This window comes from Bradyrhizobium sp. 170, assembly GCF_023101085.1.
Lineage (GTDB): Bacteria > Pseudomonadota > Alphaproteobacteria > Rhizobiales > Xanthobacteraceae > Bradyrhizobium.
The window spans coordinates 3,653,462-3,711,132 of sequence record NZ_CP064703.1 but is presented as its reverse complement, the minus strand read 5'-3'; the positions used below and the strand labels follow the sequence as shown (position 1 = coordinate 3,711,132).

Genomic DNA, 57,671 nt, shown 5'->3' with positions numbered 1-57,671 from the left:
GATGGCCCAACGCCTCGACATCCTGATCGATTTACCGCGGGCCGGCGCGTTTCCGATCCTTGCGCGGCTGGAAGGCGACGGCCGGCAGACCGGGATCGTCCTCGCCACGCAAGGTGGGCACATTCCGCGGATAGCCGACGGCGCGCCAGCCGCGCCGCCGGTCGACCAGTCGCTGGAGGGCCGCCTTATGGCAGAGGAGCCGCTGTCGCAACGCTCTGCGGATATCGTCCAGACCATCGTTCTCGGTGGCGGAATGAAGCCTTATGCTTGGTCCATGAACGGCGAGTATTGGCCGCAGGTCTCGCCGCTTATGCTGACAAAGGGACAACGCGTCGAGATTGATCTGGTCAACCGCACCATGATGGCGCATCCGATCCATCTCCACGGCCACGTGTTCCAGGTGATCGCAATTGATGGACGACCAATCCAGGGGGCCGTGCGCGACACCGTTCTGGTGATGCCGATGGGCCGCGTCCGGATTGCTTTCGACGCCGACAATCCGGGACGATGGCCGTTGCACTGTCACAATCTCTACCACATGGTCACCGGCATGATGACGGAGCTTAGATATCAGGGGATCATCTTTTGACGACCGCTCCGTCTCTCCATCCCGTTAATGGTCTTCGCGAACTGCTCGATGTGAAGGATACCGACATGATGCTGAATTGGAACGATTATCGCAAACAACTGGCGGCCGGCGTGAAAGAAATCGGTCAGCTCAGCCCCGACACGATCAAGGGATATTTGGCTCTTAGCGCGGCTGGCCAAAAGACGGATCTGCTTGGCGCGAAAGTGCGCGAGCTCATCGCTCTCGCGGTGGCCGTCACCTTGCGTTGCGACGGTTGCATTACGGTGCATACCGAGGCTGCAATCAAACGCGGCGCGACCAAGGAAGAGATTGCGGAAGCTCTAGGTGTCGCCACGACCGTCAACGCCGGGGCTGCGCTTGTCTACTCCGCACGTGTGATGGATGCGTTCAACGAATACCCGAGCGCTGCCTCGCCGCGCGAGCCGGATTCCCTCGCCAATCTGCGTAACTGAACTCGGATGCTCGGCCGCATGCTCTTGAGCGTGCTCAGAGCTCTTGGCGTCTTCAGAAGAGGCCCCTCCAATAGTCAATGAGCGTACGGTCGATGACGACGCAAGCCGAGCGAAAGTAACTGCGAACCGTTGTGCGAAGGGTAGCCATTCCAACGCTCACTGAATGCGAAGAGGCCGCAATGGAAGACGATTGCTGGTAAATGGCAACAGCTTTCCGGCCTCTGTCGCACTAAAGAAGAATTTAGTGGTGCCGATGCGGTTGTCTCCTACCTAGTCAACAAAGGAGACAATTATGAAAATCACAACAATAGCACTGGCAATTGCGTTGACGCTCCCCAGTACGTTCGCCTTTGCGCGAGGTGGGATGAGCATGGGAAGTCACGTCACTCGCCCCTTCAGCACGGTCGGCGCGGCAGACCGTATTGCAACCAAACCCAGGAATGCTTCTGGAAGTACGCTTCTTCCCATCGCGCATGATCCAAGCGGATCAACACTAACTGGGCCAGCTATGAACCGCGGCGGTTAACCCAAAAAGAGCCTCCGCAACTTCGCGGGGGCTTTTTCATACGTAGCGGCTGGAAGCTATTTGTGCTGGCAGGGCCGGAGCACGACCGGACCATTCCATTAGCGGATACCGGCCGAACGCTCGGCAGCATCCCAGCCTGCCGCGTGCAGGTCGGGACCGTTCGCCACCCGAAAAGTTGATTGGAGCAAATGCGATGCGTTCTTTCTTGGCTTTGAGCCTGTTGATGATCTTGTGTGCTTCTGCAAGCGCCGCGACTGTGCATCACACTATCGCGCGACATCATGTACTCGTTCGTCCCAACCAAGGGTTCCAGGGCTACGCCGTTCCGGGCTGGGCCTCCGCAGCGCCTCCGCCTGCGGTTCACTACGACGACACACCTAGCTACAACGATCCGTCCAAGTTTGGCGGCCCAACGGCCTTACCTATTCAGAATTAGACATAGGAGCAGCGGACTCGGCCACCCTGAATGCGCTCGCGAGAGACTTGGTAGTGTGCGTGACGCCGATTACAGCGGGCTTTGTGACGCCGTGCAACGCCACTAGGATTGGCGCCGCCAATGACTCGATTGCGGTATCTTTTTATCATTAGGTCCGAGCGCTGAACTCACGGCGCGCACACTTGGCCCGCGTGAGTGCTGCCTGATTGCCCTCTTAACGGTCAGTCGCGTTCGATGATCTCGGCGCCCGGGTAGACCCGGCGGGCGTACGCAACGACCAGCGCCCGGTCCTGTGTCTCCAAGAACGGCGTCCGGATCTGACACGACCCGACGATGAGGTGCCACAAGCCGTTAAGCTTTTGGATGATGACGTTCATGTGAGCGCTTCCTCCCCTGCTTGGTGTTGTGGACGAATTAGCCCGCCGGTTAAGTGTGCATACAAAGCGACCGTTACACGTCCTGACACAACCGTGCGGGCAAATGCAAACCGACTGGAGCACGAACGCAGAGGCTAGTGCTATAGTCGCCGGTAATGATAGGAGGGGAAAAGCAGGGCGGTAAAGCCGATCAGCGCAAACCAACGCCGCCTCATGCTACACCGCCAGGCATGTTTCGCGATCCCCTTATTCCACCCTGCGAGTCACATTAGCGAGCAGTCGATTGAGCCGACGCCTTAGCCGCATCAGCGTGTTCGGCTTTCTCAGCTCGCCGCTCATAGTCCTCAGCAAGCGCCTTAAGCTGACCCGCAACGTGTTGGTCCGTCATTGTTTGCGCCGCCCGCAGTATGGTCCGTGCCGTGTCCAAATATTCTTTGCTCAGCATTTTCGCCTCCACAATCCCAGTTCGACTGGCATGACGCCGTCGAACTACAACCAATCACAGAGTGACGGACCGGACTATTGCACAGGCGTTTATCAGTGCCTTACATTTGTTTAAAACGGAGGATACTTAAGTTTACAGCAGCCCCCGTTGACCGCGCCACTGCCGATTGGCGAGGTCGCCGACCAACTCGACAGATTGCTCGCGCAAGACTGACGCCGATTAAGCCCTTGCGAGTGTCCCTAATGCTGCGCGTTGCCCGCGAGATGCCAAATTAGGGCCCCAGGGCGTTGCCCCAATCAATTCCAGCGCAGAACATTGTGAAGTGAAAGAACGAGCGGCGATCCTACCTAAGCAATGGCCCTACAGCGTCTTGCCCGGTCACCCACCTTGCCCCCGTGCTGGCTTGGCGTGACGTTGTAGCGGCCACCTAGCGCCGTCCCTGCCCAAACCAAACCATCGATCTCATGGATGATCCCCAGGTTCACTATTTGCCGCTGACGCGGGATTTTTTTCGATCCTGGTTTTTCTGGCATTGGCGCTGGTCATCCTGATCCAACTCCGTATCCTTAGATATGCCTATATGCGGCTCGGGGTAGGTCCGGGGGTCGCACTCCTCCTCCTATTCGGCTCATTGATCGGAAGCTACTTCAATCTTCCGATCACAGTGCTGCCCGGTCCGCCGGTCAGATCGGGGCAAATCGTCGACTTCTTCGGCATGCGCTATGTGGTGCCATTCGTGGTTTCGCCCAGCACCATTTTGGCTGTGAATGTCGGCGGTGCGGTGATTCCGACATTGATGTCCGCCTATCTCGTGCTTCGCTATCAGCTCTGGCTCAAGGCAGCGATCGCTGTCGCCGTAATTGCCTTCATTGTTCATTCCACGGCGACGCCAGTGGCTGGTATTGGCATTGCCGTGCCGGTTTTTGTGCCGGTCGTGGCCGCGGCGATCCTAGCCCTCATCCTCTCCCGCGAATATGCAGCGCCGCTGGCTTATATCGGCGGATCCATGGGAACGCTAATCGGCGCGGATATTCTCAATCTCGACAAGATCGGCAGCCTTGGCGCGCCGATCGCTTCCATCGGTGGCGCAGGGACATTTGACGGCATATTCCTGACCGGCATTTTGGCGGTGCTGCTCGCAGGCCTTGCCTCGCCATCGCGGCTGCGGCCGGCGTCGTAGGCGCGAACGGGCGCGTGAAAATGGCAGCTCAACGCCGACACAGGCGCGCGTCCCAATTTTTTTTGCAGGTCGGGCCAGCCGGCGCAAAATCATGCAGCCGGACTGAAATCGGATTTCGGGCTGCGGCGAGCAGCTTAGGTACGACCGAGACGATCCAGCGCGTCGGTCCCACCGCCGCTCACTTGGTTAGCCGGACTAGCGCCGACAGCATCCTTTGCATCGCAAATCACTTCTGGGACCTCATGCCTCTCAGGCGAGATCAGAAGTTGTTTCCGCATTTCGGCGAGGCGGGCACGGCAGTATTCGCGATAGAGGAGGTCGAATATGGCGGGCATGATCCAACCTCGTTGTTTGAGATGATCTGCACCATCTGCTCCAAGCTATCATTTACCTTGGGGTCCAAGATGTGAACTAGATCACAGCCTGTCTCTCCTGAGTTTCATCTGCCCCAATGCGGTTCTTTTCGCGCCGATTGAACTCCGAACATGGTGACGGTTCAACGCCCGCATGAGGCCAATCCGGGCGAATATGTGGCCCGCCGAGATCGGCGACCAGCATCAGCCTCGATCGCGGCACCCATTCCGGCAGCCCGGACTCTATCGTCGGTAAGGTCGGTGATGTAGTCGGCAGCGTCGCGTAAGCTAGTCAGCTTGCGGCAGCACGCCGCTGCGCTTCATGTACAACCGCGAGCCTTTCCCAAACTCGCACCGTCCTTTCGACTCCCCGCTCTCGCCGACGAGGTGATGTATCACCCCTAAATCCATAGCGCCCGGCTTTGATACGGGGGTTTTTCGTTTCAGGATCTGCGAAACGGTTCACCCGCCTTTCTGCGAATGGCGACAAACCAATCCCAGATTCGGGCGAACCAAGGGAGGGTCAGCAGCTTGGGCTTGACCATTTTGAACAATCTCTCGCCGACCAATAGGCTGGCAGCATAGGCAGCGATAATCATGACCGTGCCAGTGATCCAATGACCGTCACCGGCAAAAACCACCGCGATCACCTTTAGAGGCTCTCCAAGACTGATAGAGACCAAGAGCAGCGCCAAGGACTGATACGGTCCTAGCCCTTCGATGGAGCGGCGTAGCCTCGCCAGCGCACCCTGCGGACGAATGGGTGGTCGGTCTGCCATCAGTTTCCAAGACAGAGAGTGAGTGTATAGACTAAGATCGGAAGTCGGCGTCCGCTCTGCCATTAAATGGCATTTTAGAAAGGACTTCGGTGCGGACGTCGAGCGATCATCATCGGGCGCGTGAGAGGCACGCAAAAGGTCGCGCGGTGGGGGCAATGGCCGCTGCCATTGAACAGGCGGTTCGCAAGCTCATGAACATCGAGCACATCAGGCGACGTATCACGTGAAGAATTCACGCCGGTAACAGCGTCCCGAAGGTTGGCGAGGCCAGACCGGTCAGGTCTACCGACTGAGGCGCTTGGCTTCTAAAATTCATTTTAATGGTGTCCGCAGATTGCGAACCTACATCAGCTTCATGCATTCGGCGTGCTAGTGAAAAAAGCCCACCATGGATTGTGACCACTCCAAGCTCAACGGTGCCGTGTTCGGCACGCATGATTGGCTTAACTATCTACGTGATCAAGCAGCCACGTATCGGAAACCTGTCGAGCGGGCCGTCGATCCTCTCGTTAAAACCGAACTGCGCCGTTGGCGTCGGTCTGCGAGGAGATCGCCGATAATATCGAAGATCATCTCACGGGCGGGGAAGATCATGCGCTGCGTGGCCCGTCGTCAAAGCTGTCATGAAAGAGGCCGCCAACTGAGGTGGCCCCGAGAGGTACAACACCGCCGGAAGCGGAATATGATCGCTCGGCGGTGTTTGGTATTTCCTAGGCCGGGCCCTGAAATCCCCAGCGGGCTAAGGCTTGCACCCCTGCGATGGTGTCGTTTCGCTCCATCGGACCAGCGGCGCTGCCCGCGCAATTGCACAACATCGACGGCAGTCAGATAACCAGTGCGGGAGGGATCGACGACCCGTCAGGAGTCGAGTCACCCCCCGTGTTCACGCGGCATGATTTCGTCACGACGTCGTGTCGCGCCGCAATCAGCTTTGTTGTGCGCGAATGCCGTTCCGCAGGCGATTGACCCTGTAACGCGCGTTTCAAGCCGAGTTGAGTTTATTGAATCGGAATTTAATGGGACGGGCGCGCGGTCTTCCTACATCCAATACAAGGTATCCGCATCGGATGCTGCAAGCAGATAGCTCGCGGTCCAGACAGCACGCTCGCCTCACGAAGCGCGATCAATTCGTCTTGTCCCACGCGGCCTGCAATCGATCCATACAGGAGAAACGAAAATGATTTCATTGAAAGCTCTTGCAGCGGCCGTGCTGCTGGCCGCGACCGCAGCGACGCCGGCATTCGCGCAAGCTCCTCTGGGTGTGGGCAGCAGCGACCACGCCCTGTACATGAAAAATCTGCGCGACTCCGGGTATAATCCGGAGAACGACTACAATCCGAACGGGACCATGAGGGCCGCCATCCAGGAGCCGGGCGCTTTCGCGTTCTATTATCCCAATCTGGACGTTCTGAATGGAGGCGCGCCCACGCCTGCTGCCAAGGCTTCTCCCGACTGGCCCGCGTTGAAGGGCGCGTGTGCGTCGGCCGGCGGCGGCGTCTCTTACTGCGGCGACCGCTACGACTCATATGCTTCTGCGCCCGACGCATTCCCGCATCATCGTGCCCGCCGCCATCACCGGTCGTGACTCGACCGCGCGGTACAGCGCCGTGCGCGGCCCCACGGCCGCGTGGCGCTGTTGCGCAAGGCGGACCTCATCAGGAAGCGATGGCGATCTCTCTCTCCGATCTCGACTGCTCCCTCCAGATGACCAGGACGGCAATGAAGAGCCCTCCGTGACGGCGGTGCTCACGGACAGGCGAGCATGTTGCGTCCGGAGATGATCCCCAACCGCCGTTTCTGCGGCGCTTGAGAAGCGAAGCCGGTCTACCTTTGCTTGAGGCTGGACGACTCCACACCCCTACGGCACTGTGACGATATTCGGTGCCTGTCCTCCCCCAACCCTCGGCGCGGAACGAGCCCTCTGATCGTCCCAATTGGCGGGCAATCAAGCGCAACGAACATTGCCTGCCGAGCTCTCTGGAAATCTCCTCCCGTTCAGTAAGGCTGAGCGCCTTCCTGGCTCGTCACCGAACTGGCGGACGAATGCCGCCGCTTGGCGAGATCACCGAAAAGACCGAAGAGAATTCCCGGTCAAATCGGCGTCCGATTGAACTCATCGGCTCGCCAGCCTGCGAGCGATCCCAGATTTCGGATCGCTGAGCCGCCGAGTAATAAATGCGACGTCGCTGCTTCATGGCCCACACTCCATCTTCGCTGGAGGATTAGTGTGTTGCGCTGACCAGTCGAGCCCGCCGCCGATAGCGGACATTCCTGGTCGGGGCCGCTAAAAGTTAGAGAGGCTGTTACTCTTGCTTGATCAAGTTCGGTGGCGGGCTTCCCCCCTTGGGGTGGGGTCAGCGTGCGACACCGGCGCACACTGACACGCTGCGACGAGCAAACACCGCTAAGCAAATTGCAGCGCAAGTTATTGCGCTCGCCCTTTGGTTTTTAGAACTGTACTAAAATGACGGAGTACGAAGCTTTGGAGAAATGTCGTCTCCAACCGCAAATTGCCGTCTCTTCGACAATCTCTAGTACGGTCGGTCACCCCAGAAGGTCTCAGTTTGTTGGAGATTTTGGGTGCTGGTCGACCGAGCCCGACAGCAAACTGCCCAGGTCAATGGCGGTCAGAGAAGGATTCGAACCCTGAGCAAACTGCAGCGCAAGTTATTGCGCTCGCCCCCTTGGTTTTCAGGACTGTACTAAAATGACGAAGTACGAAGCTTTGGAGAAAAATGTCGTCTCCAGCCACAAATTGCCGTCTCTTCGGCAATCTCTAGGACGGTCCGTCACCCAGAAGGTCTCAGTTTGTTTGGGATTTTGGGGCTGGTCGACCGAGCTCGCAGCAGACTGCCCTGGTCGATGGCGGAGCGAGAGGATTCGAACTCGCGGTATGGTTCAACCAACTGCTTCCTCGCGGCAAGTTTGGTAATCAATGTAGACTTGCAGCGCAGACTCGATTAGAACGAACTAAGAACATTGCATTCCTAGGCCAAGATGAAAATGTAGACTTTGCCTGGACCCGAACGGGTCGCTCATTGTCGACCTCCTCTCCGAATTGAAAACTCATAATCGGCCCGCAGCCGGTTCCGGATCTTCCACCGCAAGACGCTCAGAATTGGTTCCAGCTGGTCTTCCGGCGCTCCATCTACCTATTCGCGCGTCCGAACACTCCGATGATCTGCAATGGTTCGACGCGGCGACGCTCGACAAGGCCGTTGAGATGAAAGTAAGCTTCTACGCAGCGCACGTCAAAGGATGGGCTTAGGCAGACGGATTGGGGAAGGTCGATAAGGGATAAATTTGCGGACAGGCTGCCTACGATCGGCCCCCTAAGTCTCAGAAGATTATTTTGAGGCAACAGGGAAGAAATGATGCGGAAACATCCCGTGATCTGGGCAGTGGGTGGCGGGTGCGGAATGTTGGCCTTGGTCAGCGGCGGGTGTCTGGCCCAAACCAAAGACACCATCATCATCGCAGTACCGGGAACACCACAAGGCGTGGATGTTGACCGCCAATCGGGTCCCCAAACGTGGACGATGGCGGCACAGGTTATTGAACCGGGCGCAGAATGGAAACCAACCACCTATCCGTATGCGCCGACCACAGGGGCAGACCCGACCAAGATTCCAGGGTTCACCTATCCAGACTTCCGGGCGCAGCAAATGGTTCCGGGCATTGTTGAGAACTGCGATTTGAGTGCGGACAGCAAGACCGCCGTTTATCATCTGCGCAAAGGGGTGAAATCGGCGGTGGGGAATGAATTCACGGCCAAGGACGTGCTGTGGAGGGTTGAGCGCGCGCATGAACTCAAGGCGATTGGGACGTTTATGCAGAATGCTGCGAACGCGCCCGACCCAAAACAGTGGCAGGAAATCGACGACCACACTGTGCGGATCAGCTCCGACAAGCCGATGCCGCTAATTTGCAAGATTCTCACCAACCTCTACTGGTATTGGTACGACAGCACGGAAGCGAAGAAGCATTCGACGCCTGACGACCCGTGGGCTACCAAATGGGCTTCGACGAGCCTTGTTGCCTTTGGACCCTATGTGATCCGCAGCTGGGAAGCGGGCAATCGCGTGGTCATGGATGCCAACCCGAACTATTGGCAGGGTCCACCGAAGATCAAGCGCATCATCTATCAGGTCGTTCCGGAATCGGCGAGCCGGCTGGCACTTCTCAAGGAGGGCAAGGTTGATCTGATCGAAGGCGTTTCGCCCGACGAGGCGGTCAGCCTTGCAGCGGCATCCAACGTGCGCGTGGCCGCGGTTCGCGGCAACCAGTCGATCTATCTGGTGATGAACAACAATAAGGCGCCGTTTGACAAGGTGCAGGTTCGCCAAGCCATCAATCATCTGCTCGCGCGCGACCAGATCGTCAAAGATATCTATCGCGGGCTGGCCGTCACCTGGGAAGGCGTAATGCCCAGCGTCTATCCCGGCTATGTGGAATTCAACAATTACACGTATGATGTGGCTAAAGCCAAGCGCCTGCTTGCCGAGGCAGGCTATGCCAACGGCTTCCGGACCACACTGACCTACAGCGCCGGCGATCCGGTGCAAGAGAACATAGCCGTGCTTTTGAAGTCGACGCTATCTCAGGTCGGTATAAACATCGATCTGCGCAAGCAGCCCGTATCGGCTCATTCTGACTTGGTTCAGTCAAAGAAAGCCGATTTTGCACTCTGGATCGACTACCCGATCCAGCCGGACCCCAACTACTCGCTCAGGCTGCTTTATCTGACAGGCAATGCTGTCAATTACCAAAATTACAGCGACAAGGAGGTCGACCGCTTGCTCGAAGAAGGCGCCTCGATCGTCGATTCCGCCCAGCGCAACCCCTTCCACCGCCCCGCCGAAGAACGCATCCACGAAGCAGCAACACTGGGTTGGATCGCAGAACCGTCGTATGTCAACGCTATGAGCGCCAACCTCTCGGGCTGGAAGTGGTTCACCACCCAGCACTATAAAGTCAACGAAATGTCCTTCGCCAAGTAAGACGCTGCATCGTATCCGGGCAAGCGCCTGAGGCAGGACGGGTCAAAGTGCAGGTTTAGAATCATGCGGACCCTCAAGTACATCGGCCGACGCCTGTTGGTTCTGGTCCCGCAACTGTTCCTGATCTCGATCGTTACGTTCACTCTCGTGCGCATGCTGCCGGGCGATCCTGCCCGCCTAGAATTGGGCCCTCTTGCCCCAGAGGAGGGAGTAGAGCTGCTTCGCCACCAGCTCCGCCTTGACGAGCCACTGCCGCAGCAATACATCGCCTACCTCCAGCGTCTTCTTCAGGGTGACTTGGGCAGGTCCTGGGTCAATTCAAGTTCGGTTGCTCAAGATCTTCTCGTCCGCGCGCCAGCGACGCTTGAGCTCATCACTGCCGGAATGCTCATCGTGCTGGTGATTATGGTGCCGATCGCCGTTCTCTCGGCGAGTCCATCCCGCGGTTGGCTGGCGCGCGCGACGCGGCGCATCAGTTTCGGCTACGGCGTGCTCGCTGGAGCTTTGCCAGATTTCTGGCTCGGCCTGGTACTCATCTTCGTCTTCTTCAGCGTGCTGGGGTGGGCGCCTGGTCCGGAGGGCAGGCTCGCCATCCTCGATCTTCCGCCCGCGCGGGTTACGGGCTTTTACGTCGTAGATGCACTGCTCGCGGGGAATTTCGACACCTTTGAGTCCGCTTTGTCCCATCTCGCACTACCGGCCGTCACGCTTGCTTTCGTCTATGGCGGCCCGATCTTTAAGATGGTGAGAGCGAGCATGGAAGCGTCGCTTCGCAGCGACTACACGATCTATGCCGAGGGCCTGGGCCTGCCGCGACGCACGGTCCTGCTATGGGCGATGCGCAATGCGGCGCCGCCGGCAGTTGTTGTCACAGGAGTTGTTACCGGATATCTGCTCGGCGGCGCAGTTCTGATCGAAACAGTTTTCAATCTAAACGGGATCGGCCGGTATGCTGTGCAGTCGATCACGACTGCAGACTATGCGCCGATACAGGGCTTCGTGCTGGTCGCAGCGGTCTTCACGATGATGGTGAATCTGATTGTCGACCTCCTCCAGTTCATGGTCGATCCGCGTATCTCGGCGAGGGCCTCTTGAGCGCGCGTAAGGTTGATGAGGACGGGCGCCGGCAGCATTCGTCTGCAAGCGTAGCAAGGCATTCGGCGCAGCGGAGCGTTATCGGATTGTGGTCGCGCCTCAGCCGCTTCGACAGGGCGGTTTTGGTCATCTTTGTTCTTATTTTGATCATAACAGCCATCGGCCCGTTTATTGCGCCCTACCCGCCGACGGTTGCTGATCCGCTGCAGCGGCTGATGTCTCCGAATGGCGCGCATCCTTTCGGGACAGACGAAAACGGCATCGATGTCCTGTCCCGGCTCATCGCAGCTCCTCGCACTGACGTACTCATTGCCGTCATTGCCACCACCCTCTCGGTTGCGATCGGCGCGCCGCTTGGCGTTGTCGCTGGCTATTTCGAGGGAGCAGATCGGCGAGCGATGCGATGGATATCGGAGGGGACACTGCGTCTTCTCGACGTCATTCAGGCGTTCCCGGTCTTCATTTTGGCTATGGTGCTGGTGGCGATTCACGGCACCGGACCGGTTAACGTGGTTTTTGCAGTCGCTTTCGTTAATTTTCCGGTGTTCCTGCGTCTGGTGCGATCTGAAATACTTTCCCTGCGCGAGCATCTTTATGCCGAGGCTGCGGTGGCTCTCGGCAACTCCGAACTCGGCGTCGGTTTTAAGCATCTGCTTCCGAACGCTTGGCCGACAGTCCTAGTTCAGGTGTCGGTAACGATAGGCTTTGCCGTGCTATTGACCGCCGGACTGAGTTTCGTAGGTGCCGGCGTTAGCCCGCCTACGCCTGAACTCGGAGCGATGATCGCGAGCGGCGCCAAGTTCATGATCACCGGACAGTGGTGGGTGGCGATGTTTCCGGGTATCTTGTTGGGCCTAATCGTCTTCACATTTGCTGCCATGGGCGACATTGTAGGCAAGCTGATGGAGCCGGGGCAAAGAGCCGTGCCCTTGCGTCGTCTCTTATCGAACGCCCGCATCGCGCCTGCGGCGCAGGCCGAACCCGCCGCACCTTTCGCACAGGCCGCGATACTCTCGGTCCGTGGGCTCGCTATCGAGGCCTCTGGTCGCCCTCCCATCCTCGACGGCGTGAGCTTTGATCTCATGCCCGGCGAGATTCTCGGCGTAGTCGGCCTCCCCGGTTCCGGTAAGTCCATCCTCGTTCGCGCAATCCTTAGGCTGCTCGGCCACGGTCTGCAGCGGCGTGCGGGCCATGTCTTTTTCCGCGGCAAGGATCTGGCCGAACTCGATGAAAAGGCACTGCGCGCCATTCGCGGCTACGAGATCCTGCCTCTGCTCCCCAACGCCAAGAGCCAGCTCAATCCGCTGGTGCGAGTTGGCGATCTCATGGTGGCGCATATTCGAGCCCACAATCGGTGTTCCCGCCGTCAAGCACATGCGCGCGCCGCGAGGATGTTGGGCGCGATCGGGATCGGCGACGCGGAGCACTGGCTCGCGGCGTATCCGCACGAGTTGAGCGGCGGCATGGCGCAGCGCGTCTGCCTTGCTATCGCACTGGTGCATCGGCCGCCGCTAATCATCGCCGACGAGCCGACGGCTGGCCTCGATGTGACCGTGCAACGACAGGTGCTCGACCTGATGATGGAGCTTTGTCACCAAAGTGGCGCCGCCCAGGTCCTGGCGACTCGCGAACTCGGAATCGTCGCCCATTATTGCCACCGCGTTGCGGTTCTGGATGAAGGTCTGATAGTCGAAATGGGGTCCGTTCGAGATGTGCTGTTGGCCCCTCGCCACGCCGTTACTCGTAGACTGATTGCGGCTGCCGACTTGCGCGCCGTCAGCGCTGCCGCGACAACCAACACATCCTCGAAGATCGTCCCATGACAGATCCCCTGATGGCAGTCGAAGGGCTGGTCAAGCGCTTCTATCTCAAGGGCCAAAACTATGTCGGTGCTATCAATGGGATCAGCTTTGAGATCGGACGAGGAGAGACTCTCGGGCTCGTCGGGGAAAGCGGATCGGGCAAGACGACGGTCGGCCGGTGTCTGCTCCGCCTGGTTGAGCCAACGAGCGGGCGTATTCGCTTCGAGGGCTCCGACATCACGCGACTCACGAAACGGGAACTCAAGCCGTTGCGGTCGCGCTTGCAGATGGTGTTCCAAGATCCTTTCGCCTCCTTGAACCCGCGCCGGACGGTGCGGCAGACCGTCGAGGAGCCGCTCGCCCTGCAGCGCGATGCACCGGCCCACGCCTGGCTCGGCATGATAACCGAGATGCTGAAGCGAGTGGGTCTCGGGCCGCAATACCTGGATCGTTTTCCGATCGAATTGACGGCAAGCGAACAGCAACGAGTTGGTATTGCGCGGGCGCTGATCACCAGCCCGAAGCTTGTCGTACTTGACGAACCGACCTCGACCCTCGACCCCACCGTCCGTGAGGAAATCTTGGGTCTGCTGCGCTCGCTTCAAAGCAGCATGTCGGTGGCGTACCTGTTCATTTCGCACGACATCATGGCGGTGGAACGTATGAGCCACCGCGTTGCAGTCATGTATCTCGGCCACATCGTGGAGCAAGCTCCGACGGCGGCCATAATGGCAGACCCGCGCCACCCGTACACGCGCGCCCTGATGTCAGCCGTCTTGTCGCCTGACCCGACCCGTCGGTTGCAGCGCAGTCTGGTCGTCGGTGAGATTCCGAGCGCGATAAATCCCCGCCGGGAATGCCCGTTCTACAGCCGCTGTCCGATCAGGTTGGATCGCTGCCTCGACGATATACCGCCAATGGCTGCGGTTGGTCCTGAACACGGCGCAGCCTGTTTACGTTGGCGCGACACGTCCGAAGTGATCGCCGAGGTCGCTCCAGAATAGTCGGATTGAACCCTTCTAATGGAGTGCGGCGCCTCTATCCGGCCCGTCGATTTTTCATACCCCGATTTGGACCGGCCCGGACTCGTCCGGTGGAACAAGTTGGCCCTCCAACCAGCGGAGGCCGGATGCCGCCCCGTTCAACGTTGGCATGATTGAAATCCAATCCTCGGGCATTCGAATCGGCAAAATCTCGATGCCGGCAGCTTCGGGATCGAGCGAAGCCCGGATCCAGAGGTGGGCGCCACCGCATACCCATGTCGACATGCAGATCGGTACCGCTTCCGCCTTGGACATGTTTGTAGGCCCAGAGTGTTCGAGCCCTAGTACGGTCAGTCCCCCAGAAGGTCTCAGTTTGTTGGGGATTTTGGGGCTGGTCGACCGAGTTCGAGAGCAGACTGCCCAGGTCGATGGCGGAGAGAGAGAAACGGTATTCCAACATTCTCTCGCAGAACTTGTAATGCGTTCGCGCCAGTTCCTTTCTGATCGCTTCACGAAGTACCTGGGCTCGAATGAATTCGCGTCAGTTTTCTGAGCAGTCCAAACATGCACCGCCCGCGAACCTCAAGTGTCGCAAAATGCATGGTCAAGCGGCGCGGATTGCCAAGCCAGGGATGGCGCACTTTACCTACGAGCCGTTGCAGAGCGTCTTAGCCACAGCAATGCCAATGAGCGTCATGTCCCGACCCAGTCAGGCGCTCGAGGATTCTGGCCGCGAGCGCGTCGTAGTTGCCGTCGAAGTGATGACCGCCCGGCCTTTCGATCAGCTCGGCACCTTTCATCTCGGGAGCAGTGCAAGAGGTTTCCCGGTCGGCAACCTCATCGCTACCGTAGAAGCATTGTGTCTTCGCAAGGGGGAGGCCGTCCAGCGCAGGCGCGATCGGCCGATCTTTCGCAGAGGCGCCTCCGAGGAATCCTCCGATGGTGATCTCGAAATCGGCCGTGGTGCTGAGCCCGAGGAGGGACATCAATACCACTCGGTCCCTGACTAAATTGTTGAGGTTGGGCCAGACAAACGGCAGGACGTCGGCACCGAACGAGTAACCGACCAAAGCATAGCGGGTGGTCCCAAACTCCCGACCATAGTGCGCAAGGATTGCCTCAACGTCGGCGGCGATCTGCTTGGGATCCCGCTCAGACCAGAAATATCGCAGCGAGTCGATGCCGACCACGGCGACGCCACGACCGGCAAGCCATTCGCCGATCGATTTATCGATGTCGCGCCAGCCTCCGTCGCCCGAGAGGATTACCGCCAGTGCGCGCGCCTCCCTCTTCGGGCGGATCACGGAAACCGGAAGATCGTCGACGCCATGCGAGCCGCGTGAGCCGATCTCGAGCGCCGCCGCTACGAAGGCTGCCTCCCGCTCGTCGGATGAAGCGACGACGACTTGGGCATCGTCGAACGGATGCTGAAAAGCATCGATACGTTCCTGCTCTATTGGTGAGGCAATGACCCGCCACGCGCCTGGAAGCGGTGTTACATTGTCGAATTGATAGGTTCCGTCGCCGATGGCTTTCATGTTCGGACCGGGGCAATAGGGCCGATCGGCACGCAGTCGCGTGTCGAAGCCCAGGCTTACGGCCCCCGCCAATGTATTGTCGGGCGCCTGCGCGAGCGCAATGAATGCAAACGGCGCCCCCTCCCCGATCCCCGCGACGACCGGGAATAGATACGCTTTGAGACCGAGCTTGCGCTGGACTGCTTGAGCGGCGTCCTTAAGATTGTCGGAGACATAGTGGCACGAGTCCTCGTGCGGCGCGGCCGCAAGCCGGGCACGAACTTCTTTCAAGTCGATCGTGACGGCGACGGCACCGGCATTGACGAGCGCCTCGGCATACGCGTTGCGCTCAACCGCGTCATCAGGACCCGCGGCGACGAATACGAGCGCCTTAGGTGGGCTGCCCGGGCTTTCGACCTGGAGAGACCCGAATACTTCGCTCTCCACGGTCGCATGAACGGGCTTAGGAGAGAAGGCGAACGGCAGAACGGCTGGGCGCCAGCTTGGATTCCCGACCAATATCGCTGCGCAGAGTGCACCAAGAAGTACGAGCGGTGTGACGGCCGCCATAACGATTCTGGACATGGCGATGTTCCTACTTCCAGACTGTTTTTGCTGTGCCGCGGGAGATCAGCGAGGTCACGTCAAGAAGAACCTGCGGCATAGCCCAGCTGCCCGGGTACGCCAGGTAACGCGGTTCCCAGACCGGTCTGAACTTCTCCTTGTATGCCTTTAGGCCAGCGAAGCCATAAGCGCGCTCGCCATGGCGCAGCACGAAACCAGCGATCTTTCCCCAATTCGGCGCCAAACGGTGTTCAGACAGGCCCGAGAGTGGGGCCATACCGAGATTGAACCAACGATACCCGCGTTTCTCTCCCTCAAGCATGAGATTAATGAACAGGACGTCCATCACGCCATGTGCGGAGGGACGATGCCGCATCAAATCCACGGTGATCTCGCCACCCGGCTGGCCGTACCAGATCGTGGCGAATCCGACGATCTCGCCCGCTTGCCGGACTACAGCGTGGTCGAACCGCGAAACATATGCATCGGACCAGAACCCGATGGAGAAGCCTTTCTCGCCAACGCTCTTGTTTGTAAGCCACGCGTCCGAAACCGCCTTGAGATCTGGCAGATAGGGTCCGAGCTCGGCGGCCGGGATGATTGAAAACTCGAGATCTTCGCGTTTGGCCCGACTAAGTGTTTGCCTCCACGCGCGGCCCGCACCCCCCTCGACCGTGAAGCTCGAGAGGTCGACCTTGGCCTCCTCGCCAAGCTTCACCAGCGAAAGTCCAGCGTCGAGACAGAGCGGCAGAAGTCGGGGGCTCGCCTGATAGAACACGGGCCTGCCGGCATGGGCGTCGACCACCTCGATGAACCGCCACAGGAGATCGCGGGTTCTATCGGGGTTGCCGACCGGATCCCCCAAGGCAATCCAGCTCTTGCCTCGGACGCCGTACATGAGGAAGGCGTCCCCGGCATCGTGCGTGAGAAACTCCTTGTCTCCCAGGTACGCCAAATTGGACTCGGCGCGATCGGAGCTGGCGATGACGCGTGCAAGTGCCTCAGAATTCACGAGATTGGCCTTGCGGCGCTGCGGCCGGTGGCTAACCAGCTTGTGTAGAGCGATCGCTGTCATCACGACGACGGCGGCCACGCTGGCGCGCAGAAAGCGCGAGGCATCGCCCTTCCAAGCGAAGCTCCACCAGAGCTCGTTGCTGTAATCCACGTTTGTGTAAGCCAGGAAGCCGAGCCAGATCGAACCCACCACCACGATCGCAATGGCCGCCAGCCAACCCGGCGAAAGCGGCTCCGCGAGAATGCCCCCCTTTCGGTAAAAGCTCGTACGATGCATCAGGAGCAGACTGAGCGCGGCCCCGAGCACGAGGGCCTCTTCCCAATCAAAGCCCTTGGCGAGCGACACGACAATGCCCGCGGCAAGGACAGTTACAGCCGCAATCCAAGCGCTATCCAACCTGCGCTTGAGCCCCCAGGCGATGATCAGCAGTAACACGCCGGCGGCGCTCCCGGTCAGATGCGACAGTTCCACAAAAGGGAGTGGTACGAGATGCTTCAGGGCGTGGATTCGCGTCCCTTCGCTCGGCGTGGCTCCCGAAACCAGTAGAACGACCCCACCGGCGAAGGTGAGCGCTGCGAGAATGGAAGGCGCGAGAGACCGGGCGAAAAGCCGTGCACGCCACATCCAGCTTGCGAGACGCGAGCCAGGACGCTGAAGTTCGCGCCCGCAGAGCAACGCAATGGCAAGGACAAAGGGGGTCAGAAAATAGGTAACGCGCCAGAGGACCAGGGCTGACAGGACCTGCACCTGCGGCGTGTTCGGAAGCGTGACGAGCATCGCGGCCTCGAAGGCCCCGAGGCCCGCGGGGGCATGGGTCAGGACGGCTCGATGATTGCGCACGCGAAAAGCGCGGAAAATGAGAGGAAGCGAACCCCGGAATCTGCCGGAAGGAGTATCCACAGCGCGGCTGCGGCAGCCGACACATCAAGAAACCCGAGCCCGATCTGAATGAGCGTGCAGCGTCCGCCGGGAAGGCGGACCTGCGCGATTCCCCGGCCAATGGAACGGTTGCCTTGACCGGACCACAGCACAAATCCGGCAAGCAGCGCGAGCAGAGCCGCACCCGTGACGACGTGGACCGCGACGGGAAGGCGATCCAACGTGGCTACCGGGTCTGCTTCAAGCAAGAGACCCGCGCCAATAGCAAGCACCAAGCCCAACCAAAGGGTCAGGCCGGTGATGGCCGCGAGTTTGCCGATTTCGGCAAGCGTCAAGCCCGCCGGGCTATACACGCGCCAACGCACAGCATTTGCGGTCACGATAGGAAGGCCTAGCGTGTGCCCGATCGCATAGCTCGTGAAAGCACCAAGCGCGAGCGTTCGAAATGGGACAGGCTTGACTGGAGCGGACGCTCGCGCTGCGTGGACCTCATATCCTATCAGGGTGAGATAGCTCACTGCCGAGAAGAAGAATGAAAGAGCAATGTGCGTCCATGGCGTTTGCGCCATCGCCTGTCTAACCGCAGCCGGATCGACCCCCTGCAGCAAGCCCAACAGTAACGCTGAGAGCCCAACGATTCCCGCGATGACGAGAACGGCAGGCGTCCATGGGTGATGGAACAGACTCCCCACTTTGTGTGCAAGGATCGCGATCCAGCTGCGCATTTGAGTCCCGCTACTTGACCGAGAGACATGCTGGAGCGGGTGGTCCGCGCCAGTACGACTGGCATCGCGGAAAGTCACATCGACAACAAACTGGTTCATTTTCCGTTCGGGATTGTGAGCAATTCGCTCAGTATCGCCTTGGCGTAAAATCGTTTCATCCATCTGCCGCCAAATAACGCCCATGAGATTCTCAACGGTCCTGAAATTGCCGAGCGAAACCAGAGAGCCGAAGTCCCGGTATGTGTACGGCAGCCAGCGGCTTACCACGCAGTTGGCTCTCGATCTGTTGCACCAAATGCGCGCCCTCCTGGTGCGCGGCGAACATAAAGCAGAAACATTAGGCGTGAGGCCGATGTAGGTTACCGACCCGCCGATACCATTAAATTGAATTTTAGGGAGTCAGAGGCCCCAGCAAACGCCGGTGCGCTCGCATTGAACAACGCGTTGCTTCCAAGTAAGCGCGCCGCCGCTCGACTTTCCCGCTCGTGAAGTTGCAGTCACGCATGCTCGAGATCGCGCCGCTCTCCTTTGATCACGTAAGCATGGACCGGCTGCGGATCACGATGGCGCGAGAGCACACCCGACTTGCGCACGCGCAAACAGGTTCATCCAGTAACTCGCGAAGCGGCCAGCAGCGGCCGAAACCACACGTTCTCCTCAACCGGGACCCAGATACGCTCGTCGGTGGGAATCGCGTGAGGAACGATCAATTCCGGCGGCGACTCGATCGGCTGCGGGTGCCGGCGAAGGAAACGTCCGCAGCACCGAGACGCAGCTCAAGATTGCGCCGATAATGGCGTCGGCGGATTGACAAAACTTCATGAGCTTCGCGCACGCAATATCCTGGTGAATTACAATAGAGTTACGCCAGAGTTACCCCCGTGTCGAACGTTTCGGCGAAAGTCGCCTTCGCACTCTTTGCATTCCACCAGCGCTTTCTGCGCCGGGCGGAATACTACTGATCGGGACATCATCTCCTTCGCCAGCCGGTGCCTCCGAATTTACCTCGACGCCGATTGCCGTATATCAATCAGCGTAGCCGGATTGAGCGGAACGGAACCGGCATCAGAAGCCACTCGGCTGCCAGATGATCGGTAAATTCGCCCTTTCAACCCGACCGCAATACGTCATCAGCATTCGTTGCCGCCTCCGACGCGCCGGCAACAGCAACGCTCACCAATCCCATTCATCCAATGGGCAGCGCAACGAACTTCATTGTATCGGCTGTCTTCACCCGCATCAGCACGGCATGCTTGCCCTGCGACCTTGCCTCGGACAGCGCCTTACGCACGTCGCTCGCGTCACCGACCGCTTTGCCGCCAACATCAACGATGACATCGCCGGATTGGAAGCCGTGTTCCGCGGCGGAGCCATCCGGATCGACGGCCGTGACAACAACACCCTTACCGCCGGAACCAGCCACCTCATTCGCAGGCGCCAGCCTCAGCCCGATATGAGGCGAACCGCTATCCGGCCGGGTTTCCCGGCTGCCGGCATCGGCTTGTTTTCGGTTGGGCAGTTCACCGAGCGTGACGGTCAGCGTCTTCGATTCTCCGTTTCGGAGAATATCGAGTTCGACCGAACTGCCGGGAGCCAATGCCGCCACCTTGCGGGAAAGGTCGCGGGAGTCCTTGATCGGCGTGCCGTTGAGCGCGGTGACGACATCGCCGGAGTGGACGCCAGCCTTTGCAGCTGGACTTCCATTCTGCGGCTCGTCGACCATTGCGCCTTCGACTTTCTTCATACCGAGGCTGTCGGCGATGCCCGTGGTTACAGGCTGAACCTGGACGCCGAGCCATCCGCGCGTCACGACTCCTTTATCCTTGAGCTCGGCAATAACCGTCTTCGCTGTCTGCGCAGGGACATCAAAGCCAATGCCGATCGAGCCGCCAGAGGGCGAGTAGATCGCGGTATTGACGCCTATGACGTTGCCATTGATGTCGAATGCGGGACCGCCGGAATTGCCCTTGTTGATCGGCGCATCGATCTGAATGTAGTTGTCGTACGGGCCGGAGCCGATGTCGCGCCCCTGTGCGGATACGATGCCGGCGGTGACCGTGCCGCCGAGACCGAATGGATTACCCACGGTTACGACCCAATCGCCGACGCGCGGCGCGTGATCTTCAAAGTTCACGTAAGCGAAGCTGGATTTTCCGTCGACTTTGATCAGTGCGAGATCAGTCTTGGGGTCTGTGCCGATGACTTTGGCCTTATAAGTCGTGCCGTCATCGGTGGTGACCTGAACAGACCGGGCGTGATCGACCACGTGATTGTTGGTCACGGCGTAGCCGTCAGGTGAAATGAAGAAGCCCGACCCGGCACCGATAATCATCTCATGGCGCTGGGGCATGCCTTCTGGCGCTTCGTCGGAACCGTGTTGCTGAAAGAATTTCTCAAATGGGGAACCTGACGGTGAATTATCTTCCTTGTCCGAACTCAGATCCGACGCGTCTGACATTTCATCCATCTCGACTCGCACTGAGATGACCGCGGGCTTCACCTTGGCGACCAGATCGGCAAAGCCCGCTGATTGTTGGCTCTGGGCATCCGCAGCTCGCGCGCTCGATATCCACGGCAGCGAGAGATGGGTATAGCCCGTCGGACCTCCCAGTGCGACGATCGCGGCAATGCCGGCGACGGAAGTGAGCAGGACCAATCGTCGTCGCGAGAAGATCCTTGCGTAAAGGTGATGGCCAGGTTTGTCGTTTGTCATGATCGAAGCTCCTAGGAATGAGGCCCACATGGCCCTTTCAGAGTACGTACTAGGGACCCGACATTACGATCGCCTGTCGGACAGGTTAATTCGTGGAAAGGGTAAAGGTGGTTCGCGCAATCGTGCACGTTCCCTTGAAGCCCGGCTCACGCCGGTCGGGAAACAGCAAAGGGGCCGGGCTTTTCCTGCTGCACCAACCCGCGATCCGGAGACACGACAAGCGTCGGCCGCAGTGCGGCGTCTCCGTTCATTCGATCATATCACAACCACGCGATTGCGACCTCGTTGCAGCTCCTGACCCGAAACGGCCCCCTATGTCATTGTTGAATATTTGGACAGCGACATTTGCGGCCGATCAGGAGGTTGGCGGCTACCGGACCGGCGCAGTTAGGGAGCTGTGTTCAGATGCTCAAGCATCGTGTCGCAGGCCTCCTCGGCTTTCGCGAAGCTGTCGAACGGCGAACCGCCGATCTTGATCGCCCCTTTGCGCCCCCTGCCACGAATCTCAACGATATGCCTCAGAGCGGTGCCCTCGTTGCCACTGTTTCACGTGACTCTTTGTTGTTTGGGCAACAGGCGCGCCAATTCCTGCGAGCCGATTGGCCTCGCCGGCGCACTAGAAAGCATTCCGCGCGTCTACGGCTGACGCGATCCTGGAGTAGCATTGCGGCTTGCTGCGGCCTGAGGCAAGCGATGCATTCATGACGCTGTTTGACGAAGTACGAAGCTTTGGAGAATCTTGGGCAAGCTCTAGACCCTCGAGATTGCGTGGCAAGGCTCGTCGAAGCGCATCGGCTGTTGCGATCAGCTGTTCGCAGGCGAGCCCCAGCCGTTTCTGAAGCGCCTCGAGAAGAAGCATGATGAGCGAACGTAGCGAGACGTCCAAAGCCGAGGTCAGTTCGTCGAGGACGACGAGACTAGGATGCGCGGCAATGGGGCGCAATGTTGACGCGTTGCCGTTGCCCAAGGAAAGCCCGTGCGGATAGCGGTCTACAAGGCCGGTTCGCAGCCTCACTTCGGCGGTGATCGCGTTGAATCGCCCGCGCGGCTCGGGCGTCATCTTTGGATGCAGCAGGGAGCGGCTCCAGGTTGACCATCTGCATGGCGCGCCGCGTGTTGCGAAGCTGCCTGTCGAGCGCGGTGATCTCCTCGCCGGCGAAACGGATACTGTTGGTCGTCGGCTCGATCAATCGCAGCCGTTAGCGGGCGAGCAACCAGATCAGCATGATCGCAACGAGTGCATCGATCCCGATCACGGTGATTCACCCTCCCCGGAACCTCCGCCTTCCTGGTCGCTCTTAGCGGAACCCCACGTCACCTCGGCGCGCCGTGAAAAGCGCGCCTACCTCGCCCGGCGCATCAGGACGCTTGAGGTGGCCTAGCACAAGCGGCGGCGTCCAGACTGGACGCGACGCTACGGCTATTCGATTTGCAAGCGAACCGAGATCAGATCCAAGCGCCGGACCTCGGGCCGCTGCTTCGCCGTTGGCGAACTGCCCATCGTTGGCGAACTGCCCAAGGCTTGCCTGACCATCCTGAGGGGGCGGCGACCCGTCTCCAGGGCTGACGGAGCTGGGCACACCCAAGTCGCCATAGCCGCGCAGCACCTCGGTGCCTCATCTCGCGCGGGTTCCTTCCTTGGGGCTGCCGACACCCGGTCTATGCCCGCCGCGATGCCTGTCATCGGTCGGCATCCGCAACCTCCACAGTAACTGACATGGTCATGCCGCCTCGTGAGTGGTAAACTCCTATTCAGACCTTCTCTGGCCACCCTCTGAGAGACCTTCTCAGTCCAATGGCAGCACCGACCTGACGGCGGATCCCGCAGATGAACCCATCCCCTTGGTTCGGCGCTGGTGAAGGTAGTAGCCTCAAGGTCTTGTGGGAGGACGGTGAACGCGTCTTCTGCAGAAGACACGCCGACGGTCGGGCCGCCGTGCTGGCCGTGCTGCCCGCCGCGGAGCATCCGATACCTGCCACCCTCGATCGCCTCGCTCGCGAATACGAACTGAAGGACGAACTGGATGGGACGTGGGCGGTGCGACCGCTCGAGCTCGTCCGCGAACGCGGTCGGATCATGCTGCTGCTCGAGGACACCTGCAGCGAGCCGCTGGACCGGTTGCTCGGGATGCCCGCAGAGGTGCGGAGCTTTCTGCGCATCGCCATCGCGGTCGCCGCGGACCTCACACAAGTCCACCGGTGCGGTCTCGTCCACAAGGACATCAAGCCGGCCAATATCCTGGTGAACCCCATGACCGGAGAGGTCAAGCTCACCGGTTTCGGTATCGCTTCGCGTCTGCCGCGCGAGCGGCAGGCGCCCGCGCCGCCCGAGTCAATCGCGGGCACGCTCGCCTATATGGCGCCCGAACAGACCGGACGCATGAACCGCTCGATCGACGCCCGCAGCGACCTCTACGCCCTTGGCATTACGTTCTACCAGTTGCTCACCGGCTCACTGCCGTTTACCGCGGCCGAACCCATGGAGTGGGTCCACTGCCACATAGCCAGAAAGCCGGTGCCACCAAGCGAGCGGCTGGCGACTGTCCCGGCCGCGCTCTCCGATCTCGTCCTGAAGCTGCTCGCCAAGAGCGCCGAGGAGCGCTACCAGACCGCGGCCGGCCTGGAGCGCGACCTAGGGCGCTGCCTTGCCGCATGGGAGGCTCAGCATCGGATCGATGCCTTCCCGCTCGGCCAACAGGACACGCCCGACCGGCTCTTGATTCCCGAGAAACTGTACGGGCGCGAGCGCGAGATCGAAACCCTGCTCGCCGCCTTCGACCGCGTCGTCACCAGCGGCCGGCCGGAGCTGGCTCTGGTCTCAGGATATTCCGGCATCGGCAAGTCAGCCGTCGTCCATGAGCTGCACAAGGCACTGGTGCCGGCGCGCGGCCTTTTCGCCTCCGGCAAGTTCGATCAATACAAGCGCGACATCCCTTATGCGACGCTGGCGCAAGCGTTTCAGGGCCTGATCCGCGCACTTCTGGGCAAGAGCGACGCCGAGCTGGCCGGCTGGCGCTGCGCGCTCGGCGAGGCGCTTGGCCCGAACGGGCAGCTCATGATCGACATTGTTCCCGAATTAAAGCTCCTCATCGGAGAGCAGCCGCCGGTCCCGGATCTTCCGCCGCAGCAGGCACAAGGGCGTCTCCAGTTGGTGTTCCGGCGGTTTCTCGGCGTCTTTGCGCGGCCCGAACATCCGCTAGCGCTCTTTCTCGACGATCTGCAATGGCTCGACGCGGCGACGCTCGACATGCTCGCCGACTTGTTGACCCAGGCGGACGTGCAGCGGTTGCTGGTAATCGGAGCCTATCGGGACAACGAAGTCGATTCCGCCCATCCACTGATGCGTAAGCTCGACGCCATCCGCAAGGCGGGAGCATTGGTGCAGGAGATCAGTCTTGCGCCGCTGGCCCGAGAAGACCTGGGGCGGCTCATTGCGGATACGCTGAGCTGCGCGCCGGGCGATGCCGCCCCGCTGGCGCGACTGGTGCACGAGAAGACGAGCGGCAATCCGTTTTTCGCCATTCAGTTCATTTCTGCGCTTGCCGAAGAGGGGCTGCTCCGCTTCGATCATGGCGCCGCGCGCTGGTGCTGGGAACTCGATCGCCTTCACGCGAAGGGGTACACCGACAATGTGGTCGATCTCATGGTCGGGAGATTGACCCGCCTGCCCGTCGCGACCCAGGCTGCGTTGCAGCAGCTTGCCTGCCTCGGAAACGTCGCCAAGATCACGATGCTTTCGGTCGTCCTCGGAAAATCGGAGGACGACATCCGTTCAGACCTCTGGGACGCCGTTCGTCTGGAGCTGGTCGAACTCATGGAGGGCTCGTACAAGTTCATTCACGACCGTGTCCAGGAGGCCGCCTATTCACTCATACCGGAACGGTTGCGCGCCGAGGCGCACCTGCGCATCGGAAGGCTGCTCGTCGCGCATACCCCTGCGGAAAAACGCGAAGAGGACATCTTCGAAATCGTCAATCAGCTCAACCGTGGCGCCGTCTTGATCACGTCACGCGACGAGCGTGAGCAGTTGGCCGAGCTCAATCTGCTCGCGGGCCGGCGCGCCAAGGCCACTACCGCCTACGACTCGGCGCTCACCTATCTGACTTTAGGTGAGGCCCTATTGCTGGAGGACTCGTGGGAGCGCCGGCACGAGCTCACCTTTGCGCTGGCGCTGCACCGGGGCGAATGCGAGTTCCTCACTGGCGCGCTGGCGGAGGCGGAGCAGCGCCTGGCGGTGCTGTCAAGCCGCGCCGCAAATACGGTGGAACGAGGTACGGTGGCGTGCTTGCGCGCAGACCTGTACACCGCTCTAGATCAGAGCGGCCGCGCCATCGCCGTAGGGCTCGACTACCTCCAGCATCTGGGTATCGACTGGTCGCCGCATCCGACGGAAGAGGAAGCACGTCGCGAATACGAGCGGATCTGGTCGCAACTCGGGAGCCGCACGATCGAGTCTCTGATCGAGCTGCCTTTGATGAGCGACCCGGCATCCCTCGCGACGCTGGACGTCCTAGCCAAGATCGTGCCACCTGCATTCTATACGGATGCGAACCTGCTTTCTTTGATCACCTGCCGAGCGGTCAATCTCAGCCTCGAGCGCGGCAACTGCGACGCTTCGTGCAGCGCCTATGAATGGCTGTCCATGCTCGCCGGACCGCACTTCGGCGACTATCGGACTGCCGTATATCGCTTTGGTCAGCTCGGCTATGACCTGGTCCAAGAACGCGGACTGACGCGTTTCCAGGCCAGGACCTACATGGACTTTGGTGGTAGCGTTCTGCCCTGGACGAGACATGTCCGGGTTGGCCGCGATCTGGTGCGCCGCGCGTTTGAGGCGGCAAACAAGGTTGGGGATCTCAATTACGCCGCCTACTGCGGCAACCAGTTGAACACGAATCTTCTCGCGGCGGGTGATCCGCTTGCCGACGCTGAACGCGAAGCCGAGCATGGCCTCGTGTTCGCGCAGAAGATGCGGTTCGGACTTGTTATTGACATGATCACCTCGCAGATCGGGCTGATCCGGACGTTGCGCGGCTTGACGCCGGCATTCGGCTGCTTCGACGAAGAGCAGTTCGATGAGGCTCGGATCGAGGGCCGCTTTTCAGCAAATCCGGCTTTGGTGTTTGGCGAGTGTTTCTACTGGATCCGCAAGCTGCAGGCGCGTTTCTTTGCCGGCGACTACGCGTCGGCCCTCGAGGCCTCGTCCAGGGCCCAACGGCTGTTGTGGAGCTTGGGCTCGCAGCTTGAAACGGCGGAATATCAATCTTACAGCGCGCTGACTCACGCCGCGTCCTGTGATTCTGCGGCAGCCGGCGAGCGGCAGCAGCACCTAGACGCTGTCGCTGCACATCACAAGCAACTCCAGCTCTGGGCGGCGAATTGCCCGGAAAATTTCGAGAACCGCGCCGCGCTGGTCGGCGCCGAGATTGCGCGGATCGAAGGCCGGGAGCTCGATGCCGAACGCCTCTACGAGCAGGCCATCCGCTCGGCGCGTGCAAACGGCTTTATTCACAACGAGGCGCTCGCCAATGAACTCGCTTCCCGCTTCTATGCGGCGCGCGGCTTTGAGAAGATTGCCCATGTGTATTTGCAAGATGCCCGCTACGGCTATCTCCGCTGGGGAGCCGATGGCAAGGTGAGGCAACTTGATCGGCTTCATCCGAGTTTGGCCGCTCCGGAGGCGCACGGTCCCACAGCAAACATTGGCTCGTCGGTCCAGCAACTCGATGTAGCGACCGTCGTCAAAGCCTCTCAGGCCGTATCCAGCGAGATCGTCTTATCCAAGCTGATCGAGCGGCTGATGACGATCGCGCTCGAGAATGCGGGCGCGGATCGCGGCCTTCTGATACTGCCGGCAGAGGATGACCCTGTGATTCAGGCAGAGGCAAAGGCCGCCGGCGATCAGATTGAAGTCGTGCTGTGCCAAAAGTTAATCACCGGCGTCACTTGTCCCGAAACTCTCGTCCGCTATGTCATCCGCACGCGCGAAAGCGTGATTCTCGATGATGCCTCCAAGCCCAACCTTTTCTCCGAGGATGATTATCTGCGCGGCCGACCAGCCAAGTCGATCCTCTGCCTGCCGCTGATGAAACAAGGACGCTTGACGGCGCTGCTCTACCTCGAAAACACGCTGAGCTCGTACGCGTTTCCCCCAGAGCGAATTGCGATCCTAGAACTGTTGGCGGCGCAAGCGGCGATCTCGCTGGAGAACACCCGCCTCTACAGCGATCTTCAAGAGCGTGAGGCGAAAGTCCGGCGCCTGGTCGACTCCAACATCATCGGGATCTCAATTTGGGACTTTGATGGTCGCATTATTGAGGCCAATGAGGCCTTTCTCCACATAGTGGGACATAGCCGCGACGATATCGTTTCGGGTCGTCTGCGCTGGACCGAGCTAACGCCAACCGAATGGCATGACGCTGACGAACGCTCCGTGGCAGAGCTTAGGGCGACGGGAAGCTGCAAAGCTTTCGAGAAGGAGTACTTACGGAACGACGGCAGCCGCGTGCCCGTGCTTGTCGGCGCGGCGACCTTCGGTGGACCTCGCGACCAGGGCGTCGCCTTCGTTCTCGATTTGACTGAGCGCAAAGAGGCCGAGCAGAACCTGCGAGAGAGCGAGCGGCGATACCGCGAAGCGCAAGCGGAACTTTCTCACGTGACGCGGGTGACGATGCTGGGAGAGCTAGCCGCCTCGATCTCCCATGAAGTAAATCAGCCGCTCGCCGGCGTCGTCGCCAACGCGGAGGCATGCCTGCGCTGGCTCGACCGCGGAACTCCCGACCTGAACAAAGCGCGCCGCTCAGTGGAATGGGTAATAGACGACGGCAATCGGGCGAGTGAGGTGATCCGACGCGTGCGTGCGCTCGCGAAAAAGACGGACATTGAGAAGGCGCCTCTCGACATCAATGATGTCGTCAGGGAAACCATCGCTCTGGTGCGGCGGGAGCTGGTCAGCCACCAGGTGTCGTTGCGCACGGATTTCGCATCCGCTCTGCCCATGATCCAGGCCGATCGGGTTCAACTGCAGCAGGTGATTATCAACCTGGTGATGAATGGCATTGAAGCCATGCAAGCGGTCACCGATCGGCCGCGCGAACTGGTGATACGATCCCGCCAGGACGAAAAACAACAAGTGCTAACAAGCGTAACGGATTGCGGCGTCGGAATCTCCGCCGAGAATGCCGATCGACTCTTCAACGCCTTCTTCACCACCAAAGCCAGCGGCATAGGTATGGGGCTCTCGATCTGTCGTTCGATCATCGAAGCCCACGGTGGCCGGCTGTGGGCCATTGCAAACGTGCCACACGGTACCACGTTTCAGTTCACCCTGCCGGCGAAAACCGACACTGTGTCCTGAATGCTGCGCGCGTAAGTCCGAAGAACAGGCGGCCCCGGACGCGAGTTCACTCTGCATCAATCGCGCCGTTCTAACCGATCGACCTGGCGCGATTGAGGCGCGAGGAGGCGCTTCACTCCGGTGCCGTCGCTCGATCTGCCAAAAGGACATCGTCTCTGGAAACGCAGCGAGCGCTCTTCCGGAGGACGCCGACGTTACTCAACCTTTCCCATCGTGCGACTAAATCGAGATGTAAAGGCTGCGAAGTCGCCTTATCACAAAAAAAGCCCCGACACAGGGCGGGCTTTTGTGTTTCCTGAGATCGGCAATCATTGACCAGGGCGCCGACATCAAATGGCCCTCACTGTCGTCCGATCAGCTCGGTTCGACAGATGGCCAAGCTTAACTCCGTCACCTACTGAGCTGTTTTCGGTAAGGGGCTTAATGCCGCCGCCGCGGCGTTCGCGATGCCGGTGTCGTTCTCCATGCTAAAGCCGGCAATACCTACTGCGCCTACGACTTCGCCGTTTACGCGTATCGGCACGCCGCCGCGCAGTGCGGCGATGCCGGCGGTGACGAATGCCGTTCGACCCCGATTGATGTTGTCCTCGATCTCTGCCGTCGGCCGTTGTAGCCGCGCAGCCGTTCGTGCCTTCTCGATGGCGAGGTCCGCGCTTGCTGGGCGGACACCGTCCATCCGCTGGAAAGCAAGCAGATCCCCGTTGGGATCAACCACTGCGATTGCCGAGGGGCCATTGCGCTGCTGCGCGGTCTCCTTCGCTGCTTGCAGGACCGTCTGAGCTCCAGCTTGATCGAGGACCAATACGCTCACGGTCTGTGCCCGGACTGACAGGCAGAAGACCGTGGCCAATATTCCAACGCTAATTCCAAGTTTCGTCATGGCGAACCGATCGCTTCGTTAAAGTTTAACCTCTTATCATGCATGGCGACTTACCGGATCTCATTTCCTGATGTGGGAAGAAACGACCACCATGCTCATCACACTTGAGTGTTCGGCGACTCCGCGGAAGCAATCCAACCGCTAGGTTTGGCCGCGAGATAGAGCAAGAGCTGCGAAAACACCGCAATGCTGGGAGTTTGATTTCTCCCTCTCGCACGCTGTTTGCTTTGTGTGGCTGAGCAGCTCAACCGTGATCTTGGGCGCCTTAGCACGCCCAACGCGAGAAACGTGCTGCCGCACGCGCGGGCCATCCTGGTTCTCGGTGCCATGGTCCAACAACTCCTTGTCAATTTAAGTGGGAGCGTGGCATCTACCCGTTGAAATAATGCGAAAATGGCAACCGGAGTTCAAAGTTGCGTTAGCGAATCGTGATCCGCCAATTTCTCTGCGCCATTCGGCGCAATACGCGGAGTTTATCATCGGACGCGCATTCCCGCGAGTTTGTGGTAGCCGTCGTTGCAGGCGGGCTCCAAGCCGCGTGCGCTGCCCGACGGCGGTGGTTATAAACGCTGAGCCAGAACTCGATCACTCTCGAACATCATCCGCGGCTTCAACGATCGCTAGCCCGAACGGCTTGTTCCTGCCGGGTTGGGTCTGGATACTGGCCCATCCTCGCAAGAACGGTTAATCAGCAACAATATCGGTCAAGCTTTATCTCAGCCGCCTCTCTACATCTCTGTGAGCTCGAAATCATAGCGTCAGCGCCACTAGGCGCTCGCCAATCGGATCCGGAATCGCGACGAACAATCGCACCCGCACAAAGTGAGAATACCGCATGATACGGATGTCCTCGGGTCGTTTGGAAGCCGTCGGAAACCTGTCCCAAGACCGGCGCTATGGTCGAACGAGGATCATTGCCTGCCAAACGTGCAGGACAGACATGGAGCACTGGTCATGACGCGGATCACTTTCGCGGTTGCCCTGCTGACCTTAGCGCTGCCCGTTATGGCGGTGGCGCAGGGATCGCATTCCAGCGGTCCACCCGCCGCGCCGTCGGCGGAAACCGAGAAGTTTGTTCACACGGCGGCGAACGCCAATACGTTGGAAATCCGGTCGAGTCAGATCGCGCTGCAGAAAACCACGAACGAACAGGTCAAAGATTTCGCACACTTGATGATCAAGGATCACACAAGGATCGGCGACGAGCTCGAGTCGATCGCGCAGAAGCAGAACTTCCAGCTGCCGAAGGGACTCGACAGCAAGTCCCAGTCCTCGCTCAAGCGGCTGCAATCCGAGTCCGGGATGCGGTTCGACCGCACCTATGCCCCGATGATGTTGAAAGGCCACCAGCAGGCCGTGAAGCTGTTCCAATCCTATGCGCAGAACGGCGATGACCAGCAGTTCAAGGAGTGGGCGCAGCAAACACTTCCCACGTTGCAGGAGCATCTGCGCCGCGCCGAGGCAATGGAGCGCAATGGTCCTGCTCGGACTTCGACACGCTAAGGTGCGGGGGGCGTCCCTTTATAAAGAGGACGGCAGCAATCCCATCGATCGGAAGCGATATGAACGCCGTAGAAACGCGCACCTTCGAAAGTCACCAGGCGGCGTACCGTTCCTCGTAGCCTGCGTGGGTTTTGCGCGCTCGAGATGAACCAGGACATCGGTCTGTCGCAGACCGCGTTCGGTCCCGGCGCCGGCATCTTTTTCGTTGCGTATTTCATGTTCGAGTGCCGTCCAACCTGCTGCTGGACCATTCGGTGCTCGCAAATGGATTGCCCGCATCATGCTGATGCGCCGGCGCTCCGATCTCGTCGTCGAGCGGCGGTTCCATGTCGCATTCGCTACATTTATTGCCGCAGCCTGAATCGCGGTCTCCACAGCCGTCGATAACCCGACGCTGAAGATGATCTCGCGTTGCGTGGCTGGCTTTGCCAACCTGCCGGTGTTTGGACGTTGCCCACCGCCTTCCTCTCCGCCGCCGCGGCCGCCGCCGGAATCGCCGTGATCAATTCGATCGGCAACCTCGCGGGATTCGCGGGGCCGTCCGCATGGGGCTGGATCAAGGACCATATCGGCAGCTATGCCGGCGGCCTGCTGCTGCTGGCGGCGCTCGGCATCATTGCCATGGGAGTGGCGCTGATGCTTGGCCAAGACGATGTGGCCGAACACACCGCGCCAGCCGAACAAACGCCACCGCCTCAGCTCTAAGCGTGATCAGACCTGTTGCGCTCGGCGCTCTACGTACACACGCGATCTCTTAAACTCGAATTTAGCCCTCCGACGCTCCAATTTCATGGTCGGGACAGAGTCTGGACCTACATTACGTGGGATAGGCCATCTGACCTTAGCGCTCACGGTCTCGCCGCCTGAAAGACAACCCGTGATGTGCGAAAGGCGCGATGCTCCAGGTTGGCCGCGTGAGGAAGGCTCAATGATCGCTAACCACACCGAGCGGCGGGATACGCACCAGCTTGGCCGTACCCACATTCGGATTTTTTCTCTTCAAGCTGAACATGTTGACGCGATGGGTGGCGCAAGCTTGCCCCATCTCGCTGCGGACGAAGGAAGAATGCTGAAAATATAATGCCAACATCTGCTGCTTCCGCACTGAATACTCCGGCGGATCGAGCTGGGGACACTCAAAAGAGGTTTGCACGGCCCGCAACCGTACCGGCTGGGCTTCTGGCACTCGGCATTGTCTACGGCGACCTAGGGACCAGCCCTCTGTATACCTTGCAGACTATTATGCACTTCATGGGAGATCAATTCACGCCGGAAGCGGCTCTTGGCTCGCTGTCCCTCGTCTTTTGGGCCCTGATCATCACGATATCGATCAAGTACTGCTTTCTGGTCATGCGCGCCGACAATCACGGTGAAGGCGGGATACTCGCGCTGATGACGTTGACCGGTGCCCGCTGGGCTGGTCGTGGTCGGTGGCTCATTATCATAGGCCTGTTTGGTGCAGCCCTTATCTATGGAGACGGAATTATTACGCCGGCAATCTCGGTCCTCAGCGCGGTAGAAGGTCTAAACGTCGCAACAAGTATATTCAAACCGTACACGATGCCGTTTGCCCTTGTCATTCTGGTCGGCCTGTTTGCGATTCAGAATCGTGGGACCGGGACCGTTGGAAAGACCTTCGGACCGATCATGTTCGCGTGGTTTGCCACAATCGCGATTCTTGGCGTTATCGGGGTCGTGCATCATCCGCATGTTCTGGCGGCGATAAACCCTATCTATGGTGCCCGACTCGTGATGGGGCACGGATTTCTCGGATTCACTCTGCTGGGCGGCGTATTCCTCGCGCTGACGGGTGGTGAAGCGATTTACGCTGACATGGGCCACATCGGACCAAATCCAATCCGCGCTGCCTGGTATTGCGTGGTGCTGCCGGCTCTCGTCCTCAATTACGCTGGCCAGATCGGAAATTTCCTGGACGCTCCCAACCTGGAAACAAACCCGTTTTTCAAGCTCGCGCCAAACTGGTCGATTTACCCGCTGGTCGCGCTTGCAACGCTCGCCACCATCATCGCCAGCCAGGCCATCATTACGGGTGTGTTCTCCATGACGCGGCAGGCGATGCAGCTCGGCTGGTTTCCGGGTGTACGGATCCGTCAGACCTCGGCGGAAGAACACGGACAGATCTACGTACCATTCGTCAATTGGACCATGATGGCGTTTACGGTCGGCCTGACCGCAGGATTCGGAAGCTCCGACCGCCTTGCCGGAGCTTACGGGACCGCTGTATCGACCACCATGGTCTTAACGACGGCGTTGCTCTACCATGTAATGCGCAATCGGTGGCAGTGGTCCCTGTGCCAAGCAGCCGCCATCACGAGTGTCTTCTTGGCCATCGATCTCGCCTTCTTCTCGGCGAACCTTCTGAAGATATTGGATGGCGGCTGGATCCCGTTGACACTCGGCGCCCTCGTGTTCACCATCATGACGACCTGGCATTACGGCGTTGAGGCAATGCATCGCCGCAACGCGGCACTATCTCAACAGCCGGCCAAGTTCTTCGCGCACCTTCGCACAGATAACGTCGCAAGAGTTCGTGGCACGGCGGTGTTTCTCACACGAGTTGGCGAGGCGATACCGCCCATCATCGTCAACTACGTGAAGCGCGTCGGATCGCTGCAAAAGACCGTTATTTGCCTGACGGTCAGCTTCGAGGACGTTCCTCGCATTCGATCAAAAGACCGCGTCCGCATAGAACAACTCGACGAGGGTTTTTGGCACGTAACTGTTCACTTTGGTTTCGTCGAAGTCCCCGACCTTCCGGCCGTCCTCGCGCTTGCGAAAAAGGACGGAGTGCCAGTCCTCGATGAAGCAAGCTATTACATCGAGCGAGTGGATTTCAGCAGCCGCAAACATCGAAATCCCCTGTCGCGATGGCGCATCGCATTATTCTCGTTCATGTCGCGCAATTCCGCGCATGCCATCGACCGGTTCAAGATACCCTCGAGCGCATTGATTGAAATAGGCCGAAGGGTCGAGCTATAATAAGCAGATAGAGCAGGCAGCGGCGAGCTTTCTATTCGAGTAGCAGTCAGGCAAAGCTCCTCAGCTTGCGCGAATGCAGCCGTTCTCGTTCTTGGGACTTGAGCTTGTCATGAACGGAGGGCTCGCCTGCTCGAGCACCGGCATCAGAGGCCGCCAGAATCCGGTAAGACTACACAAAAGATTAGATACGATGGGCGCGGCAGCATCGTCTGCTTCATGGCTCCGGCGACGTTCTTGACATCGCTCGGATTGATCGAGGCCGCCGTCACTCGCACCAGCGCCGTCGTCTCAACGACGACCGAGGTCGCTACCTCCGCCAACTCAAGGACCGAGGGATCGCCAAGGTCTTGAACCGTATTGCACGCATGACCTTATCGCTTCCTGGGGATTTGACTATTTTCGACGAAGCGGCGCGTAGCGGCGTGTGCCGCACTAAAATCGTGCGCGCTGGCGGTAACTTTCATGTCTTCATAGTCGCTCCGGAAACCAGGGTGCGGCATTGTTTGCCGCACTGCTCGAACGCAGGGCAAAAGTTCGATGCCGCCGATGCGCAACGACCTTAACGAAGAACGACGCGAGGGAGGGCTATTAAGTTCGCGTCTAACCGGACGACCTGCTGAGGCGCGCTGCGGGTCATTCGCGTCGATTTTGGCATATCCGCAGCATGTCCGGTTAGGCCGGGTAATCTCGGAAATCCGGGATGTCCGGTTTTGCCGGTGGAAAGCATCGGTTTGGACGTGATTCAAGCGCCCAAACTGGAATCTCGAATCACGCGGTATGAACTCCCAGACTTTGAATGGGCTGCCATCAGGTCGTTCCTTCCAAACGGGTGCCGCCTTCAACCCGGCGCGAGCGCCTGGCCCTATGGTCGCGACTGGTAATTTCAGCGAGGTGACAGACCCAATCGTTGGTGCCATCGTCGCTGCCATTCTGCTCACGGGCCTCGCCCCGGCTCGCCCGTGAAGGGATGGCGGCCCAGCCGCGCAGCGCTGCCCAGACGCCCGCTGAGTGAGTCCCACTCGAGAAGCTCATGTTTCAAGTTGAGAGGAAAAAATCGCCCCGCTGCCGCTCGATAATATACCGTGGACGCTTAGCGCGTCCACGGTGCCGTTTTGGAGATAGAAAGGTCCCTCAATCAGTGATGCGCCCAGTCCGCTTTTGTCTCAGGCCGCTTTAGAGAGTTGCCCGTGCGGATCGATGACGAATTTGCTTGCGACGCCGGCGTCGAATGATTTGTAGCCTTCCGGCGCCTGCTCAAGATCGATCACCTTGACATTGACGATCTTGGCGATGGGCAGCCTGTCCCAAAGTATCGCCTGCATGAGCTGGCGATTGTATTTCAGCACCGGCGTCTGGCCGGTGTGGAGGGCATGGGACTTTGCCCAGCCGAGACCGAGGCGCAGGCTGAGGTTGCCCTGTTTGGCTGCCTGCTCCTTCGCGCCGGGATCGTCGGTCACATAGAGGCCGGGAATGCCGATCGCGCCGGCTGCGCGGGTGATCTCCATCAGGCTGTTCAGCACGACGGCAGGCGCTTCGACGACCTTGCCGTCGGTTCCTTGCGCCTTTGCTTCGAAGCCGACGCAGTCGATCGCACAGTCGACTTCCGGAACGCCGAGGACGTCGGCGACCAGTTCGCCCAACCGATCGTGCCTGGTGAGATCGATCGGCTCGAAGCCGACGTTCTTGGCGTGGGCGAGTCGCTCCGTGTTCATATCTCCGATCAAGACAACTGCTGCGCCAAGGATGCGCGCGGACGCTGCCGCCGCGAGGCCGACCGGCCCGGCGCCGGCGACATAGACCGTCGACCCCACCCCGACCTTGGCTGTGACGGCTCCATGGAATCCCGTCGGCAGAATATCGGAGAGGCAGGTCAGATCACGGATCCTTTCCATCGCGTGCGCCTTGTTCGGAAACTTCAGCAGGTTGAAATCGGCATAGGGCACCATCACGTAGTCGGCCTGCCCGCCGATCCATCCGCCCATATCGACATAGCCATAGGCGCCGCCAGCGCGGTCGGAATTGACGTGAAGGCAGACGCCGGTGTCACCCTCTCGACAGGTCCGGCAGCGGCCGCACGCGACGTTGAAAGGCACCGATACGAGGTCGCCGACCTTGAGATACTCGACGTCACGGCCTTTCTCGATCACCTCGCCGGTGATCTCGTGTCCGAGCACCATGCCGGCCGGTGCCGTCGTGCGGCCCCGGACCATGTGCTGGTCGGAGCCGCAGATATTTGTCGTTACGACCTTGAGGATCACGCCGTGGTCGATCGACTTTCCTGCCGGATTGCGGAAGGTCGGAAAGTCGATGCTCTGAACTTCGACGCTGCCGGGCTTGAGGTAAACCACGCCACGATTGGAATTGGAAGGCATCTGCAATCTCCTCTAAGTTTCGCTCTGAGATTCATTTCGATGTGCCGAGTTTCTGCGGGCGGCAGGACGCCATCAGTGCCCGCTGAGGGACTCAACGAATCCCCGATGTACGGGCGGATCTTGGGATTTTGCCCCAAGCCGACGCCAACCGGATTGGCTCGAACATATCAGCGTGCCGGAAAATGACTTTGCCCTTCTTGCTGCGACTGGGGCGAGCTTGCGCTAACTTCGGGATCACGCCTTGGTCTCCCGGCAATCTTCCCCCAGCGGCGTCCGACGTGGCGGGCGAGCACGTGGGCTTCAAACAATCGTGAGGGACGTGCTTCAACTCGGCGTGAGAGCGGGCGGCATATTCGAACTAGCCCTCTGCGAAAGATGAGATGACTGACCTTGGGCGCACTTGACGGTGTTCGTTATTTTGACCTCGAAAGATCGACTTTGGGCGGCTTTCCGTCGGGGCTACCGCCTTTTGGCGGCCTGTCTATGTTTGAGCGGTTTGCATCTGACTGCGCGAAAGAGGGTTTCCATGACCGAAGAAACACAACTTGCGCGTCCACTCTCACGAGTTCGCAAAACCGCAGACGGTGAGCAAGACGCTAGCCGCCGCACTCTGCTGGGATTGCCCTTTCTCGCAGCGGCGTCTTTGGCTCCATTCGCCACGGCGACCACTTTAGTCCCACCCCCGCTACTGCCGCCACACAACCGCCCAACACATATACTGAGCCGCTTGGCACGAGCCTGGAAGGCTGGCCGTATCCTGGCCCCCTCCAATTCCTGCCGCTGACCATGGAGGGCCAACAGGTCCGGATGGCCTGCATGGACTTCCGCAGCCCAATTCGGTGGCAAATGACCCACGACGGTCATGAAAAGGCAAAGGCCGGCATCGCCGGACAACAATGGACCAGCATAAAATGAACGATTGATTATTTCAAACTGAAAGGCACATTGCGATGACCAGGATCATAGTGCTCGGCGCCTCGGGCGCGATGGGTAAGCACGTTGCTCAGCAAGCCGTTGATGCCGGACACGAGGTTTCGGTGATGGTGCGCACACCTTCCAAACTGCCCGCATCATGGCGGGACAAGGTCAAAGTGCACAAAGCCGATATTACCACCCTGTCTGCAAATCAGCTCGGAGCGCTTCTGGGCGGTGACGATGTTGTCATCAACACCGCGGGTCTGGTTAGCGACGGCGACAGATTCGTCACTCTGGTAGCACATATTGTCAGTGGCCTTGAGACCATTGAGCCGGCAAATCGCCCGGTGGCGTGGTTCATGGCGGGAGCAGGTCTGCTGGACATTGGCGACACGCGGCGTCGCGGATTGGAGCTGCCGTTGATCAAGAAGACCTACTGGCCGCACGGCGAGAACTTCAAGCGGCTCGAGGCATCCACACTGGACTTTCGCCTGCTCTGCCCTGGCCCGATGGTGGAGGACGCTGCTGTCGGCCTGGAAAGGTTGCGCGTCGCCATAGACCGATTGCCTGTTCAAACACCCGCTGCAGTCAAGTGGTTGCCCGATTGGCTGCTCGTGCCGATCTTTGCCTCTCGTGTGCCAGAAATGATCATCCCCTACGCTGACGCGGCGGCGCTGATGCTGAACAACCTTGAACCCGGGAATGCGATGTCACGCCATCGCGTGGGTTTGGCTTTGCCGGTCGGCATGAAAGGTAAAAAGGAGCGCTGGACGGCACGCGCGCCCTGAACAGAGCACAACCCCACCCGGGTGGAGTGTCGCCTGTTGGCAGATTGTGTTGAAAACGTCTTTTCTACCTTCACAAAAACGACCACGGACCTTCGCATCGCCCCTAGCGAGCATGCAGCGGTAGAAACGTCCAAACATCGGCTTTCCCAAGATTTTGGCAGCCTCTCAAATTTCGACTTTTTCAACAGTATCCGCCAGAAGCGGTCACTCGATATCGGAATAGCGTCGTTCCGCCGTGGCTCATATTCGCGCTTCAATAGCAGGCTCGACACGACGCCGCCCTAGTTTCGTTCCTTTCGCCCTGGCACGAGCGAGAAAGGCGTGGACTCGCTCTCGAATGATCCTCCGCTCAAATTCCGCAAATACGCTCAGCATCTAAAACAACGCCTTGCCGGCGGTGGTCGAAGTATCGAGTCCTTGCTGGTGAAGGAACAGGCCGACTCCCTTTTCACGAAGGCTTTGGAGAATGTCGAGCAGGTCGGTGAGCGATCGACCGAGCCGATCCACTGACCATGTCGCAACCATGTCGAGCTCTTTCGCATTTCATCGCTCTCATCATGGCGTCAAGCCCAGGACGTTGATGCCTGCCCTTGGCGCCGCTGATGCCGGCGTCTTCGTAGACTTTCCAAATCTCCCATCCCGACCTACCGGCCACAGCGCTCAACTCGCGCAGTTGACTTTCGGTGTCCTTGGATGTGCTGACCCGTAGACAGATGGCGACGCGCTTTTTCATTGAGTTCTTCTTTGCCGGAGTCAGCATGCTCCTTCCATTTAGCTCAGCGAAGGGAAATAGCTCAGCGAGCGCGTGCATCCGCACGCGAGTTTTAAAATGGGTTTTTCGGTATACCCGGAAGATGAGGCATGCGGGTGTGTATCGGGACTAACAGAACGACGGCAGTCGGCGGCGCTGGCCAGTGGTCACGAGAAATCCTGCCTCAAAGTGGCGGCGATCTGTTCCAGCGCCCAGTCGACCTGATCGCTGGAGATAACTAGCGGCGGGGCGATGCGAATCGTGTGCCCATGTGTGTCCTTGGCGAGGATGCCTCGGGCCTGCAGGGCCTGACAGTAGCGACGTGCACCGCCTGCTTCCGGGTGAAGCTCGACGGCCAGCATCAGCCCGCGTCCGCGCACTTCCCGGATCGTGTTGCTGCGGATGCTGCTCAGGCCATCGAGAAAGCGGGTGCCCTGGGCGGCTGCGTTCTCGATCATCCCTTCCTCGACCAGCACGCGCAGCGCGGCCCGAGCCACCGCACAGGCGAGCGGATTGCCGCCGAAGGTCGAACCGTGCTGACCAGGTTTCAGGGTGCCGAGCACCGCGTTGTTCGAAAGCACGGCCGACACTGGGTAAAAGCCGCCGGACAACGCCTTGCCGAGCAGCGTGACATCCGCCTCGATGCCCTCGTGCTGTTCCGCGAGCAGCTTGCCGGTGCGGCCGAGCCCGGTCTGGATCTCATCCAGAATCAGCATCACGTCGTGCGCGGCGCAGAGTTCGCGCACTTCTGTAAAGTAACCTGACGGCGGGATGACGACGCCAGCTTCTCCCTGGATCGGTTCGACCAAAAAGGCGACCGTGTTGGGCGTGATTGCCTTTTTCAGCGCCGTGGCATCGCCGAAGGCGATGATCTTGAAGCCCGCCGCGAACGGTCCGAAATGGTCACGTGCCGCCGGGTCGGTGCTGAAGCCGATGATGCCAAGGGTGCGGCCGTGAAAATTATCGGCGCAGACGATGATTTCGGCCTGCCCGTCCGGCACTCCCTTCACCTCATAGCCCCATTTGCGCACCGACTTGATCGCACTCTCCACCGCTTCGGCGCCGCTGTTCATCGGCAGCACCTTGTGGGAGCCGGTCAGCGCCGCGATCTCTTCGTAAAAGAGGGCCAGCTGGTCGTTGTGAAAGGCGCGCGACGTCAGCGTCAGCCGGCCCGCCTGCTCCACCATCGCGGCCAAGATCTTCGGATGGCAGTGGCCCTGATTCACCGCGGAATAGGCGGAGAGGCAATCGAGGTAGCGATGGCCCTGCGTATCCCAAACAAAGACGCCCTCGCCCCGCGACAGAACGACGCCGAGCGGTTCGTAGTTCTGGGCGCCAAAGCGCGCTTCCCTCGCGATGAAATCAGTGACCGATGGATCCATGTTTCGTCACTCCAGTTGGAGCGAACTGGCAGACAGTGGGCTATCGCCATTTTCCAGCCTGCGAATGCCCGATGATCATCATCAAGTTACCACAGGCATTTTGCTTGCGGACGCATTGGGTGACGCTAAACGGCGCTACCCTATCGGGCTGGACAGAAACAACCTAGCGGACGCCCCTTCCGCCTTCTATCCATATAAGCATTTGATATCGCTATAAAAAATTGGCCCGCTCGTCAGAATCCCCGCATACCGGATCGATGCGATCGGCTTCCGCCAGCGCCGTCGTGACGAGCGCTCGATCGCATCCGAAGAGATCGACGCAGCTTCACGACTAACGGCCGGGTTCACGGCTTCAACGTAAGCATGATCTATATCAATAGCTGGCCGGATCTCATTCGGCTCCATGGCACGCGATAGGTTTTTCATAGTGGTGTCGCTTGTGTGGCTGGCAACCCTGGTCGGAGCTGCCCTGTTCGCGATCCTCGGTTAAATTGGAACTGCAAGCCAAACGATCGCGTTTAAATTCCGCGCCGGCGGTCTGGGCGCATTTTTAATGGCGGTCTAGGCCGTTCAATCGCCAAAAGGAGGATGCCGTGGTGCGGAATCCTTGGACTTTAGCGGCGGCCGTGTTCGCGCTTGGCATGATTGCCTGGGTCCTCGCAGCGGAGCGCCCTCAAAGAAGCTCGGTCCGGACTATGGAAACGTCCCTTTCATTGAGTGCCGATCCTGACTTGCGGTTAATCTCTGAGCGCAGCGAATACATGCGGACAGAACGCTGACAACGCGGTGTAAGAAAATCACTCTATCGGGAATGCGCGAATCCGGTCCAAGTTCTGCGGGGGCTCGGCGTGCACATTCTCCCGGCAGAGGGGGCGCGCCGGCCCCCCTTCCCGCAATGCCCAGTGGAACCCCTGAGTGTTCGTGCCCGTTACACCTCTTCAAGTCCAAGGAGGACTCCCCATGATCAAAATCGCTTTTGTCGTGGCGGCAGCGGTGCTGACGACTGCCCCGCTCGTCACTCCGGTCAACGCCCAAGGCGTCAAGATTGCCCAAGTCGATATGCAAACCGGGCGGCACTTCGAGGACCGCGACCCCGGCTACTATAGGGAACGTCGCGGCTACTACTCCAACGCCACTGTTGGTGTCGGTCCAGGCGGTGTCACCATCGGCCCGCGACAGCGCTGCCGCATGGAGACTACCACGATAGAACGGGACGACCGCCGCAGGATCACGCGCAGGGAGCGCGTCTGCGACTAAAGCGGCGGGCAACAAGAGGGATGAATGGGCCTGCACTTTAGCCGCCTTGGTCCTCCTACAGAGGAGTTAGAGATATGGAGCGCGAGCGAGCGCGCCTTCTCGTTCGTGATCAGTAACGTAGTAGCAGTGGTCCTCGACTTCATGGGAAGCCTGGGTTTGTAGCTTCTTGGCGCCCCATCGATATCAACAAGCCTGCCATCAGGGTGCGCGGATCACCCTTCAAGACGTTTACCGAAGAAGGCCTGTGAGGCCATGCTGGAGCACCTGATCAGATAGCTTCGGCTTTCGCGTACCCCCTTGCCCACCCAGCCGCTTCGGGTTGTATATTCCGGGCGAGAGATGTCAGAGCGTAGTTCAGCCTGGCGTAGTTCAGCCTGGAGCCGTGAGTTTGACGAGCCGATCGCGTTGCCGAACGGGCGCAAGCTCGTCACCCTGCGCGACGCCGCGACCTACATCACCGAGCTGCCGAAGGCCGAGTCCGATCTGGTCGAATGGCAGGCCGCGATCCGGCCGCTGATGCTGGTCGCCGATCTCGGCGGCCCCACGATGTTCGCCCGGCTTGGCGTCGTGTGGGCGTTGAACCGTCACCATGTTCGGGAGTTCAATCCGGCGCGAAAGGAAGGCATTGGGGCGGAGGAAACTCAAGAGGGACAGACTGTGATCTAGTTCACATCTTGGACCCCAAGGTAAATGATAGCTTAGAGCTGATGGTGCAGATCAACTCAAACAACGAGGTTGGATCATGCCCGCCATATTCGACCTCCTCTACCGCGAATACTGCCGTGCCCGCCTCGCCGAAATGCGCAAACAACTTCTGATCTCGCCTGAGAGGCATGAGGTCCCAGAAGCGATTTGCGATGCAAAGGATGTTGTCGGCGCTAGTCCGGCTAGCCACGTGAGCGGCGGTGGGACCGACGCGCTGGATCGTCTCGGTCGTACCTAAGCCGCTTGCCGCAGCCCAAAATCCGATTTCAGTCCGGCTGCATGAATTTGATGGTGCAGGTAGGCCACTTCACATCGTGGCCTCTGATAAAAATTCGCAGTCCGTGCATTTCGTCTAGCCAAACGCTCTCGACCGTCCCGGCCTTTCCGTCGGATAGGATCACGGCCTTGCCGACAAGGTCTGTCTGGGCTTGCCGTACTCGCCGAGAGATAATGGACGCACGGAGTTTCACAGTTGGCATAGGTGACCCGGATCAGAGTTTGAGAGGGGACGGTGTTTGCATTGCGCAAGTCGTGACCCGTGTGCGGCAAACGGGTCAATGGAACCGCACTAACAACGGCACCGACGCAGATCGCGTCAGTGAGGGTCATCGTATGTCGCTCGCGCTTCATGCTGACGCGCGACGATCGACGCGCGTCGATCGGCATCGGGCAAAGCGCGCTCACCTACGATGAACCGAGACGACACACTTTTCTGGGCCTGCGATCGGTTGGCTTTTCATCCCCACATGGACAGTACGCCAGCCGCGATCGGCCCGCCAGGTTCGCCGGCGGTGATCGCCGCGCCGACCCCAGTCGCTGTGGCAGACCGCGTGCATCGGCATGCGCACCCTCATCGACTGCGACTGGATGCTGCGCCGGACCAGTGCGGTCGCGGTGGTGACCGGCACGACTTGGTAGCCATGAAGGCCAAATCCCGGATGCCGGCCGAGGCGCGGCAGCTGCATCTATTCTAGTCGCCGCCGGCAAAGGGGAATTGCGCCGCCGGCGCCGACCGAATTCGCCTTGCAGGCATTCCTGGTCAACGTGATCCGGCGCCGGCTCGATCCGCGGTGGAAGTTCACCACCTCCCCGCTCGGCGAGGTTCGCGATCCCATCACCGCCGGACGACTCCGGCGCCTCGGCACCTGCGGCGGTTGGCCCGACCTGCAAAAAAAATTGGGGCGCGCGCCTGTGTCGGCGTTGAGCTGCCATTTTCACGCACCCGGTCGCCTACGACGCCGGCCGCGGCCGCGATGGAGAGGCAAGGCCTGCAAGCAGCACCGCCAAAATGCCGGTCAGGAATATGCCGTCAAATGTCCCTGCGCCACCGATGGAAGCGATCGGCGCGCCAAGGCTGCCGATCTTGTCCAGATTGAGAATATCGGCGCCGATTAGCGTTCCCATGGATCCGCCGATATAAGCCAGCGGCGCTGCATATTCGCGGGAAAGGACGAGGGCAAGGATTGCCATGGCCACGACCGGCACAAAGACCGGCACGGCAATGCCAATACCAGCCACTGGCGTCGCCGTGGAATGAACAATGAAGGCGATTACGGCGACAGCGATCGCTGCCCTGAGCCAGAGCTGGTAGCGAAGCACGAGATAGGCGGACATCAATGTCGGAATCACCGCACCGCCGACATTCACAGCCAAAATGGTGCTGGGCGAAACCACGAAAGGCACCACATAGCGCATACCGAAGAAGTCGACGACTTGCCCTGATCTGACCGGCGGACCGGGCAGCACGGCAATCGGAAGATTGAAGTAGCTTCCGATCAATGAGCCGAATAGGAGAAGGAGTGCGACCCCCGGACCTACCCCGAGCCGCATATAGGCATATCTAAGGATACGGAGTTGGATCAGGATGACCAGCGCCAATGCCAAAAAAACCAGGACCGAAAAAAATCCCGGCGTCAGCGGCAAATAGTGAACCTGGGGATCATCCATGAGATCGATGGCTTGATTTGGTTCGGGCAGGGACGGCGCTAGGGGCCGCTACAACGTCACGCCGAGCCAGCACGGGGGAAAGGTGGGTGACCAGGACAAAGACGCTGTAGGGCCATTGTTTAGGTAGGATCGCCCTGCGTTCTGTCACTTCACAATGTTCTGCGTTGGAATTGATCGCGGCAACACCTACGGCCCTGATTTGGCACCTCGCGTGCACTAACGCGCGCCATTTTGGACACTCGCAAGGGCTTAGTCCGCGTCAGTCTTGCGCGAGCGGTCTCTCGAGTTAGTCGGCGATCTCGCCCTCTGCTGTGACAAGCAAGGGCGATGCGACGGCTTTGATCCGCCGAATATTGCTGCGGTGCGCGAGTCTGGTACTGGCAGCACGAAACGGACTTGAGCGGTCGGCGTACCGATGTCTGCTGCCGGGGGTAGAGCGGGCATGCCGCGTCGGCCGAGGCACTTCCGGTTTTGACCCTTAGCGACATTCGATTCATTGCTGCGATGTCGGCTTATGACCCCGTCATCTGGAGGGAGCAGTCGAGAGAGTGAGATCGCCATCGCTTCCTGATGAGGTCCGCCTTGCGCCACAGCGCGCCACGCGGCCGTGGGGCCGCGCACGGCGCTGTACCGCGCGGTCGAGTCACGACCGGTGATGGCGGCGAGCATGATGACGCGGGAATGCGTCGGGCGCAAAAGCATATGAGTCGTAGCGGTCGCCGCAGTAAGAGATGCCGCCGCCGGCCGACGCACACGCGCCCTTCAACGCGGGCCAGTCGGGAGAAGCCTTGGCAGCAGGCGTTGGCGCGCCTCCATTCAGAACGTCCAGATTGGGATAATAGAAAGCGAACGCGCCCGGCTCCTGGATGGCGGCCCTTATGGTCCCGTTCGGATTGAAGTCGTTCTTCGGATTATACCCGGAGTCCTGTAGATTCTTGATATACAGGGCGCGGTCGCTGCTGCTTACACCGCCCGACACCACGACCGGAGGCGCACCCACAGCAGCTTGCGCGAATGCCGGCGTCGCTGCGGTCGCGGCCAGCAGCACGGCCGCTGCAAGAGCTTTGAATGAAATCATTTTCGTTTCTCCTGTATGGATCGATTGCAGACCCGCGTGGGACAAGACGAATTGATCACGCTTCGTGAGGCGAGCGTGCTGTCTGGACCGCGAGCTATCTGCTTGCAGCATCCGATGCGGATATCTTGGTATTAGGGAGACCGCACGCCCGTCCCATTAAATTCCGATTCAATAAACTCAACTCGGTTTGAAACGCGCGTTACAGAGTCAATCGCCTGCGGAACGGCATTCGCTCACAACAAAGCTGATTGCGGCGCGACGGGACGTCGTGACGAAATCATGCCGCGTGAACACGGGGGTGACTCGACTCCTGAAGGGTCGTCGATCTCTCGCGCACTGGTTATCTGACGTGGGTCGAGAAATGGTGACTGGTATCGCCGGCGCGCCGCGTTGCGCCTGATGCAGGCGACTCTCATGGCCGACTGGACCAGCTCTCAACCAGAAAGGAGCAAGAGTCAGAGCCTGAGATTCTGCTCATTGACGAGCACCACGCGCGGCTGAAACTTCCTAGCTTCATCGCCGTCGAAATTGGCGTAGGCAACAATAACGCCCCTGTCGCCCACCATCGCTTGACGCGCCGCGGCACCCTTAAGCCTTATGGTTCCCGAGTCAGCGGGAGCTTCGATGACGTAGGTTGAAAATCGAGCGCCGTTGTCAATGTTATAGATGTCTACGCGCTCATTAATGAGGAAGCCAGCAGCCTCGATGAGATCACGGTCGATGGAAATCGAGCCTTCATAGCGCAAATCGGCTTCAGTCGCGTGCGCACGATGAATCTTGCCCTTCATTAAGGTGACTTGCATCGAGAGTATCCTGTATCGTTACCCGGAATTGTCGGCCCGGCCATTAGGGGCCGAGGGCGCGCCGCGCCCACCTACATTGGATCGAAAGCGCCAGCTGGCGGCAGATTGCCGTTGAACTACTCGATCACGGTAGTCGCGATCTGGATTGATCAAGATCATCTATTCGGCGAGGCGCATTGCGGCTTCAGCCATTTCCACTCGATGCATTTGCCGGCGGGAGTTCCCGGGGCGCCTTGCGCCCATTTCGCGCAGACCTTCTTCATTTGAGTATTGCATTGCGAGGGAAAATCATTTGCCAGGGTGATACCGGCCATCAGTAAGAGCGCCGCACCAGCCGTCAGGAATGTCTTGCTCATAAGGTTTCTTCTCCGTTCTTGTCTAACACTGAAGTCGAATCCCGCGCCACCGTGGCTGGGGACGCCGATGCTATTGTTTGAGATGGATGCGGATCCCCGCGAAGGTCCCTTCACCGCAACGCAGCCAAAGCTTCTCGAAGCCGAGCAATCGCATCGCGTCCTCTTCCAACTTCCGGGCTTCAGCGTCTTCACCCGAGCGCGCAAGGTACGCTATCCATGTACGCAGTGCGTCGATATCCGGGTGCGCCTTCTGTGGCGCGCGACCGCCACCGATTGGTCGGGTCGATGGCGCTGGATACGGGTATTTAAGGTGACGCGGTAGGCCTGCTACCTTGTAGGTGTGAGGACACCCTCATTAGAACCGTCACTTGTGACGCGAGAACGTTTGCTCACAGTGGTGTTCATCGCGCCGCCGTTGCGGATGCTCAGCACAAGCATCCGATGTGTAGGAGTCGGAAAGAATATTTCTGACTTCGAACCTCATAATGACCAAGGGCAAGCCGACGAAGGTGCGGCAGCGTTCCGTCGTCGGCAGAAAGAGCGACGTAGTCGGACGTGCGGGCGGCCAACGCCTTTGCCGGACGCCGACGGCAGGGCACGGATCGGCCTAATAAAAAACACAACCTTCCGATGAAATCACCCGATTCCAAATATCTTATCGATGCTCCTGCATTCTCAGAGCACCATGGTCGCGAATGGCCGACGAACAAGACCACAGATATTTATCTCTCCGCAATCAATCTGCAACGATCCCCCTTCAACACCTCCGATACGCGGTTGTTTCCGCGGAGTATGGAAGCTTCCGGCGGGCGGCAGAAGCGTTGTTGACGCAGCAGTCAACTCTGAGCCGCTGCATTCGGGAACTCGAGGAATCGATAGGCGTGATTGTGTTCGAGCGATCGAGCGGCGGCGTCTGCGCCACGTCGGCTGGCCGGGACTTTCTCCGAACGGCGCGGTCGATTCTCGAACAAATGGATGCGTTGGTCACGTCAGCCAAGTCTAACGGACGCGGCGAGGCTGGGCGGCTGTCTGTGGGATTCTATACGTCGCTGTCGGCCGGCAATTTACGGGCGACGTTGGTAGATTTCAGGCAGCGGTGCCCACAGGTCGCACTTGGCATGGTCGAAAGGTCGCGGATGCGCCTCGTCACCGCCCTACGCAATGGTGCAATCGACGTGGTCATCGCGACCGACGGGGGACACGTCTTTGACAGCAACGCCTTGCCGCTGTGGAGCGAGCGCGTCCTGGTGGCCTTGCCTGAGGGACATCAACTGGCTGGGAAGAAGGCGATCTACTGGACCGATCTGCGGAATGAGACGGTCCTTCTCAGCCATTATGACCCGGGACGAGAACTTGAGGATCTTTTGTTGGCAAAGCTGATCTCGACAGCAGACCGTCCCAAGATCGAACGCCATGACGTTAGCAGAGGTATCATCAAGACCCTCATATCCATAGGATTCGGTGTCAGTTTGGTGGCCGAGTCCGACATCGGCGTCACTTTTGCGGGCCTGACTTATCGAGAGGTACGAGACGGCACGGGGCCGAGTCAGGTTAGTTATTCAGCACATTGGCGCAAGGACAATGACAATCCGGCGCTGGCAAACTTCCTCAAATTGTTGAGCGAGCGCTATCCCTTGCCTTGCGCAGGCTGACCCTTGCGGCGGGTCTTTGGAAAGGCTCGGTCGGTTGCCATGAATCGCGCCAGCATTGGTGCGATCAGCTTTGCCGGATCCGAGATCGCCTGCCCGGTTTCGCGGGCAAGCATGTCGGTGTAGGCCGCGAGGTTGCGATGGACATCGGCCGGTAGTTCCACGGTGAGCTTTACCGGCTTGTCATCGGCGATGGGGCCGAGCTTCAGCTTTGCCATTTTTTCAGCCTCTGTATGGTTCGAGCACGAGGTCGCGATTGACGATTACCCGCACCGGAAAACCCGGCCGGATTGTCAGGGTCGGCTGGATGTTGAGATTGCGCCGAACGATCTGCTGACCGGTCTGGTTCAGGGAATCCCCTGCCCCACGGCGAAGGGCCTGCAGAATGGCGCTGTTTCCGTTGCCAGCATCCGAGCCGGACCCAAGTTCGACTCCTACACCAAGCAAAGTCGACAGCAACGCCGCCTTGAACAGCTCGCCCCAGTGAAGATCGACCTCATCGTGAAGCCCAGCATAGCCTGCGGTATCGGCACCCGGCTGGCGCTCAAGGACGATCGATCGGCCGTTCGGCATGATCAGGCGTGTCCAGACCATGAGCACGCGTGACTGGCCATGTGTAACGTGGCTATCATAGATTCCTATCAGCCGCGCACCCTGGGGCACCAACAAAGTTTGACCGGACAGCGTATCAAATAGCGGTTCGGTCACATGCGCCATGATCTGTCCGGGCAGATCGGATCTGATGCCCGTAATAAGGGCCGCCGAAATCACAGACCCTGCCTGGACGACAAAACGCGAGGCTGGCTTCGTCACACGGTCAGGGCTCGTGGTCCGCCGATCAACGGCAGCGCTAACAAAAGCGAGCTTGCGGTCCTGTCCATTCTGGGCAAGCGCCTCATCGGCCGTTGATGCGGCATTTGAGGTCGACTCGCCAGGGATCGCTGCCGCCAGTGGCCGAACATTCGTCGACGCAAATACTTTGCTGGTGCGCGCGGCCTCGCTTTCCTGGCTCATCCGCTGTTGCTCGGGATCGACCGCAAGCGGCCCGGACTGGGCCTGGGCCGCAACAATGGGGCGACCGAGATCACCCGGCAATGGCGGCCCGAGGCGCGGCACCTCGCGCGGAATGCCCGCATAGTCGCGCGGCAGCCCGGCAAGGCCGTCGGCCACATTGTGGTGATCGGTGCTGTACAGCTCTTCGGAAGCTTGACCACGCGTGCGATTCTGCTGCAGGGCCCACAGCACGGCTCCGGAAACCAGAACGAGCGCGAGTGCCGCGCCCCCGGCCAATACCTTACGCGACAGGCGAGTCACGGGCGGACGTTCTGGACGCAGGCGCAGTGAGCCGGCTATCTCCGCAGCACTCTTCGGCGAGGTAGAACCAGGACCATCGGCGCCAGTCGTTTGGTTGTCGGTCACGACGGCCTCCCGTCGCTTCTGATGATTCGGACCTTTTGCTGGGAGTCGCCACCAAGTCGCAGCTCGGCCGCGGCAAACAGCCGATCGACGATCAGCACGTTACGATAGGTTCGGTAGTTGACGATCTCGGAATTGCCGTCCGGACCGATGACAAACAGCGGAGGCATTTCTCCCTGAACGATGCCGGGTGAGAACTCGATATAGACCTTGCGGCCATCGTCATAGACGCCGACGGGCCGCCAAGGCGGATTGTCGCCCTCGAGGGTGTAGCGATAGCGCCGCTGAGAAGAGTCAGGAAGAATTGGCGTCGGGGAAACAGCTCGGGCACGGCCGGGCCTGTCCTCGGGATAGAACCAGGCGACTGATGGCATGTAGGGTTTTTCACGCGAGCGCAGCTCGATGAGATAGGTGCGCCGGTCGGTGTTGACCACGAGGTTGGTCTCAATCGAATGCCGCGTCGGCTTGACCATGATGTGGACACGTCTGGTATCGCCGCTTCCGCTTTCGGTTTCGCCAACGACCCAGCGCACGGTGTCGCCAGCCGATACCGGCCCCGAACCCGTGAGCTGCTCGCCGGGCTCGAGTGCGATATCGGTGATCTGTCCGGGGCTCGCGTAGATCTGATAGAGGGCGCCGGGACTAAAAGGGAAGACCTGCACAGCATTGAAGTAGCCGGCGCTACGCGGCTCGACGCGCGCAGCGTCATTGGCGGTCTCGATCCGCGCAATAGGCTCCTTTGCCTCAACGTTTCCCTTCTTGCCTCCCTTCGCCGGCGTCCAGGACGGCGGAACGTGAAGGGATCGCGGACGATCCTCCGCCAGCGACGGCGGACTGGGAAGTGGCGGAATATCGTCGTCGTAGCTGATCTGCGGCGGTTTCGAGGTGGCACAGCCGCTGAGTGCAAACATGCAAGCAAACAGAAACGGGCGCATGACCTTGCGCACACCCGGGCTAGCGACTCCAGGAATCTGCATATTCACTGCCCAAGCTCCTTCGACCAGTTGATGGCGTTGACATAGACCCCGAGCGGATTCTTGCGCAGACGATCGGCATTGCGCGGGGTTGCGATCACGATGGTGAGGATGGCAGTCCAGCGCTCGGTGGCGGTAAGCTGCCCATTGTCGTAGCGGCGCTCGATCCAGGCGACGCGAAAGCTTTCCGGCGAGGCACGAATGACGCTGGATATTTCCACTGCGATCTGCAGCTTGCCGAGTTTGGCAAAGGGATCGTTGACGCGGGCGTGGTCATTGAGAGCGGCGGCGCCGCGATCGGTCGTAAAGTCATAGGCGCGCAGCCAGTCCTGACGCAGCACGATGGCATCAGCCGACAGCCCGCGCACATTCTCGATGAAGCGTGCCAAATGAAAGGCAATCTGCGGATCGGTCGGTTGATAGAAGGGGTTGGCTGGGCCGATCGCCTGTGCCTGGCCGAGACGATCGACCTCAATGACCCATGGCGTAATGCTTCCCTGTGTGGATTGCCAGACGAGACCTGATGCAAGTCCGGCCGACAGGATAAGAGAACCGAAGGCCGTCAGTCGCCAGTTTTTGGCCTGCACCCGCGCCGAGCCGATGCGCTCGTCCCACACTTGCGCCGCTTTCTGATAGGGCGTTACGGGCGCGGGCGTGCGGCCATAATGAACGGATGGTCGTTTGAACATCACTTCCCTCCTTCGGAGAGATCGACGGAGGCGCCTCCTCCACCGTGGTCGGCAGTGCGAACGACGTTGGTAGCGGCCGACGCCCCGTGACTCATGGTCTGCATGCGCTTCATGCGTCTGGCCGAAATGGACTGACTGTCCGGAGGTGAGGAACTTGCCGGCGGCTGAGCTGCGCCGGCTTCACCGGCTGCAGTGCCACCATTTGAAGCCGAGCCGCTTGCAGCCGCGGCGCGACGAAGCGGGCTCGTCATCGCGGACGCGGCGGCATCCGCGACGCCGGACAAACCACCCGCCTTGAACGCATCGCTTGCGCTACCCGCTAGCGCCGCGGTCCCGCGCGCCGCGCCGGCGAGTGCACCGACGCTGCCGGCAGCGAGGCCCGCTCCGGCCACAACGACTCCGCCGGCAGCCAACCCTGTGCCCGCGGCGGCTCCGGCGCCAAGTTGCGGACCGCCGGACACGATGCCATTGGCGATCCCGGGCCCAAAGATTCCCAGGCCCAGCAGCGCTAACGCGGCGAGCACCAGGGCCATGGCATCTTCAATGCCGACCTGTGCGCCGGCCGAGGTAACGGTAAACTGTGAGAACAACGACGAGCCGATGCCGACGATCACGGCGAGCACCATGACTTTGACGCCTGACAAGATGACGTTGCCGAGCACGCGTTCGGCGGCGAAGGCCGTTTTGCCGAACAGCCCAAACGGAATCAGGATGAAGCCCGCGAGGGTCGTCAGCTTGAATTCAACCAGTGTGACAAAAAGCTGGATTGCCAAAATGAAGAAGGCGAGCAGCACGATCACCCAGGCGAACAGTAGAACCACGATCTGGATGAAATTTTCAAAGAAGCTGACATAGCCCATTAAGCCCGAGATTGAGTCCAGGATCGGCCTCCCCGCATCGATGCCGACCTGCGCTATCCGCCCCGGGCGCAGAAAATCCGCCGAGGACAAACCATTTCCTGAGGCTCTCAAACCGAGACCGGCAAAGCTCTCGAAAACGATGCGGGCGAGGTTGTTCCAGTTGCCGATCAGGTAAGTGAACACGCCGACAAAGAGCGTCTTCCTCACGAGGCGAGCGATGATGTCCTCGTCGGTACCCCAGGCCCAGAACAGAGCGGCCAGCGTGACATCGATCGCGGCAAGCGTGGTTGCGAGGAAGGCGACTTCGTTGCCAAGCAACCCAAAGCCAGAGTCGATGTAGCGGGTAAACGTTTCCAGGAATCGGTCGATGACGCCGGTGCCACCCATGGAATCACTCGCGTTCGGGTGTTGCAACGGGCGGCCAGCCCTGGGGGAGACGATCGGGATGCTTGGGCTGCGCCAACGACGGTGTCGGGCTGCCTGGTTGAGCATCGGCGGAAGTAACGCCCGGTGTTTTCTTTGATCCAAGGAAGCGACGGCGGTTCTCCGCCCAAATTAGACGGCACTCCTGGAGTTCTGCAACCTGCTCGGAGGTGACCTTCCGGCAGCGTTCGAGCTCGGCGGCAAGGCTACTGGCTACACGGGATGCCGACGATCCAGCCAGTGGACCGTCACTGTCGCCGCGGAGCTGGATTGTGCAAGCTGCGGCAAAGAGGACGGAGACGATAGCTGCTGTGAACACGAACATCCCCCGCTTGAATCCACCATGCCCGCTCATTGGTGAAACATCCGAACTGTCGAAGGCTGATAGCCTCTACCAGGAGCGAGAAAGCGACGAAGCTGCTCCCGGCCCTGATCCTGCGCGGTGGTACGCTGGGCCGTTTCGAGATTTTGCGCCCGCCCCTGCGCGGCAACTGCTGCCGTAAGGTCGGCGAGCTGCTGCGCCTGCAGACCAAGGAGCTGATTGCCGGCCTGACTGGCCTGCAGCGCGCCGGTCGCACCTTGGCTTGAGCTAATGAGGGCCGACATCTCCTTGCGGTGGGTGTCGAGATTGCCGACCACGGTCGCCTGAACGCGTAAAGCGTCTTGCAAGCCCGCTACAGAATTCTGCCAGCGTATTTGCGCATTCGCGATCAGCACTTGATCTGACTCGTTGGTCGAGGCCGGCGCATAGGTCGTCGAGAAGGCCCGATCGATCTGCTTGATGTTGTAGGCAATGTGCTGCGCCTGGCCGAGAAGCAGCTGGGTTCGTTGAATCGATTGATCGAGCTGCTGCAACGAGGAATACGGCATGCTGGCGAGATGTTTGGCCTGGTTGATCAACATCTGCGCCTGATTCTGCAGCGAGGTGATCTGGTTGTTGATCTGCTGCAGCTCACGTGCAGCCGTGAGCACATTCTGCGCATAGTTGTTAGGATCGAACACGATCAGTTGGGCCGACGCGGGCGAAACTGCGCATGCGACGGCAATGGTGATGGCGCTCGCGGCGGCGAGGTACGGGAGGCGCTTCATGACAAGCCCTCCTGCTTGATGAGACCAGGAATGAGATCGGCGGCCCAACCTAACCCGCGCGCGGCGAGCCAACCGGTGACAAAATCATCACGGCCGTGTTCGGCGAGCACGCGCTCAATCATCGCCTGATCGGACGTTGATGAAGCTGCTGTGAAGGCGAGTGCGAATTCTTCTAGACCCAGCTCGAACAGGCGATTGCCGCGCCGTGACTGGCAGTAGTAGTCGCGCTTGGGCGTGGCGCGCGCGAGGATCTCGATCTGGCGGTCGTTGAGACCGAAGCGCCGATAGATCGCCGAGATCTGCGGCTCGATCGCGCGCTCGTTCGGCAGGAACAGCCGAGTCGGGCAGCTCTCGATAATCGCAGGCGCAATCGCGGACCCGTCGATATCCGAGAGCGACTGGGTGGCAAAGATGACGGAAGCGTTCTTCTTCCGCAATGTCTTCAGCCATTCGCGGATCTGCCCCGCAAACCCTGCGTCATCGAGCGCAAGCCAACCTTCATCGATGATGAGCAGCGTCGGCCTTCCGTCGAGATGGCCTTCGATCCGATGGAAGAGATAGGCGAGCACGGCCGGTGCGGCTCCGGTGCCGATCAGGCCTTCAGTCTCGAACACCTGGACCGAAGCCGAACCGAGTTGCTCCGCTTCGGCATCGAGCAGCCACCCAAAGGGGCCACCGAGGCAGTAGGGTTGAAGAGCCCTTTTCAGGCCCTGGGACTGCAGCAGCACGGACAAACCGGTCAGCGTTCGTTCGCCCGCGGGCGCAGAAGCCAGCGAAGACAGCGCCGACCAAAGATGCTCCTTGGCTTCAGGCGTCACGTCGATCTTTTCGCGGGCGAGAATGGCTGCGATCCATCCCGCGGCCCAGCCGCGCTCGGCCGCATCGTCGATCATGGCAAGCGGCTGCAGCGCGACCGGTTCGGAGGCGCTATCGGACAGCGCGCCGCCGAGATCATGCCAATCGCCCTTCATGGCAAGCGCCGCGGCCCGGATCGAGCCGCCGAAGTCGAAGGCAAAGACCTGGGAGCTTGGATACCGGCGGAACTGCAGCGCCATCAGCGCCAGCAGCACCGACTTGCCGGCACCGGTCGGACCGACCACCAGCGTGTGCCCAACGTCCCCGACGTGGAGGGAGAAGCGGAACGGTGTGGATCCTTCCGTCCGCGCGAAGAACAGCGGCGGCGCGCCGAGATGAGTGTCTCTCGCCGGCCCTGCCCAAACCGCGGACAACGGGATCATGTGGGCGATGTTAAGGGTCGAGACCGGCGGCTGGCGGACGTTGGCATAGACGTGGCCGGGCAACGAGCCCAGCCAGGCATCGACGGCATTGATGGTCTCCACCATGCACGTGAAGTCGCGTCCTTGAATGACCTTCTCGACCAAGCGCAACCGTTCGTCCGCGATGCGCGGATTCTCGTCCCAGACTGTGATCGTGGCGGTGACAAAGCCCTCTCCGATCAGATCGGAGCCGAGCTCCTGCAACGCAGCGTCGGCGTCGATAGCCTTGTTGCTAGCGTCGGTATCGATGAGAGACGAAGTCTCGTTGGTCATCACCTCCTTCAGGATTGCGGCAACGGATTTCCGTTTGGCGAACCATTGCCGCCGGATCCTGGTCAGGAGCTTCGTTGCGTCTGCCTTGTCGAGCATGATCGCCCGGGTCGACCAACGATAAGGGAAGGCAAGCCGATTGAGATCGTCCAGAATCCCCGGCGTGGTTGCCGTCGGGAACCCAACAATCGTGAGCACCCGCAGTTGTTGGTCGCCCAGCATCGGCTCGAGCCCACCCGTCAGGGGCTCGTCCGCCAACAGCGCATCGAGATACATGGGAATCTCGGGAACGCGGACGCGATGTATCTTGGTCGAGACGCAAGCATGCAGGTACGTCAGGGTCTCGCCGTCATCGAGCCATCGGCACTCCGGCATAAACCCTTCGACCAGTTGCAGCACGCGGTCGGTCCGATCGACAAAGCCGCGCAATACCTGGTGGGCGCCGGCAGCCTCCCCACGCTCAGGTCCCTCATAAAGGAGGCGCTCGGCGCGCGCCGCGTCCTCGGCCGGCGGCAGATACAGGAAGGTGAGGAAATAGGCTGACTCGTAGTGAGCTCCCTCTTCCTCGAACTGCGCCCGGCGCTCGGCATCGACCATGGCCGATGCCACGTCTGGACAACTGCTCGGTGGATAGGCATTCGATGAATACCTCTGCGCTTCAACAAACACCGCCCAGCCGGATCCGAGGCGCCTCAAGGCGTTATTGAGGCGGCCGGCAACCGCAACAAGTTCTGCTGGAACAGAGGAATCAAGATCGGGCCCGCGAAAGCGCGCGGTCCTCTGAAACGATCCGTCCTTGTTGAGGACGATGCCTTCGTCGACCAGTGCGGCCCATGGCAGGAAATCCGCAAGATGTGTAGCGGAGCGGCGGTATTCGGCAAGGTTCATCATTGGTTGCTCACACATTCAGATGGGTTGGGATGCGCAGATGGCGTCTTGCAGTCTCGACAAAGAGCGGATCGCGCTTCGCGGCCCAGACGGCAGCGGCATGACCAATTGCCCAGATCAGGAGGCCCGCGATCCACAGCCGCAGGCCGAGGCCGAGCGCAGCGGCAACGGTGCCGTTGACGATGGCGATCGCACGCGGCGCGCCGCCGAGCAGGATCGGTTCGGTCAGCGCGCGGTGCACCGGAATTGCAAAACCTTCAACCGGCCCGTCCATCAGATCAGCACTCCGCCGCCGAATGAGAAAAATGCCAGGAAGAAGCTCGAGGCTGCGAACGCGATCGACAGACCGAAAACGATCTGGATCAGGCGCCGAAAACCGCCCGAAGTGTCGCCGAAGGCGAGCGTAAGGCCCGTGACGATGATGATGATCACGGCCAGAATCTTGGCGACGGGCCCCTCGACCGACTGCAGGATCTGGTTAAGCGGCTGCTCCCACGGCATGTTGGAGCCAGCGGCCTCTGCAGTGGGCGAGATCGCCACGGAGCTGAGAGCTACCGCAACAGCTATCATCCCGCTTCTCAATGTGACGCCGTTCATGATGGGTCTCCTGCGGGTGAAATGAGGTAGTCGCCCTCGGTCGTCAGGCCATCGACACGCGCGAGTTCTGTCAGCCGACGATCTGCGCCGCGGCCGGAGAGAACCGCAATCACGTCGATGGTCCCCGCGATCAGCGCGCGCGGCACAGTGATGACGGCTTCCTGGATAAGCTGTTCGAGGCGGCGAAGGGCGCCAAGCGCCGTGCCGGCGTGAATGGTGCCGACGCCACCGGGATGGCCGGTGCCCCAGGCCTTGAGAAGGTCGAGCGCCTCGGCTCCTCGCACCTCACCGATCGGGATTCGGTCGGGGCGTAGCCGGAGCGAGGAGCGCACGAGGTCGGACAGCGAGGCGACACCATCCTTGGTGCGCAGCGCCACGAGGTTAGCCGACTTGCATTGGAGTTCGCGCGTATCCTCGATCAGCACGACGCGATCTGCAGTTTTTGCAATCTCGGCCAGCAGCGCATTAGTCAGCGTGGTCTTGCCGGTCGAAGTACCGCCGGCCACGAGGATGTTTTGACGGTCCCGGACAGCGTTCCGCAGCCCGTCAGCCTGAGCGACTGTCAGGATGCTGGCGGCGACATAGTCGTCGAGCGTGAAGACGGCCACCGCCGGCTTGCGAATGGCAAAGGCTGGAGCGGTCACCACGGGCGGCAGCAACCCCTCAAAACGCTCCCCCGTCTCGGGCAACTCGGCCGAGACGCGGGGACTTGCCGGATGAACCTCAGCGCCGACGTGATGGGCAACGAGCCGCACGATGCGCTCGCCGTCGGCGGCGGCGAGGCGCTCGCCGGTATCGGTCATACCCCCCGACAACCGATCGACCCAGAGCCGGCCATCGGGATTGAGCATGACCTCGACGATCCCAGCGTCTTCGAGCCACGCCGCTATCGTCGGTCCGAGCGCGGTGCGCAACATGCGTGCACCACGCGAGGCGGCCTCGGACTGAAAGGAATGAACTGCCACGCTTGCCCCCAACGTCGCCGAGATATGAGCTCGGCGGTAGGGATCAGTAG

General features: G+C 60.2%; 42 protein-coding genes and 2 pseudogenes (1 of these 44 cut by a window edge). 18 read left to right on the top strand and 26 right to left on the bottom strand.

Annotated elements, in window-relative coordinates:
* Positions 1 to 589: the 3' portion of a multicopper oxidase family protein gene (locus tag IVB05_RS17045; protein WP_247785687.1), read on the top strand. 932 nt of this gene lie to the left of the window's left edge; 589 of the gene's 1,521 nt are visible here — the last part of the coding sequence; its start codon lies beyond the left edge, outside the window; its stop codon occupies positions 587 to 589.
* A gap of 68 nt (positions 590 to 657) precedes the next feature.
* The gene (locus IVB05_RS17040) at positions 658 to 1,041 is read left to right on the top strand and encodes a carboxymuconolactone decarboxylase family protein (RefSeq protein WP_247786738.1); all 384 of its coding nucleotides are present in this window, start codon (positions 658 to 660) and stop codon (positions 1,039 to 1,041) included.
* A gap of 1,183 nt (positions 1,042 to 2,224) precedes the next feature.
* Here IVB05_RS17040 and IVB05_RS17035 read toward each other — a convergent pair.
* On the bottom strand, positions 2,225 to 2,380 hold the full coding sequence (locus IVB05_RS17035; RefSeq protein ID WP_214489719.1) for a hypothetical protein: 156 nt from the start codon (positions 2,378 to 2,380) through the stop codon (positions 2,225 to 2,227).
* 909 nt (positions 2,381 to 3,289) lie between these two features.
* Here IVB05_RS17035 and IVB05_RS17030 point away from each other — a divergent pair.
* Positions 3,290 to 4,005, top strand: a pseudogene (locus IVB05_RS17030) (DUF1614 domain-containing protein).
* 796 nt (positions 4,006 to 4,801) lie between these two features.
* On the opposite strand, the gene IVB05_RS17025 reads toward IVB05_RS17030, so the two are convergent.
* Positions 4,802 to 5,137 (bottom strand): hypothetical protein, encoded by a 336-nt coding sequence (locus tag IVB05_RS17025; protein WP_247785685.1) that lies wholly within the window; start codon positions 5,135 to 5,137, stop codon positions 4,802 to 4,804.
* 1,177 nt (positions 5,138 to 6,314) lie between these two features.
* Between IVB05_RS17025 and IVB05_RS17020 the strand changes: the two genes are divergently transcribed.
* The 5 genes from IVB05_RS17020 (at position 6,315) to IVB05_RS17000 (ending at position 14,038) form a co-directional block, all read left to right on the top strand.
* Complete coding sequence (locus IVB05_RS17020; protein WP_247785683.1) at positions 6,315 to 6,722, top strand: hypothetical protein; 408 nt, start codon at positions 6,315 to 6,317, stop codon at positions 6,720 to 6,722.
* A 1,804-nt stretch (positions 6,723 to 8,526) separates the two neighbouring features.
* Positions 8,527 to 10,137: an ABC transporter substrate-binding protein gene (locus tag IVB05_RS17015; protein WP_247785681.1), complete on the top strand. Its 1,611-nt coding sequence runs from the start codon at positions 8,527 to 8,529 to the stop codon at positions 10,135 to 10,137.
* A 63-nt stretch (positions 10,138 to 10,200) separates the two neighbouring features.
* A complete protein-coding gene (locus IVB05_RS17010) occupies positions 10,201 to 11,232 on the top strand; it encodes an ABC transporter permease (RefSeq protein WP_247785679.1) in 1,032 nt (343 codons plus the stop codon).
* Complete coding sequence (locus IVB05_RS17005; RefSeq protein ID WP_247785678.1) at positions 11,229 to 13,055, top strand: dipeptide/oligopeptide/nickel ABC transporter permease/ATP-binding protein; 1,827 nt, start codon at positions 11,229 to 11,231, stop codon at positions 13,053 to 13,055. The genes IVB05_RS17010 and IVB05_RS17005 overlap by 4 nt, the downstream gene beginning before the upstream one ends.
* Positions 13,052 to 14,038 (top strand): ABC transporter ATP-binding protein, encoded by a 987-nt coding sequence (locus IVB05_RS17000; RefSeq protein ID WP_247785676.1) that lies wholly within the window; start codon positions 13,052 to 13,054, stop codon positions 14,036 to 14,038. The genes IVB05_RS17005 and IVB05_RS17000 overlap by 4 nt, the downstream gene beginning before the upstream one ends.
* A 647-nt stretch (positions 14,039 to 14,685) precedes the next feature.
* Here the strand turns inward: IVB05_RS17000 and IVB05_RS16995 are convergent.
* From IVB05_RS16995 to IVB05_RS16970, 5 genes are all read right to left on the bottom strand, one after another.
* The gene (locus tag IVB05_RS16995) at positions 14,686 to 16,119 is read right to left on the bottom strand and encodes an AcvB/VirJ family lysyl-phosphatidylglycerol hydrolase (protein WP_247785675.1); all 1,434 of its coding nucleotides are present in this window, start codon (positions 16,117 to 16,119) and stop codon (positions 14,686 to 14,688) included.
* Positions 16,120 to 16,129: 10 nt separating this feature from the next.
* A complete protein-coding gene (gene mprF / locus IVB05_RS16990; protein WP_247785673.1) occupies positions 16,130 to 17,953 on the bottom strand; it encodes a bifunctional lysylphosphatidylglycerol flippase/synthetase MprF in 1,824 nt (607 codons plus the stop codon).
* Positions 17,929 to 18,984: a YbhN family protein gene (locus tag IVB05_RS16985; RefSeq protein ID WP_247785671.1), complete on the bottom strand. Its 1,056-nt coding sequence runs from the start codon at positions 18,982 to 18,984 to the stop codon at positions 17,929 to 17,931. The genes mprF and IVB05_RS16985 overlap by 25 nt, the downstream gene beginning before the upstream one ends.
* 919 nt (positions 18,985 to 19,903) lie before the next feature.
* Positions 19,904 to 21,430 carry a Do family serine endopeptidase gene (locus IVB05_RS16975; RefSeq protein ID WP_247786737.1) on the bottom strand — a complete coding sequence of 509 codons (1,527 nt, stop codon included), beginning with the start codon at positions 21,428 to 21,430 and terminating at the stop codon, positions 19,904 to 19,906.
* A gap of 616 nt (positions 21,431 to 22,046) precedes the next feature.
* Positions 22,047 to 22,490 carry a hypothetical protein gene (locus tag IVB05_RS16970; RefSeq protein WP_247785670.1) on the bottom strand — a complete coding sequence of 148 codons (444 nt, stop codon included), beginning with the start codon at positions 22,488 to 22,490 and terminating at the stop codon, positions 22,047 to 22,049.
* A 768-nt stretch (positions 22,491 to 23,258) separates the two neighbouring features.
* On the opposite strand from IVB05_RS16970, the gene IVB05_RS16965 reads away from it, so the two are divergent.
* A complete protein-coding gene (locus IVB05_RS16965) occupies positions 23,259 to 28,787 on the top strand; it encodes a trifunctional serine/threonine-protein kinase/ATP-binding protein/sensor histidine kinase (protein WP_247785669.1) in 5,529 nt (1,842 codons plus the stop codon).
* Positions 28,788 to 29,181: 394 nt separating this feature from the next.
* Here IVB05_RS16965 and IVB05_RS16960 read toward each other — a convergent pair whose 3' ends face one another.
* Positions 29,182 to 29,598: a heme-binding protein gene (locus IVB05_RS16960; RefSeq protein ID WP_247785667.1), complete on the bottom strand. Its 417-nt coding sequence runs from the start codon at positions 29,596 to 29,598 to the stop codon at positions 29,182 to 29,184.
* 1,023 nt (positions 29,599 to 30,621) lie between these two features.
* Here IVB05_RS16960 and IVB05_RS16955 point away from each other — a divergent pair.
* The 3 genes and pseudogenes from IVB05_RS16955 (at position 30,622) to IVB05_RS16945 (ending at position 31,875) form a co-directional block, all read left to right on the top strand.
* Positions 30,622 to 31,170: a DUF4142 domain-containing protein gene (locus IVB05_RS16955; RefSeq protein ID WP_247785666.1), complete on the top strand. Its 549-nt coding sequence runs from the start codon at positions 30,622 to 30,624 to the stop codon at positions 31,168 to 31,170.
* Between the two features lie 126 nt (positions 31,171 to 31,296).
* Positions 31,297 to 31,456, top strand: a pseudogene (locus IVB05_RS16950) (MFS transporter); the annotation flags it as partial.
* Between the two features lie 164 nt (positions 31,457 to 31,620).
* Positions 31,621 to 31,875 (top strand): hypothetical protein, encoded by a 255-nt coding sequence (locus IVB05_RS16945; RefSeq protein ID WP_247785664.1) that lies wholly within the window; start codon positions 31,621 to 31,623, stop codon positions 31,873 to 31,875.
* Positions 31,876 to 32,095: 220 nt separating this feature from the next.
* Here the strand turns inward: IVB05_RS16945 and IVB05_RS16940 are convergent, their stop codons facing one another.
* Positions 32,096 to 32,260, bottom strand: a complete 165-nt coding sequence (locus tag IVB05_RS16940; protein WP_247785662.1) for a hypothetical protein — start codon at positions 32,258 to 32,260, stop codon at positions 32,096 to 32,098.
* Positions 32,261 to 32,349: 89 nt separating this feature from the next.
* Here IVB05_RS16940 and IVB05_RS16935 point away from each other — a divergent pair, with 89 nt between their 5' ends.
* Positions 32,350 to 34,170 (top strand): KUP/HAK/KT family potassium transporter, encoded by a 1,821-nt coding sequence (locus tag IVB05_RS16935; protein ID WP_247786736.1) that lies wholly within the window; start codon positions 32,350 to 32,352, stop codon positions 34,168 to 34,170.
* Positions 34,171 to 35,333: 1,163 nt separating this feature from the next.
* Here IVB05_RS16935 and fdhA read toward each other — a convergent pair.
* Positions 35,334 to 36,542 carry a formaldehyde dehydrogenase, glutathione-independent gene (gene fdhA / locus IVB05_RS16930; RefSeq protein WP_247785661.1) on the bottom strand — a complete coding sequence of 403 codons (1,209 nt, stop codon included), beginning with the start codon at positions 36,540 to 36,542 and terminating at the stop codon, positions 35,334 to 35,336.
* Between the two features lie 950 nt (positions 36,543 to 37,492).
* Here fdhA and IVB05_RS16925 point away from each other — a divergent pair.
* Positions 37,493 to 38,245: an NAD(P)H-binding protein gene (locus IVB05_RS16925; protein WP_247785659.1), complete on the top strand. Its 753-nt coding sequence runs from the start codon at positions 37,493 to 37,495 to the stop codon at positions 38,243 to 38,245.
* A 321-nt stretch (positions 38,246 to 38,566) separates the two neighbouring features.
* Entirely contained in the window at positions 38,567 to 38,755 is a 189-nt protein-coding gene (locus IVB05_RS43420; protein WP_253075655.1) for a hypothetical protein, read from the top strand.
* Between the two features lie 408 nt (positions 38,756 to 39,163).
* On the opposite strand, the gene rocD is transcribed toward IVB05_RS43420, so the two are convergent.
* A complete protein-coding gene (gene rocD, locus IVB05_RS16915; protein WP_247785658.1) occupies positions 39,164 to 40,378 on the bottom strand; it encodes an ornithine--oxo-acid transaminase in 1,215 nt (404 codons plus the stop codon).
* Positions 40,379 to 41,338: 960 nt separating this feature from the next.
* Here rocD and IVB05_RS16910 point away from each other — a divergent pair.
* Together IVB05_RS16910 and IVB05_RS16905 are read left to right on the top strand one after the other, a co-directional pair.
* Positions 41,339 to 41,635 (top strand): hypothetical protein, encoded by a 297-nt coding sequence (locus IVB05_RS16910; protein ID WP_247785656.1) that lies wholly within the window; start codon positions 41,339 to 41,341, stop codon positions 41,633 to 41,635.
* 339 nt (positions 41,636 to 41,974) lie between these two features.
* Complete coding sequence (locus IVB05_RS16905; RefSeq protein ID WP_247785652.1) at positions 41,975 to 42,301, top strand: hypothetical protein; 327 nt, start codon at positions 41,975 to 41,977, stop codon at positions 42,299 to 42,301.
* Positions 42,302 to 42,606: 305 nt separating this feature from the next.
* On the opposite strand, the gene IVB05_RS16900 is transcribed toward IVB05_RS16905, so the two are convergent.
* The 5 genes from IVB05_RS16900 to IVB05_RS16880 form a co-directional block, all read right to left on the bottom strand.
* Positions 42,607 to 42,819 carry a PRC-barrel domain-containing protein gene (locus IVB05_RS16900; RefSeq protein ID WP_247785651.1) on the bottom strand — a complete coding sequence of 71 codons (213 nt, stop codon included), beginning with the start codon at positions 42,817 to 42,819 and terminating at the stop codon, positions 42,607 to 42,609.
* 751 nt (positions 42,820 to 43,570) lie between these two features.
* Positions 43,571 to 44,287 carry a DUF1614 domain-containing protein gene (locus IVB05_RS16895; RefSeq protein WP_247785650.1) on the bottom strand — a complete coding sequence of 239 codons (717 nt, stop codon included), beginning with the start codon at positions 44,285 to 44,287 and terminating at the stop codon, positions 43,571 to 43,573.
* A gap of 643 nt (positions 44,288 to 44,930) precedes the next feature.
* On the bottom strand, positions 44,931 to 45,365 hold the full coding sequence (locus IVB05_RS16890; RefSeq protein ID WP_247785649.1) for a hypothetical protein: 435 nt from the start codon (positions 45,363 to 45,365) through the stop codon (positions 44,931 to 44,933).
* A gap of 455 nt (positions 45,366 to 45,820) precedes the next feature.
* On the bottom strand, positions 45,821 to 46,168 hold the full coding sequence (gene panD, locus IVB05_RS16885) for an aspartate 1-decarboxylase (protein WP_247785648.1): 348 nt from the start codon (positions 46,166 to 46,168) through the stop codon (positions 45,821 to 45,823).
* 155 nt (positions 46,169 to 46,323) lie between these two features.
* Positions 46,324 to 46,524 carry a hypothetical protein gene (locus IVB05_RS16880; RefSeq protein ID WP_247785640.1) on the bottom strand — a complete coding sequence of 67 codons (201 nt, stop codon included), beginning with the start codon at positions 46,522 to 46,524 and terminating at the stop codon, positions 46,324 to 46,326.
* Positions 46,525 to 47,219: 695 nt separating this feature from the next.
* On the opposite strand from IVB05_RS16880, the gene IVB05_RS16875 reads away from it, so the two are divergent.
* The gene (locus tag IVB05_RS16875; RefSeq protein WP_247785638.1) at positions 47,220 to 48,176 is read left to right on the top strand and encodes a LysR family transcriptional regulator; all 957 of its coding nucleotides are present in this window, start codon (positions 47,220 to 47,222) and stop codon (positions 48,174 to 48,176) included.
* Here IVB05_RS16875 and IVB05_RS16870 read toward each other — a convergent pair.
* The 10 genes from IVB05_RS16870 to trbB all read right to left on the bottom strand — a co-directional run bounded on the left by IVB05_RS16870 (position 48,152) and on the right by trbB (position 57,621).
* Entirely contained in the window at positions 48,152 to 48,391 is a 240-nt protein-coding gene (locus IVB05_RS16870; protein ID WP_247785637.1) for a DUF2274 domain-containing protein, read from the bottom strand. The genes IVB05_RS16875 and IVB05_RS16870 overlap by 25 nt on opposite strands.
* 4 nt (positions 48,392 to 48,395) lie before the next feature.
* Complete coding sequence (locus IVB05_RS16865) at positions 48,396 to 49,526, bottom strand: TrbI/VirB10 family protein (RefSeq protein WP_247786734.1); 1,131 nt, start codon at positions 49,524 to 49,526, stop codon at positions 48,396 to 48,398.
* Positions 49,527 to 49,588: 62 nt separating this feature from the next.
* Positions 49,589 to 50,524, bottom strand: coding sequence for a P-type conjugative transfer protein TrbG (trbG, locus tag IVB05_RS16860; RefSeq protein ID WP_247786733.1), 936 nt, complete (start codon positions 50,522 to 50,524; stop codon positions 49,589 to 49,591).
* 44 nt (positions 50,525 to 50,568) lie between these two features.
* A complete protein-coding gene (gene trbF, locus IVB05_RS16855) occupies positions 50,569 to 51,252 on the bottom strand; it encodes a conjugal transfer protein TrbF (RefSeq protein ID WP_247785636.1) in 684 nt (227 codons plus the stop codon).
* Positions 51,252 to 52,499: a P-type conjugative transfer protein TrbL gene (gene trbL, locus IVB05_RS16850; RefSeq protein WP_247786731.1), complete on the bottom strand. Its 1,248-nt coding sequence runs from the start codon at positions 52,497 to 52,499 to the stop codon at positions 51,252 to 51,254. Before trbL ends, trbF begins: the two co-directional genes overlap by 1 nt.
* A 387-nt stretch (positions 52,500 to 52,886) precedes the next feature.
* On the bottom strand, positions 52,887 to 53,624 hold the full coding sequence (gene trbJ / locus IVB05_RS16845) for a P-type conjugative transfer protein TrbJ (RefSeq protein ID WP_247785634.1): 738 nt from the start codon (positions 53,622 to 53,624) through the stop codon (positions 52,887 to 52,889).
* Complete coding sequence (gene trbE / locus IVB05_RS16840; protein ID WP_247779093.1) at positions 53,621 to 56,062, bottom strand: conjugal transfer protein TrbE; 2,442 nt, start codon at positions 56,060 to 56,062, stop codon at positions 53,621 to 53,623. The genes trbJ and trbE overlap by 4 nt, the downstream gene beginning before the upstream one ends.
* Before the next feature lie 7 nt (positions 56,063 to 56,069).
* A complete protein-coding gene (locus tag IVB05_RS16835; RefSeq protein WP_247779094.1) occupies positions 56,070 to 56,333 on the bottom strand; it encodes a VirB3 family type IV secretion system protein in 264 nt (87 codons plus the stop codon).
* Complete coding sequence (locus IVB05_RS16830; protein WP_247786674.1) at positions 56,333 to 56,629, bottom strand: TrbC/VirB2 family protein; 297 nt, start codon at positions 56,627 to 56,629, stop codon at positions 56,333 to 56,335. Before IVB05_RS16830 ends, IVB05_RS16835 begins: the two co-directional genes overlap by 1 nt.
* 23 nt (positions 56,630 to 56,652) lie before the next feature.
* A complete protein-coding gene (trbB, locus tag IVB05_RS16825) occupies positions 56,653 to 57,621 on the bottom strand; it encodes a P-type conjugative transfer ATPase TrbB (RefSeq protein WP_247779095.1) in 969 nt (322 codons plus the stop codon).
* Between the last annotated feature and the right edge of the window lie 50 nt (positions 57,622 to 57,671).

Excerpts from the sequence above, each read along its gene's own strand:
- IVB05_RS17040 (WP_247786738.1), top strand. The coding sequence starts at position 658 with ATGCTGAATTGGAACGATTATCGCAAACAACTGGCGGCCGGCGTGAAA.
- trbL (WP_247786731.1), bottom strand. The coding sequence starts at position 52,499 with ATGGGTGGCACCGGCGTCATCGACCGATTCCTGGAAACGTTTACCCGC.
- trbJ (WP_247785634.1), bottom strand. The coding sequence starts at position 53,624 with ATGAAGCGCCTCCCGTACCTCGCCGCCGCGAGCGCCATCACCATTGCC.
- IVB05_RS16940 (WP_247785662.1), bottom strand. The coding sequence starts at position 32,260 with ATGTTGGCATTATATTTTCAGCATTCTTCCTTCGTCCGCAGCGAGATG.
- trbF (WP_247785636.1), bottom strand. The coding sequence starts at position 51,252 with ATGTTCAAACGACCATCCGTTCATTATGGCCGCACGCCCGCGCCCGTA.
- trbG (WP_247786733.1), bottom strand. The coding sequence starts at position 50,524 with ATGCGCCCGTTTCTGTTTGCTTGCATGTTTGCACTCAGCGGCTGTGCC.
- IVB05_RS16910 (WP_247785656.1), top strand. The coding sequence starts at position 41,339 with ATGATCAAAATCGCTTTTGTCGTGGCGGCAGCGGTGCTGACGACTGCC.
- IVB05_RS16835 (WP_247779094.1), bottom strand. The coding sequence starts at position 56,333 with ATGGACGGGCCGGTTGAAGGTTTTGCAATTCCGGTGCACCGCGCGCTG.
- IVB05_RS16925 (WP_247785659.1), top strand. The coding sequence starts at position 37,493 with ATGACCAGGATCATAGTGCTCGGCGCCTCGGGCGCGATGGGTAAGCAC.
- rocD (WP_247785658.1), bottom strand. The coding sequence starts at position 40,378 with ATGGATCCATCGGTCACTGATTTCATCGCGAGGGAAGCGCGCTTTGGC.
- IVB05_RS16965 (WP_247785669.1), top strand. The coding sequence starts at position 23,259 with ATGAACCCATCCCCTTGGTTCGGCGCTGGTGAAGGTAGTAGCCTCAAG.
- IVB05_RS16870 (WP_247785637.1), bottom strand. The coding sequence starts at position 48,391 with ATGGCAAAGCTGAAGCTCGGCCCCATCGCCGATGACAAGCCGGTAAAG.
- IVB05_RS17000 (WP_247785676.1), top strand. The coding sequence starts at position 13,052 with ATGACAGATCCCCTGATGGCAGTCGAAGGGCTGGTCAAGCGCTTCTAT.
- IVB05_RS16955 (WP_247785666.1), top strand. The coding sequence starts at position 30,622 with ATGACGCGGATCACTTTCGCGGTTGCCCTGCTGACCTTAGCGCTGCCC.
- IVB05_RS16900 (WP_247785651.1), bottom strand. The coding sequence starts at position 42,819 with ATGCCAACTGTGAAACTCCGTGCGTCCATTATCTCTCGGCGAGTACGG.
- IVB05_RS16905 (WP_247785652.1), top strand. The coding sequence starts at position 41,975 with ATGTCAGAGCGTAGTTCAGCCTGGCGTAGTTCAGCCTGGAGCCGTGAG.
- fdhA (WP_247785661.1), bottom strand. The coding sequence starts at position 36,542 with ATGCCTTCCAATTCCAATCGTGGCGTGGTTTACCTCAAGCCCGGCAGC.
- IVB05_RS17025 (WP_247785685.1), bottom strand. The coding sequence starts at position 5,137 with ATGGCAGACCGACCACCCATTCGTCCGCAGGGTGCGCTGGCGAGGCTA.
- IVB05_RS16890 (WP_247785649.1), bottom strand. The coding sequence starts at position 45,365 with ATGATTTCATTCAAAGCTCTTGCAGCGGCCGTGCTGCTGGCCGCGACC.
- IVB05_RS16875 (WP_247785638.1), top strand. The coding sequence starts at position 47,220 with ATGGCCGACGAACAAGACCACAGATATTTATCTCTCCGCAATCAATCT.
- IVB05_RS17035 (WP_214489719.1), bottom strand. The coding sequence starts at position 2,380 with ATGAACGTCATCATCCAAAAGCTTAACGGCTTGTGGCACCTCATCGTC.
- trbE (WP_247779093.1), bottom strand. The coding sequence starts at position 56,062 with ATGATGAACCTTGCCGAATACCGCCGCTCCGCTACACATCTTGCGGAT.
- IVB05_RS16895 (WP_247785650.1), bottom strand. The coding sequence starts at position 44,287 with ATGGATGATCCCCAGGTTCACTATTTGCCGCTGACGCCGGGATTTTTT.
- IVB05_RS16830 (WP_247786674.1), bottom strand. The coding sequence starts at position 56,629 with ATGATAGCTGTTGCGGTAGCTCTCAGCTCCGTGGCGATCTCGCCCACT.
- IVB05_RS16975 (WP_247786737.1), bottom strand. The coding sequence starts at position 21,430 with ATGACAAACGACAAACCTGGCCATCACCTTTACGCAAGGATCTTCTCG.
- IVB05_RS16995 (WP_247785675.1), bottom strand. The coding sequence starts at position 16,119 with ATGTCCAGAATCGTTATGGCGGCCGTCACACCGCTCGTACTTCTTGGT.
- IVB05_RS16970 (WP_247785670.1), bottom strand. The coding sequence starts at position 22,490 with ATGACGCCCGAGCCGCGCGGGCGATTCAACGCGATCACCGCCGAAGTG.
- IVB05_RS17020 (WP_247785683.1), top strand. The coding sequence starts at position 6,315 with ATGATTTCATTGAAAGCTCTTGCAGCGGCCGTGCTGCTGGCCGCGACC.
- IVB05_RS16880 (WP_247785640.1), bottom strand. The coding sequence starts at position 46,524 with ATGAGCAAGACATTCCTGACGGCTGGTGCGGCGCTCTTACTGATGGCC.
- panD (WP_247785648.1), bottom strand. The coding sequence starts at position 46,168 with ATGCAAGTCACCTTAATGAAGGGCAAGATTCATCGTGCGCACGCGACT.
- IVB05_RS17010 (WP_247785679.1), top strand. The coding sequence starts at position 10,201 with ATGCGGACCCTCAAGTACATCGGCCGACGCCTGTTGGTTCTGGTCCCG.